The organism is Microbacterium sp. W4I20 (assembly GCF_030816505.1).
GTDB lineage: Bacteria > Actinomycetota > Actinomycetes > Actinomycetales > Microbacteriaceae > Microbacterium.
In genome coordinates, this window is sequence record NZ_JAUSYB010000001.1 from 3,106,136 (window position 1) to 3,163,127 (window position 56,992).

Sequence of the window (56,992 nt, forward strand, 5' to 3'; positions counted from 1 at the left end):
CTCGACGTGAACGCCGGCACGAGCGGGTCGGATGCGGAGTAGTGGAGGGCTCAGGCCGTGAGGTCGGAGCTGATCGCCTCGGCCGCCCGGCGGAGCAGCGGCACGGCGCGGCCGCCGAAGGCCTCGTCGACCCGCGAGACCGGACCCGACACCGAGACGGCCGTCGGGGTGGGCGCGTCGGGCACGGCCATCGAGAAGCAGCGGACGCCGATCTCCTGCTCCTGGTCATCGATCGAGTAGCCGCGTTCGCGGATGCGGTCGAGTTCGGCCAGCAGGTCGTCGACCGTGCCGAGGCTGAATTCGGTGGGGGTCGGCATGCCGGCGCGCGCGACGATGCCGCGCACGGTCTCGTCGGGGAGCTGGGCGAGGATCGCCTTGCCGACGCCGGTGTCGTGCAGGTGCGCACGGCGGCCGACCTCGGTGAACATGCGCATCGAGTGCAGCGACGGCACCTGCGCGACGTAGACGACCATGTCGCCGTCGAGCACTGCCATGTTGGCGCTCTCGCCGAGCTCGTCGACGAGGCGCTTGAGCTGCGGACGCGCCAGCGCCCCGAACTGCCGGGAGGCTCCCTCGCCGATGCGGATCAGCTTCGGGCCGAGCGCGTAGCGGCGGTTGGGCAGCTGCCGCGCGTAGCCGAGCGAGACCAGCGTGCGCAGCAGGCGGTGGATCGTGGGCAGGGGGAGGTCGGTGGATGCCGCCAGCTCGCTCAGCGTCACGTCGCCGCCGGCGTCGGTCACCAGTTCGATGAGCTCGAAGACTCGCTCGACCGACTGCACACCGGAACCGGCGCTCTTCGGGGTCTTGATCTCACTCATCGGATCCTCCATCGTCTTGCGATCATTCCATCATGCGAGAGAGCTTCGTCGAAACCCACGCGCTCGAACTTTCGCCGCTTGCCCCGAACTTCCATAAAGTAGATAATAGAGTCCACGATACGAAAACATCTAGGAGGAATCATGGCGAGTCCGGGACCCGGGAACTCCATCACGCTGCGGATCGATGCGCCGTCGAACTTCAGCGTCACCAGTGAGCTCGCCGCAGCGGCGGCCGAGGCGGGAGCGGCGGTCACCGCCCTCGACGTCGTCGAGTCGCACCCCGCGACGATCGTCGTCGACCTGACCTGCAACACCGAGGGCGAGGAGCACGCCGAGCGCGTGCGCGCCTCGATCGACGCACTCGACGGCGTCACAGTGCGCCTCGTCAGCGACCGCACGTTCCTGATGCACCTCGGTGGAAAACTCGAGGTCGTTCCCCGCGTGCCGCTCCGCAACCGCGACGACCTGTCCCGCGCCTACACGCCTGGAGTCGCCCGCGTCTGCATGGCGATCGCCGAGGACAAGAGCAAGGCCCGCCAGCTCACCGTCAAGCGCAACACGATCGCGGTCGTCACCGACGGCACCGCCGTGCTCGGCCTCGGCGACATCGGCCCCGAGGCCGCGCTCCCGGTCATGGAGGGCAAAGCCGCGCTGTTCAAGCAGTTCGCGAACGTCGACGCCTGGCCGGTCTGCCTCGACACCAAGGACACCGAAGAGATCATCATGATCGTCAAGGCGATCGCCCCGGTCTACGGCGGTGTGAACCTCGAGGACATCGCGGCACCGCGCTGCTTCGAGATCGAGGCGCGTCTGCGTGAGGAACTCGACATCCCGGTCTTCCACGACGACCAGCACGGCACCGCGATCGTGACCCTTGCCGCCCTCGGCAATGCGCTCAAGGTGGTGGGCAAGACCATCGGAGACGTCCGCATCGTCGTCTCCGGCGTCGGCGCCGCCGGCAACGCCATCGTGCAGCTGCTGCTCGCCGAGGGTGCGCACGACATCGTCGCCTGCGGGCGCGACGGCGCGATCCACTCCGGAGCGGAGTACACCGACGCGCACCGCACCGAGATCGCCGCGACCACCAACCCCCGCGGATTCCAGGGCACGCTGAAGGAGGCCCTGGTCGATGCCGACGTGTTCATCGGCGTGAGCGCCCCGAACATCCTCGGCGAAGAGGACATCGCCGCGATGGCCGACGACGCGATCGTGTTCGCGATGGCGAACCCGACCCCCGAGATCGACCCGATCGTCGCGGCGAAGCACGCCGCCGTGGTGGCCACCGGCCGCAGCGACTTCCCGAATCAGATCAACAACGTGCTCGCGTTCCCCGGCGTCTTCCGCGGTCTGCTCGACGCGGGCGTGTCCGACATCACCGCGCCTATGCTGGTCGCAGCCGCCGAGGCGATCGCTTCGCGCGTGGGAGACGACGAGCTCAACGCGAGCTTCATCATCCCCAGCGTGTTCGACCCGCTGGTGGCTGGCGCGGTGGCCGAGGCGATCGTCCGCGTCGCTTCATCCGCTTCGTCCGCCTCGAGCAAGGAGTGAGCAGCGTGGCCGCCAGCGTCGACCGGAGCAGCACGAGCCTGCGCGACGACGACTTCGCCGACATCGACGCGCGGCTCGCGGATGCCGATGCGCTGCTCGCCTCGTCGTATCCCGGCGACGACGGCAGTCGGCAGCCGGTGCACACCCTCTACGTACCGGCCGACCGCTTCACCCCCGACCTGCCGGCACGATTCGGCGCGGATGCGGCTGCGGCCGTCGACGCGTTCGGCGGCATGGCGGCGCTGGCGGATGCCGTGGGGCTCGGCGACCTCGCCGCGGAGCTCGCGCCGCTCGTCGAGGCCAAGCTGCAGCGCGAGCCGATCGAGGACCTCCGGCTGGACTTCGAGGACGGCTACGGCGCACGGCCCGACGACGAGGAGGACGCGGATGCGATCCTCGCCGCCGAGCGCGTGGCCGAGGCGGTTGCCGCGGGCGCTGCTCCGCCGTTCATCGGCATCCGCTTCAAGTGCTTCGAGGCGCCGACTCGGCGCCGCGGCATCCGTACGCTCGATCGATTCCTGACCACGCTCGCCGCCGCGGGTCCGCTGCCGGACGGGCTGGTCCTGACCCTTCCGAAGGTGACGGATGTCGCCCAGGTCGAGGCGATGGTCGCGCTGTGCGAGCGCTTCGAGGAGCGACTGGGTCTCGCGCCCGGCCGCCTGCGCTTCGAGGTGCAGATGGAGACGCCGCAGCTGATCATCGCCGCGGACGGATCCGTCCCGGTCGCGACGCTGCTGCACCGGGCGAAGGGGCGCGTGTCGGCGCTGCACTACGGCACCTACGACTACAGCGCCTCGCTGCAGATCGCCGCGGCGCACCAGTCGATGGAGCATCCGGCCGCCGACTACGCCAAGCAGGTGATGCAGGTCGCCGTCGCCGAGACCGGCGTGCGGCTCTCCGACGGATCGACGAACGTCATCCCGGTCGGCGAGCCCGACCACGTCCGACACGCGTGGCAGCTGCACGCGCGGCTGGTGCAGCGCTCGCTCGAGCGCGGCTACTACCAGGGCTGGGATCTGCATGCGGCCCAGCTGCCGACCCGGTACCTCGCCACCTACGCGTTCTACCGCGAGGGGTTCGCCGCCGCCGCGCGCCGCCTCGACAACTATCTGCACGGCAGTGACGCGACCATCATGGATGAGCCGGCCACCGCGCGGGCCCTCGCGCGCTTCTTCGTGCGCGGCCTGGAGTGCGGCGCGATCACCGAGGCGGAGGTGCGAGATGCCGCATCGGCCGCACCCGCCGAGCTGATCCGGCTCGCGCATCCGAAGCTCGTCGTATCCGAGGAGGAGACCTCATGAGCACCCCCGCACGCACCTATTACACGCCGGCCGGCGGGCTTCCCGGACAGTCCGCCCTGCTCACCGATCGGGCCGTGGTGAAGCTCGCCTACACCGTGATCCCGAAGGGCGTGCTGCGCGACATCGTCACCAGCAGCCTGCCCGGCTTCACGAACACCCGCGCGTGGATCATCGCCCGGCCGACGCCGAGCTCGGCGACGACCTTCTCGCAGCTGATCGTCGAGATCGCACCCGGTGGAGGGGCCGCGAAGCCCGAGGTCGAGGCCGGGGTCGAGGGCGTCGTGTTCGTCACGACCGGTTCTCTCACGCTGACCCTCGACGGGCAGCGGCATGTGCTCGAGGAGGGCGGCTACGCCTTCCTCGCCCCGGGCGCTGACTGGTCGCTCGCCAACGAGGGCGACGCGCTCACCAGCTTCCACTGGATCCGCAAGGCGTACGAGTGGATCGACGGCGTCGACGCACCGGCATCCTTCATCACCAGCGACAAGGATGTCGAACCGGTCTCCATGCCCGACACCGACGACGTATGGGCGACCACCCGCTTCTCGGACGGGAGCGATCTGGCGCACGACATGCAGGTGAACATCGTCACCTTCAAGCCCGGCGGCACGATCCCGTTCGCCGAGACGCATGTCATGGAACACGGCCTCTTCGTGCTGCAGGGCAAGGCCGTCTACCGCCTCAACGACGACTGGGTCGAGGTCGAGGCCGGCGACTACATGCTGCTGCGCGCCTTCTGCCCGCAGGCCTGCTACGCGGGCGGTCCCGAGGACTTCCGCTACCTGCTCTACAAGGACATGAACCGGCAGATCCGGCTCACCTGAGGTCCTCCGCGCGCGATCGTGGATCAGAAACGCACCTTCCCGAGCCCGGGGAGGTGCGTTTCTGATCCATCACCTCCTCGTGTTGAGTGGGCCGGCGCCGAGAGCCGTTGACAGACAGCTGGAGCTTCCGTATTCTTTCACTAGTAGAAACTTTTCTTCCACAATCCGAAATCAAGGATGAACAATGAGCTACACCGTGAACGCCTCGATCCTGCTGACCGACCTGCCGACGCTCGAGCGTCCAGCCGCGGTCAAGGCAGCCGGCTTCGACGCCGTCGAGTTCTGGTGGCCGTTCGCCTCCGCCGTCCCGGCGCAGCAGGAGGTCGACGCGTTCGTCTCCGCGATCCAGGACGCCGGCGTTCAGCTCACCGGCCTCAACTTCTTCGCCGGCGACATGCCTGCGGGCGACCGGGGCCTCGTCTCCTGGATCGGCCGTGAGGACGAGTTCCGCGCGAACGTCGACGTGGTCGTCGGCATCGGCGAGCGTCTCGGCACCAAGGCCTTCAATGCCCTCTACGGCAACCGCATCGAGGGGGCGGATGCTCAGGCGCAGGACGACTTGGCCGTGCAGAACCTCGCGATCGCCGGAGCGGCCGTGGCGAAGATCGGCGGCATCGTGCTGCTCGAGCCGGTCTCGGGCATGGAGGCCTACCCGCTGAAGACCGCCGCCGACGCGCTGGCCATCATCGGCCGGGTCCGTGACGAGCACGGCGTCGACAACATCCGTCTGCTCGCCGACTTCTACCACCTGGCCGTGAACGGCGACGACGTCGCGGCGGTCATCGCCGACCACGCCGGCGAGTTCGGGCACATCCAGATCGCCGACGCCCCCGGCCGCGGCGAGCCCGGCACCGGCGACCTGCCGCTGACCGAGTGGCTCGATGCCGCCCGTGCCGGCGGATACACCGGAGTCATCGGCCTCGAGTACAAGGCCACCCAGCCAGACGCGTTCGCCTGGCTCAACCACTCGGCGCCCGCAACGACTGAAGGAGCGAACTCATGACCAGCATCGCCATCATCGGCCTCGGCATCATGGGCCTGCCCATGGCCAAGAACCTCGTCAAGGCCGGCTACGAGGTGACCGGATTCAACCGCAGCCAGGAACCGATCGACGCCCTCGTCGAGGCCGGCGGCACGGGAGCGACCAGCATCGCGGATGCCGTGAAGGATGCCGACGTCATCCTCACCATGGTCCCTGACTCGCCTGACGTCGAGGGTGTCGTCCGCGGCGAGGAGGGCGTCTTCGCCCACGCCAAGGCGGGCGCCCTGTGGATCGACAACTCCTCGATCCGCCCCGACGTCGCCAAGACTCTCGCCGAAGAGGCGGTCGCCGCCGGCTTCGGCGCGGTCGACGCCCCGGTCTCCGGTGGCGAGCAGGGGGCGATCGACGGCGCGCTGTCGATCATGGTCGGCGGATCACCCGAGCACTTCGCCGCCGCGGAACCGGTCCTGAACGCGATCGGCAAGACCATCGTGCACGTCGGTCCCGCCGGCGCCGGCCAGACCGTCAAGGCCGCCAACCAGCTCATCGTCGCCGTGAACATCCAGGCGCTCAGCGAGGCCGTGGTCTTCCTCGAGGCCTTCGGCGTCGACACCGAGGCCGCACTCAAGGTGCTCGGCGGCGGACTCGCCGGCTCCAAGGTCCTCGACCAGAAGGGGCAGAAGATGCTCGACCGCGACTTCACCCCCGGATTCCGTCTCGCCCTCCACAACAAGGATCTGGGCATCGTCACCGCCGCAGCGCGCTCGGTCGGGGTCACCGTCCCCCTCGGCGCCGCCGTCGCACAGCTCGTGAACGCCCTCGTCGCCCGCGGCGACGGCGGACTCGACCACTCCGGGCTCTTCACGCTCACCAACGAACTCTCCGGCCGCGCCTGACCCGCGACCGCGACCCCACTCAAAGGACATCTCATGACCCGAATGCGTGCAGTAGACGCGATCTGCCAGATCCTCGTGAAGGAGGGCGCCACCGAGGCGTTCGGCCTTCCCGGTGCGGCCATCAACCCCTTCTACGCCGCGATGCGCGCCAACGGCGGCATCCGGCACACCCTCGCCCGTCACGTCGAGGGCGCCTCGCACATGGCCGACGGCTACAGCCGCACCGGCGACGGCCGCATCGGCATCTGCGTCGGCACGTCCGGCCCCGCCGGCACCGACATGATCACGGGGCTCTACGCCGCGATCGCCGACTCCATCCCGATGCTGTGCATCACCGGTCAGGCGCCCGTCGCGAAGCTCGACAAGGAGGACTTCCAGGCCATCGACATCGCGTCCATCGCGAAGCCGGTCACGAAGTTCACCAAGACCGTGCTCGAGGCGGCGCAGGTGCCCGGCACCTTCCAGATCGCGTTCCAGATCATGCGCTCCGGTCGTCCCGGACCCGTGCTCATCGACCTGCCGTTCGACGTGCAGATGGGCGAGATCGAGTTCGACATCGACACCTACGAGCCGCTGCCCGTGGCGAAGCCCGCGGCGACCCGCGCGCAGGCCGAGAAGGTGCTCGACCTGCTGACGGCATCCGCTCACCCGCTGATCGTCGCCGGTGGCGGCATCATGAACTCGGGCGCCTCGAACAAGCTCGTCGAACTGGCCGAGACCCTGGGCGTGCCCGTGGTGCCGACGCTGATGGGCTGGGGTGCGATCCCCGACGACCACCCGCTGGCGGCCGGCCTGGTCGGCATCCAGACCTCGCAGCGCTACGGCAACGCGAGCTTCCTCGAGTCGGACTTCGTGCTCGGCATCGGCAACCGCTGGGCGAACCGCCACACGGGCGGCCTCGACACGTACCGCAAGGGGCGCACGTTCGTGCACGTCGACATCGAGCCCACGCAGATCGGCCGCGTGTTCGCGCCCGACTACGGCGTGGTCTCCGACGCCGGTGCCTTCATCGACGCGCTGCTCGAGGTGGCGCGCGAGCGCGTCACGTCGCTGCCGGACTATCTCGGCTGGGCCGAGGAATGCCGCGGCCGCAAGGCGAAGCTGCAGCGCAAGACCAACTTCGACAACGTGCCGATGAAGCCGCACCGCGTGTACCAGGAGATGCTCTCCGCCTTCGGGCACGACACCACCTACGTCACGACGATCGGCCTGTCGCAGATCGCCGGCGCGCAGCTGCTGCACGTGTACGGTCCGCGCCAGTGGATCAACGCGGGCCAGGCCGGTCCCCTCGGCTGGACCCTGCCCGCTGCCCTCGGCGTCGTGCGCGGCAAGCCGGGCCAGCCGGTCGTCGCGTTGAGCGGCGACTACGACTTCCAGTTCATGATCGAGGAGCTCGCGGTCGGCGCGCAGCACAAGCTGCCGTACATCCACGTCGTGGTGAACAACAGCTACCTCGGCCTGATCCGCCAGTCGCAGCGTCCGTTCGAGATGGACTACGAGGTCTCGCTCGCGTTCGACAACATCAACACCCCGCAGGACTCGTCGAGCGTGGCGGTCGGCTACGGCGTCGATCACGTCAAGGTGGCCGAGGGGCTGGGCTGCAAGGCGATCCGCGTCGAGCGTCCCGAAGACCTCGCGGCCGGATTCGCCGAGGCCGAGCGTCTCAAGGCGGAGTACCAGGTGCCGGTGGTCGTCGAGGTCATCCTCGAGCGCGTCACGAACATCGCAATGGGTGCCGACCTCGACACCATGAACGAGTTCGAAGACCTCGCGACGTCGCCCGCCGACGCCCCCGAGGCCGTCTACGCGCTGCTCGACTGACTCCGTCGCATGCGCATCGTCATCGCGTCGGACAAGTTCAAGGGCTCGGCGACGGGCGCGGAGGTGGCGGATGCTCTCGCCCTCGGCATCCGGGAGGTCATCCCGGATGCCGAGATCGAGGCGGTGCCCGTGGCCGACGGCGGGGAGGGCACGGTCGATGCCGCGCTCGCGAGCGGGTTCGAGGCGGTCAGCGCGCGGGTGACCGGGCCGACCGGTGAACCCGTCACGGCCCGGTTCGCGGTGCGCGGCGCGGAGGCTGTCATCGAGATGGCTGCCGCGAGCGGACTCGACGTGCTGCCGGGTGGAGAGAAGGCGGCGCTGACGGCCACCACGCGCGGGACGGGCGAGCTCATCGTGGCCGCGCTGGCCCGCGGCTGCACGACGATCGTGATCGGGGTCGGCGGCAGTGCCACCACCGACGGCGGCGCCGGGATGCTGCAGGCACTCGGTGTCTCACTCCGCCGGGCGGACAGGGAGGTCTCGCCCGGCGGAGCGGCGCTCGCCGACCTGACCGCGGTCGATGTGTCCGGGCTCGACCCGCGCATCGCCCAAGCGACCGTCGTTCTCGCCAGCGACGTCGACAATCCTCTTCTGGGAGACCGGGGGGCCGCTGTGGTGTTCGCGCCGCAGAAGGGGGCGAGCGCCGACGATGTCGCCGCCCTCGAGGCGGGCCTCTCCCGTTTCGCTGAACTCCTCGAAGCGCAGCCCGGGGTGCGTCCGTCGGCTGAGCTGCCGGGTGCGGGCGCCGCCGGGGGAGTGGGCTTCGCGGCCCTCGCCGCGCTCGGGGCGCGCAGGTCGCCGGGCATCGACGTCGTGCAGCGGCTCACGGGCCTCGCGGATCGCATCGCCGGCGCCGATCTCGTCATCACCGGCGAGGGCAGCCTCGACGATCAAAGTCTCGGCGGCAAGACGCCGCTCGGCGTCGCTGCGGCGGCGCATCACGCGGGAGTGCCGGTGATCGCCGTGTGCGGTCGTTCGACCCTCGATGACCGGGAGATCGCCGCGGCGGGATTCCAAGAGGTCTACGCGCTGAGCGCGATCGAACCCGATCCTGTGGTGAGCATGGCCCAGGCGCGCACGCTGCTCGAGTCGGTGGGCCGGAATATCGCGGCTCAACTCGCCGCTCATCCATTGACAACTCCCTCCTGACTGTGGTGAGATCTCCACATACGGAAGTAAATTTCCACTCAGCGGAATTACCTACCAACGGACAAAGCAGTCCAGGAAAGGCACCGATGGCCACCGAAGAGTATGTCCACGTCCCGAGCCGCGCATCCGAGGGGCTGGACGAAGCACCGTCGGCCGTCTTCGCGGTTCAGGCCGGCATCAGCCCGCGCCTGTACAACAGCGACCTCGCTCCCACGACCCGCGAGGGCCGGAAGTGGAGCTCGTACAGCATCTTCGCGCTCTGGGCGAACGACGTGCACAGCCTCGGCAACTACGTCTGGGCGATCGGCCTGTTCTCGCTCGGCATGAGCGGCGGGGCGATCCTCGGCTCCCTCGCCTTCGGCGCCCTCTTCCTGTTCCTCCTGCTCACCCTCTCCGGGTTCATGGGCGAGAAGACCGGCGTGCCCTTCCCGGTGATGAGCCGCATCAGCTTCGGCATCCACGGTGCCCAGATCCCCGCTCTCCTCCGTGGTGGCGTCGCGATCGCCTGGTTCGGCATCCAGACCTACCTCGCCTCGCAGGTGCTGCAGGTCGTCGTGATCGCCCTCATCCCGGGTGCCACTGCTCTGCAGGACGGCGCCTTCCTCGGGCTGTCGGCGCTCGGCTGGATCACCTTCCTCATCCTGTGGGTCGTGCAGTCGATCATCGTCAGCTACGGCATGGAGATGATCCGCAAGTACGAGGCCTTCGCCGGTCCCGTCATCCTCGCCACCTTCGTCGGCCTCGCCGTGTGGGTGCTGGTGCAGGCCGACTTCCAGATCTCCTGGTCGAACGACGAGCCGCTCAGCGGCGGTGCGCTCTGGCTCCAGATGCTCGGCGGGGCCTCCGCGTGGGTCGCGATCTACGGCACGTTCGTCCTGAACTTCTGCGACTTCACCCGCGGAGCCCAGTCGAAGAAGGCGATCGTCAAGGGCAACTTCTGGGGTATCCCGATCAACATGCTGTTCTTCGGCTGCATCGTGGTGGTGCTCGCCGGCGGCTCCTTCACGATCAACGGCGCGGCCATCACCTCCGCCCGCCGACGTCGTCGCCGCCATCCCGAACACCCTGCTCCTGGTGCTGGCATCCCTCGCCCTGATCATCCTCACGATCGCGGTCAACCTGATGGCGAACTTCGTGGCGCCGACCTACGCGCTGACGAACCTCTTCCCGAAGCGGCTGAACTTCCGGAGGGCCGCGCTGCTCTCGGCAGTGATCGGACTCGTCATCCTGCCGTGGAACCTCTACAACTCCCCGGTCGTCATCGGCATCTTCCTGAACGGCCTCGGCGCACTGCTCGGCCCGCTGTTCGGCATCATCATGGTCGACTACTGGCTGCTCCGGAAGCAGCGGATCAACATCCCCGACCTCTACTCCGAGCATGTCACGGGCGAGTACTACTACCGCAGCGGATTCAACCCCCGGGCGATCATCTCGCTCATCATCTCGGGCGCGATCGCGCTGCTGCTCACCTTCGTGCCGCTGTTCCAGGTCGTGAGCCAGTTCTCCTGGTTCCTCGCCGCGGGACTCGGCGCGCTCGTCTACGCCGCGCTCGCCGACCGTCGCCGCGCGTTCCACGACGTCCCGGCCGGCGACATCGCCGTCGTCCCGACCCACTGAGCGGAGGATCGATCATGCGCATCCTCGTCGCGAACGTGAACACCACGCAGACGATGACCGACGGCATCGCCGAGGCGGCCCGTGCGGTGGCCTCCGACGGCACCGAGATCATCGGTCTCACGCCCGACTTCGGCGCCGACTCTTGCGAGGGCAACTTCGAGAGCTATCTCGCCGCGATCGCCGTCATGGACAAGGTGATGCGGTACGAGGGCGAATACGACGCCGTCATCCAGGCCGGATACGGCGAGCACGGCCGGGAGGGTCTGCAGGAGCTGCTCACGGTGCCGATCGTCGACATCACCGAGGCCGCGGCATCCACGGCGATGTATCTCGGACGCTCGTACTCGGTGGTCACGACGCTCGACCGCACGGTGCCGCTCATCGAGGACCGGCTGATCCTGGCCGGTCTCCATGACCGCTGCGCCTCGGTGCGGTCGTCGGGACTCGGGGTGCTCGAGCTGGAATCCGACCCCGAGCGGGCCATCGAGGCCATCGCCGCCGAGGCGAAGCGCGCCGTGGAGCACGACAGGGCCGAGGTCATCGTGCTCGGTTGCGGGGGCATGGCCGAGTTGAAGGACCGCGTGGTCGAGCTGTGCGGCGTGCCCGTGGTCGACGGCGTGCAGGCGGCGGTCGCCGTCGCCGAGGGCCTGGTGCGCCTCGGACTCCAGACCTCGAAGGTGCGCACCTACGCCCCGCCGCGCCCGAAGCGGATCACGGGGTTCCCGTTCGCCGCACGCTGAGTGCGCGCGAGCGGATCAGGGCAGAGAATCGAAGACAGCAGTGAACGTCGGCGCGACGCCGGCAGATGGGTGAGGCGACATGTCGCAGGAGCAGGACAAGCAGGATGCCGGATCGTCGCTGGACCCGACCGGCGAGCACTACGACCTCGTGATCCGAGGGCAGCGTGTGCTGACGTCGGCGGGCATCAGCGCCCGTGAGGTCGGCGTGCGGGGCGGTGTCATCGTCGCGATGCAGCCGCTGGGCAACAACCTCGACGGCGACGAGATCATCGAGCTCGCCGACGACGAGACGCTCATCCCCGGGCTCGTCGACACCCACGTGCACGTCAACGAGCCGGGCCGCACCGAGTGGGAGGGCTTCGCGTCGGCGACCAAGGCCGCAGCCGCCGGTGGCGTGACGACGATCGTCGACATGCCGCTGAACAGCATCCCGCCGACCATCGACGTCGAGGCGCTGAACATCAAGCGCGACGTCGCCCGCGACCAGGTGCACATCGACGTCGGCTTCTGGGGCGGGGCGGTGCCGGGAAACACCGGTGAGCTGCGCGCGCTGCACGACGCCGGCGTCTTCGGTTTCAAGTGCTTCCTGCTGCACTCCGGCGTCGACGAGTTCCCTCCGCTCGACGCCGACGAGATGGAGAAGGACATGCGCGAGCTCGCATCGTTCGACTCCGTGATGATCGTGCACGCCGAGGATTCCCGTGCCATCGACCGTGCGCCCTCACCCGAGGGCGACGACTACGGCAAGTTCCTGGCCTCGCGCCCCCGCGGTGCCGAGAACCTCGCCATCGCCGAGGTGATCGAGCGCACGCGCTGGACCGGCGGGCGCGCGCACATCCTGCACCTGTCGTCGTCGGACGCCCTCGCGATGATCCGCAGCGCCAAGCAGGACGGGCTCAAGCTGACGGTCGAGACGTGCCCGCACTACCTCACCCTCACCGCCGAGGAGATCCCGCTCGGGGCCACCCAGTTCAAGTGCTGCCCGCCGATCCGCGAGGCCGGCAACCGCGAGCTGCTGTGGGAGGGGCTGGAGGACGGCACGATCGACTTCATCGTGTCGGACCACTCGCCCTCGACGCTCGACCTGAAGGATCTCGACAACGGCGACTTCGCGGTCGCCTGGGGCGGCGTCGCCTCGCTGCAGCTCGGGCTGTCGCTGATCTGGACCGAGGCGCGACAGCGTGGACTCTCGCTCGAGACCGTGGTGTCGTGGATGAGCGAGCGGCCCGCGAACTTCGCTGGGCTCACCGGCAAGGGGCGCATCGCACCCGGCTACGACGCGGACTTCTCGGTGTTCGCCGCCGACGACGCGTACGTGGTCGACGTCACGAAGCTGCACCACAAGAACCAGCTCACCCCGTACCACGGCAAGCCGTTGGCCGGTGTGGTGCGCAAGACCTGGCTGCACGGCGAGGTCATCGACTTCGAGACCCCGCGCGGACGCCTGCTGCGCCGCGGCATGACCGACTGATCGGCAGCATCCTTCCTGCACAGCGTCGCTCTACAGGGCGGGTTCGAGCATCATGCTCGGGCCCGCCCTCGCCTTTGTCGGCGGTGTTTGCTAAAGTTGAGTCAAGCCCACTCAACTTTAAGGAGTCTCCCCAGGAGGGACACATGAGCAACCCGCAGACCGGCTCTCAGAACCAAGATCAGCAGTCCGCCCTCGAGCAGTTCGGCATCAACCTGACCGACCGCGCTCGACAGGGAAAGCTCGACCCGGTGATCGGACGCGACAGCGAGATCCGCCGTGTCAGCCAGGTGCTCACCCGTCGCACCAAGAACAACCCGGTGCTGATCGGCGAGCCCGGCGTCGGCAAGACCGCCGTCGTCGAGGGTCTGGCCCAGCGCATCGTCGCGGGCGACGTCGCGGAGTCGCTGAAGGACAAGGAGCTGATCACGCTCGACATCTCGGCGCTGGTCGCCGGAGCCATGTACCGCGGGCAGTTCGAAGAGCGTCTGAAGCAGGTGCTCAAGGAGATCACCGAGTCCGACGGCCAGGTCATCACGTTCATCGACGAGTTGCATGTGCTGATGGGCGCGGGCGGGGGCGAGGGTTCCGTGGCGGCCTCCAACATGCTCAAGCCGATGCTGGCCCGGGGCGAGCTGCGTCTGATCGGCGCCACCACACTCAACGAGTACCGGGAGTTCATCGAGAAGGATGCCGCGCTGGAGCGGCGCTTCCAGCAGGTGTACGTCGGCGAGCCCACGGTCGAAGACACCATCGCGATCCTCCGCGGCCTCAAGGGCCGGTACGAGGCCCACCACGGGGTCACGATCGCCGACAGCGCCCTCGTCGCGGCGGCTGCGCTCTCGAACCGCTACCTCCCCTCCCGCCAGCTGCCCGACAAGGCGATCGACCTCATCGACGAGGCGATGTCACGGCTCAAGATGGAGATCGACTCCTCGCCCGTCGAGATCGACCAGCTCAAGCGCCAGGTCGACCGGATGAAGCTCGAAGAGCTGGCGCTGAAGAAGGAGAAGGATGCCGCGTCGAAGGAGCGCCTCGGTACGCTCCGCGAACAGCTCGGCGGGCTCGAGAAGGAGCTCGCCGAACTGGAGGAGCGCTGGGCGCGCGAGCGACAGGGCCTCAACCGCGTCGGCGACCTGAAGAAGCAGCTCGACGACGCCATCACCCAGCGCGACCTCGCGATGCGCGAAGCCGACTACACCCGTGCCTCCAAGCTCGAGTACGAGACCATCAAGCGCCTCGAGCGCGACATCGCCGAAGCCGAGCAGGCCGAGGCCGCCGTCTCGTCCGAGGGACGGATGGTCAATGAGCAGGTCACCGACGAAGACATCGCCGGCGTGATCGCCGCCTGGACCGGCATCCCCGTCGGCCGACTGCTGCAGGGCGAGAGCGAGAAGCTGCTGCACCTCGAGAACGAACTCGGCAAGCGCCTGATCGGGCAGAAGGATGCCGTGAAGGCGGTGTCGGATGCCGTGCGCCGCTCGCGCGCGGGTATCAGCGACCCCGGTCGTCCGACCGGCTCGTTCCTGTTCCTCGGCCCGACCGGTGTCGGCAAGACCGAGCTGGCGAAGGCTCTCGCGGAGTTCCTCTTCGACGACGAGCACGCGATGGTGCGCATCGACATGTCGGAGTACGGCGAGAAGCACTCCGTCTCGCGGCTCGTCGGCGCCCCTCCCGGATACATCGGCTACGAGCAGGGCGGTCAGCTCACCGAGGCCGTGCGCCGACGCCCGTACAGCGTGATCCTGCTCGACGAGGTCGAGAAGGCACACCCCGAGGTGTTCGACGTGCTGCTGCAGGTGCTCGACGACGGGCGGCTCACCGACGGCCAGGGCCGCACGGTCGACTTCACGAACGTGATCCTGATCCTCACCTCGAACCTCGGCTCGCCGGTGCTGATCGACCCGATCCTCTCGCCCGACGAGAAGCGCGAGCAGGTCATGGCGCTGGTACGACAGGCGTTCCGGCCCGAGTTCCTGAACCGCCTCGACGACATCGTGATGTTCCAGTCGCTCACCGAAGACGACCTTGCGCAGATCGTCGAGCTCTCGGTCGATCAGCTGCAGAAGCGGCTGCACGATCGCCGGCTCACGCTCGCCGTCACGCCCGACGCGCGATCCTGGCTGGCCGAGCGCGGCTACGACCCGATGTTCGGTGCGCGACCGCTGCGCCGGCTCATCCAGTCGGAGGTGCAGAACAAGCTGGCGACGGCGCTGCTGTCAGGCAACGTGCACGACGGTGACACCGTGCGGGTCGATGTCGCGGCCGATGGGACGGGACTCGCGCTCACCGTATAACTTCCACACTACGGAATTCCACCTCCGAGATTCGGAAAAATCCTTGACCGGGCTCTCGCGCCCGTGATACATCTGGAGAGTTCCGACGGAGGAGCACCTGGATCAGCAGACAGGGAAAAACTGAGCTGACCCCCTGTGGGGTCGGCCGCTCGACTCCACTCATACGGATGGAGTCTCCTCATGTCTCAGCAGACCGGCAGCGTGTGGATCAAGAACCCGCTCGGCATCTTCACCGGCACGGATGCCGACGACTCGGGCGGGATCGTCGTCGAAGGCTCCCGCGTCCGCGAGGTCATCCCCGCGGGCGGGACGCCCTCGGCTCCCGTCGACGAGGTGCTCGACGCCTCGCGTCACGTCGTGATCCCGGGTCTCATCAACACGCACCACCACTTCTACCAGACGCTCACCCGTGCCTGGCGGCCCGTCGTCAGCGCCGAGCTGTTCCCGTGGCTCAAGGGACTGTACGGGGTATGGGCCGGGCTCACGCCGCGCGATCTCGAGCTGGCGACGACCGCGGCGCTCGCCGAGCTGCTGCTCTCGGGCTGCACCACCGCGGCCGACCACCACTACCTCTTCCCGAACGGGCTCGAAGACGGCATCGACGTGCAGGTCGACGTCGTGAAGAAGCTCGGGATGCGGGCGACGCTGACCCGCGGCTCGATGTCGCTCGGCGAGGAGGACGGCGGTCTTCCCCCTCAGTCGACGGTGCAGGATGCCGACACGATCCTCGCCGACAGCGAGCGGCTCATCGGGGCGTATCACGAGCGCGGCGACGGCGCCTTCGTGCAGATCGGGCTCGCGCCGTGCTCGCCGTTCTCGGTCACGACCGGCGTCATGCGCGACACCGCCGCCCTCGCCGAGCGCCTCGACGTGAGACTGCACACCCATCTCGCCGAGACCCTCGACGAGGAGGACTTCTGCCGCGAGATGTTCGGCCTGCGCACGGTCGACTACCTCGAGAGCGTCGGCTGGCTGTCGGACCGCACCTGGCTCGCGCACGGCATCCACTTCGACGACGCCGAGATCACCCGGCTGGGAGCCGCCGGCACCGCCGTCTCGCACTGCGCGACCTCGAACATGCGCCTCGCCTCCGGCATCGCCCGCGCCATCGAACTCGAGGATGCCGGCGCCCCCGTCGGGCTCGGCGTCGACGGCTCGGCATCCAATGATGGCTCGAACATGATCCAGGAGGTCCGCCAGGCGCTCTACCTGCAGCGCCTGCGCTACGGCGCCGCAGCCGTCACCCCGGAGCGCGCCCTGGGCTGGGCGACGGCCGGATCAGCGAGAGCACTCGGCCGTGCCGACGTCGGCACCCTCGCCCCGGGAAAGCAGGCGGACCTGGCCATGTTCACCCTCGACGAGCTGCGCTTCTCCGGAAGCCACGACCCGGTCGCGGCGCTGCTGCTCTGCGGCGCCGAGCGCGCCGACCGCGTCATGGTCGGCGGACGTTGGCGCGTACTCGACGGACAGATCGTGGGACTCGACGTCCCCCAGCTCATCGCCCACCACAGCGAGGCGGCCCGAAGCCTCCTCGCCCGACACTCCTGAGACACCACAGCCCCGAACCGCAGCATCCCCGAATCCCCGTATAACCGACGAAGAGGTCGACATGAACAAGACGAAGACGGTCGCGACGCGACCCGAAGACGAGCGGATGCCGCTCGGCAGCACGATCGCGTACGGCATCCAGCATGTGCTCACGATGTACGGCGGCATCATCGCCCCTCCGCTCATCATCGGCTCGATGGCCGGGCTGAGCGGCGCCGAGGTCGGGGTGCTGATCACCGCCTGCCTGTTCATGGGCGGCCTCGCCACCATCCTGCAGACGGTCGGCATCCCGTTCTTCGGGTCTCAGCTGCCGCTCGTGCAGGGCGTCTCGTTCGCCGGTGTCGCGACGATGGGCGCGATCGTGACGAGCGGCGGCGGTCTGCCTGCGGTGTTCGGCGCGGTCATCGTCGCCTCGATCATCGGTCTGCTGATAGCCCCGGTGTTCGCCACGATCATCCGGTTCTTCCCGCCGGTCGTGACCGGAGTGGTCATCACGATCATCGGCCTCACCCTGCTGCCGGTGGCCGCGGGCTGGGCGATGGGCGGCAACAGTCAGGCCGACGACTTCGGAGACCCGCAGAACCTGCTGCTCGCGGCGATCACCTTCGTCATCGTGCTGGTGCTCAGCAAGGTGCGGATCGGCGCGATCTCCCGCCTCGCCATCCTGCTCGCCATCGTGCTCGGCACGATCCTCGCGGCCATCCTCGGCCGCGTCGACTTCGCCGCCGTCGGCGACGGGCCCATCTTCGCCCTCCCGAGCGTGTTCGGCTTCGGGATGCCCACGTTCGAGATCGCCGGCATCATCTCGATGTTCATCGTGATCCTGGTGACTCTCACCGAGACCACGGCAGACATCCTGGCCGTCGGTGAGATCGTCGGCACCAAGGTCGACTCGAAGCGGATCGCCGCGGGACTCCGTGCCGACATGCTGTCGAGCGCGGTCTCGCCCGTCTTCGGCTCGTTCACGCAGTCGGCCTTCGCGCAGAACGTCGGCCTCGTCGCGATCACCGGCGTCAAGAGCCGATTCGTGGTGACCGCGGGCGGTGCCGTGCTCGTCATTCTCGGACTGCTGCCCGTGCTCGGACGGGTCGTCGCCGCGGTGCCGACGCCGGTGCTGGGCGGCGCGGGCATCGTGCTGTTCGGCAGCGTCGCGGCCAGTGGCATCCGCACCCTCGCGAAGGTCGACTACCGCGGCAACATGAACCTCGTCATCGTGGCGTCGTCGATCGGCATCGGCATGCTGCCGATCGCGGCGCCCACGATCTACGACCAGATGCCCGCCTGGTTCATCACGATCTTCCACTCCGGCATCAGCTCGGCGGCGGTCGCGGCCATCCTGCTCAACCTGCTGTTCAACCACCTGGGCAAGCCCTCCGGCAAGGATGCTTCGGTGCTCGCCGCCGCTCCGACCCGCAGCATCCCGATCGCCTACCTCGACGCCTTCGAAGACGGCGACTCGATCATCGACGGCAAGATCGTCGATCGTGACGGCAAAGAGGTCGAGGTCGAGCGCCCCGACCACTGAGCCGCTAACTCGGGCGGGTGCCGCGACCGACGATCGTGTCGGCCGCGAGCTCCTGCCCGATGATCGAGTGCCGCCGTGAATAGGCGAAGTAGATCACCAGGCCGAGCGCCAGCCAGACCGCGAACCGGACCCACGTCTCGGAGCTGAGGTTCAGCATCAGCCAGAAGCAGGCGATCGCCGAGATCCACGGCAGCCACGGCGAGAACGGCACCGTGAAGGGACGCTCGAGGTCGGGCCGGCTCTTGCGCAGGATCGGCACCCCGGTGCTGACGAGCACGAACGCCGAGAGCGTGCCGATGTTGATCATGTCGCCCAGCACCTGCACGTCGGTGAACCCGGCGATGATCGCGATGACGACACCGACGATGAGCTGGATGCGGATCGGGGTGCCGCGCTTGGCATCCGTCACGCTCAGGGCACGGGGGAGCAGGCCGTCACGACTCATCGCGAAGACGACGCGGGCGAGGCCCATCAGCAGCACCATCACGACCGTGGTGAGTCCGACGAGGCTGCCGATCGCGATGACCTGGGCGGCCCAGGTCGCCCCGACGAGTTCGAAGGCGCTCGCGAGCGACGGTTCCTCGAGCTTCGCGAGCTCGGTGTACGACACCATCCCGGTGATGACGACGGCGACCAGCACGTAGAGCACGGTCACGATGATGAGTCCGAGGATGATGCCGCGGGGCACCGTGCGCTTCGGGTCCTTCGTCTCCTCGGCGCTCGTGGCGACGACGTCGAAGCCGATGAACGCGAAGAACACGAGCGCCGCACCGCTGAGGATGCCGAAGACGCCGTACACCGTCGGGTCGGCTCCGGTCATCAGCGAGAACAGGGACTGGGTCCAGGCGCTCTCGGACGCCGCCCCGGCCTCCTCCGGCGGAACGAACGGGGTGTAGTTGGCGCCGTTGATGAAGAAGAGCCCGACGACGATGACGAACAGCACGATGGCGACCTTGATCACGGTGAAGACGCTGTTCACCCGGCTCGACAGCTGGGTGCCGAGCGCGAGCAGCGTGGTGAAGATCGCCACGATGACGACCGGACCCCAGTCGAACGACAGCGGACCGATCGCGATCGTCATGGGGATGTCGAGGTCGAACAGGGATACGGCGTCGCCGAGGTAGACACCCCAGTACTTCGCGATCACGGCCGACGCCATCAGCATCTCGAGGATCAGGTCCCAGCCGATGATCCAGGCGAGGAATTCGCCGAGCGTCGAGTACGTGAACGTGTAGGCGGAGCCGGCGACCGGGATCGACGAGGCGAACTCGGCGTAGCAGAGGATGGCGAGACCGCAGACGGCGGCAGCGATGATGAACGAGATGATCACCGCGGGGCCGGCGTGGCGCGCGGACGCCTCGGCTCCGACCGAGAAGATGCCGGCGCCGACGGCGACGGCGACTCCCATCACGGCCAGATCCCAGACGCCGAGCGATCGCTTCAGCGAGCGTTTCTCGTCGTGCGTCTCGGCCATCGACTGCTCGACGGACTTGATCCTTCGCTGAATCGCCATGCGGACGATTCTAGAAGGACGGCTGTCTCGCTACAGCACCGACTTCGGCAGGCGGTGCAGGGTCACCGCCCCGACGGCGGCGAACGGATGCAGGGGGTCGGGCTCGCCCGATCCGGTCGGTCCGCCGAGCTTGGAGTCGACGAGCGCGCTCATCACGGCGAACGCGTCCATCGAGCTCCAGCCCCGGTCGGTCACGAGGAAGTCGTAGGCGTCCTCGTAGCCGCGGGTGATGCTTTCCTGCACCGGATCGCCGAGCCCGACGAACACCCACTCATCCGGTGTCTCGATGCGGGGCGCGCGCAGGGCCAGACCCGGGACGATGTCGATGCTGACCACCGCGATGCCCTCCGCCTCGATCGCGACGAACGACGATTCGCCCTCGCTCATGATGGCGTGGATGTCGCCGATCGACAGCAGCGCTCCCTCGACCTCGACCGGAAGGTAGACGATCGAGCCGGGCGCGGCCTCGGTGACGTCCATGTTGCCGCCGAGCGCCGTCGTCGGCATCACGGTCGAGTGCACGCCCGCGGCCGGCGCCGTCCCGATGCATCCGATCATCGGCCGGGGAGCGACCACGTGCCGGTCGGTGAGGTGCACGCCGGCCTCGTCGATCGGGATGCGTCTCGAGACGACCGCGTCGCCCATCCGGTGGCGCAGCGCGCCGATGCCGGGCAGGCTCTGCGACCAGCCGCAGTCCTTCAGGCGGATCTCATGGATCGTCACCGCGATCGTGTCGCCGGGCTTCGCGCCCTCGACCCACACCGGACCGGTGACGGGGTTGATCGGTGCGGAGAGCGCGGCCATGTCGCCGTGCTCGTGCAGCTCGCGGTAGACCGCGTCATCGGTCTCGAAGCCGATGCGCTCGCCGGTACCGGGCCGGATCCGCAGCACCGGCTCGACATCGGCGCGGAACCCGGGGCGACCGAGGTCCTTGCCGAGGAAGTGATCGATCCCGGTCATTCCGGCTTCCTCTCGCCCGTCGCCGCGTGCTCCGACAGCAGCTCGGGGTTCGCGCCGTTGCGGATGCGGAAGATGACGAACACGATGACCCCGAGTGCGAGCCAGATGACGCCGCCGATCTTCGCCTCGGCCGAGGCGTTGAACAGGACGTAGCCGATGATGAGGAAACCGCACAGCGGCACGACCAGGTGCAGCAGCCAGTTCGTCGAGCGCTTGCGGACGATGTAGTGCCAGAAGACGGCGATGTGCAGCAGCAGGAAGCCGAACAGTGCGCCGAAGTTCACCAGCGAGGAGATGACTCCGATCTGCCCCACGAAGAACAGCACGAGCACGACGCTCAGCGCGCTGACGACGAGGATCGCGTACACGGGCACCTGGCGAGAATTGATCTTCGAGAAGAACGCCGGCAGCTGTCGGTCGCGGCTCATCGAGTACAGCAGGCGGGAGGTGGCTGCCTGCGCGGCGATCGCGTTCGCGATGCCGACGGCGACGACGTTGACGGCCAGGAACGCGGTGGCCCATCCGCTGCCGGCCGCCTGCGCGACGATCGAGAAGAACGCGTTGTTGACCTCGTCGTCGTCGAAGGAGATCGTTCCGGCGGCGAGCGCGCTGGCGAGCCAGGTCTGCAGGATGAACAGCGTCGCGACGATGAACAGCGCGATGATCATGGCGCGGCCGGCCGGGTTCTTCTTGCCGGTGGTCTCCTCCGACAGGGTGGAGATGCCGTCGAAGCCGAGGAAGCTCAGCACCGCGATCGACAGGGCGGCGGCGATCAGCGGCGGGTCGACCTTCGCGGGATCCCAGAGCTGCGCCAGCGAGAACGACGACCCCTCGATGGTCTGACCCGTGAGTGCGGAGATCGCGATGATCACGAAGATCGCGACGAAGACGAGCTCGATGGCGAGGAAGATGCGGTTCGCGACCGTGATCGAGCCGATGCCGAGCACGTTGATGACGGTGTTGATCGCGACGCACAGGATGGCCCAGAGCCATTCCGGCGAGTCGGGGAAGATGCCCCGCATCGAGGATGCCGCGAACACGTAGAGCAGCGTCGGCACCAGCAGGTAGTCCAGCAGGATCGCCCAGCCCGCGAAGAACCCGGCGATCGGGTGGGTCCCGCGCCCCACGTAGGAGAAGACGGAACCGGCGAGGGGGAACGACTTCGCCATCTGGGCGTACCCGAGCGCGGTGAAGATCATCGCGACGAGTCCGACCAGGTAGACGAGCGGAACCATGCCCTTCGACTCGTTGAACACGACGCCGAAGATCGCCCACGGTGCGATCGGCACCATGAACACCAGGCCGTACACGACGAGGTCGAAGGTCGAGACGGAGCGCTTGAGCTCCTGCTTGTAGCCGAAGGACTCCAGGCGGGGCTGGCCCTCGGAGGCAGTGGTGGTCATGGTTCTCCTGGTTTCGGGTTCAGGGATGCGGAGGTTCGGGAATGCGGATGCTCAGGGATGCTGCGGTTCAGGGATGCTGCGCGAGGAAGTCGGCGATGACGCTCCGGAACTCCTCCGGCTGTTCCAGGTGCACGCAGTGGCTGGCGCCCGGGAAGACGTGTGCGGTCGCGCCGGGGATGAGGTCCACGAACGGGCGCCAGGTCGCCGGCGTGGCCTCGTCGTACTCGCCGGCGACGACCAGCGTGGGGACTCTCGTCGCGGGCAGGCGGTCGATGACCGACCAGTCGCGGAGAGTACCGATCACGTGGAACTCGTTCGGCCCGTTCATCGTGTGATAGACCGTCGGGTCGGCGAGCATCTGCGCCTCGCTGTCGACGAAGTCCTGTGGCGTCGGCACGGTGCGGCAGACGTGCCGCTCGTAGAAGAGCCGGGTGGCGTCCAGGTAGTCGGGGTGGTCGAGGGTTCCGGCGGCCTCGTGTTCCGCGAGGTCGTCGCGCGCGGCATCCGGCAGCGCATCGCGCAGTTTCGCGGCCTCGCCCACCCAGAGCGGCATCGACGCGGGGGAGTTGCAGATCATCAGGCCGCGCAGGCCCTCGGGCTGCCGGACCGCGATCTCGGCGCCGAGCATGCCGCCCCAGGACTGCCCGAGCACGTGGTACTCGTCGATGCCCAGGTGCGTGCGCAGGGAGTGGAACTCCTCGACGAAGTACGCGGGGGTCCAGCGCTCGACGGGCGCATCGGGGTGGTGCGAGCTGCGGCCGCAGCCGATCTGGTCGTAGTGGATGATCGTGCGGCCGGTCAGGTCGGCGAGCGCGGCGAGATTCTGCACGTAGTCGTGCGCCATGCCGGGGCCGCCGTGCAGCACGAAGAGCGGCGCGAGGTCGCGCGGGCGATCGGGCTCGGATCGCCGGTACCAGGTGAAGCCGTCATCGAACGGTGCGGTGGACTCATGGACGTGCATGAGGACATGGTGACGGGTAAATGGTCCGGTGTAAACCATTTTCTCGTTACGTTACGCGAGGTGGAAGACTGAGAGGCGATGGCCGAGACCGACGACACCCTCATCGACCGCACGACGGACCGGCTGGTCACCGCCGTGGCGATCGGCGAATTCCTGCCCGGCACGCGCCTGCCGGCCGAGCGGGATCTCGCCCGTTCCCTCGGGGTCGGCCGCACCACCGCGCGCGCCGCGCTCGAACGTCTGGTGAGTCGCGGCATCCTCGAGAAGCAGCGCGGTCGCGCCGGCGGATCGTTCGTGAAGGAGGAGTGGCCGACGTCCGAGGTGGCCGCCGTCGCCCGCTGGCTCGAGGAGCAGTGGCCGCAGCTGGTCGATGCGGCGATCGCGGGCACGCAGCTGCACGGCGCGGTCGCCCGACTCGCGGCTGTCAATCGCACCGACGACGACGTCGAGCGCCTCGAGACCTGCCTCGACGACTTCCGTCAGGCGGAGAGCGGTGCCCGCCCGCCAGCATGCCGACAGCATCCTGCACCTGGCGATCATCGAAGCCGCGCACAACGACACCCTGTCGGCGATCGTGCTGGAGCACGAGCGCCGGTTCACGATCATCGCCCCCGCCCACCCCTGGGGCGACGCGGCGAGCCGCCCGGCGATGGAGGAGCGCGCCGCCCGTGAGCACGCCGAACTCGTCGCCGCGATCTCCGAGGGGCGCGTCGACGACGCCGGCCGCATCGCGCAGCACCACGTCGAGATCGACCTGGAACTGCTCGAGGCCGTGCGGCGGCGGGCGCTCAGGCGCTGAGGATGTCGCGAGCCGATCTCCTCCGCTGTGCCGTCGCGGCGGCGGCGCCGCTCAGGCGCTGAGGATGACCGTCTCGTCGATCGGACGGCGAACCCGCGGGGCGACCTCGCGCTGCTGCAGGACCTCGGGCAGGCTCTCGATGTCGCCGAACTCGCCGACGGCGATGACGGTCATCGGAGCGAAGCGAGGCTCGAGGTCGGCGAACTCGCGCACGACCTCGGCGTCGAAACCGCTCATCTGGTGCACGAGGAGACCGTCGTGGTGGGCCTGCACCGAGAAGTGGGCGACGGCCTGACCGAGGTCGTAGGCCGCGTGGGTGATCGGCGTGCCGTCGGCCGTCGCCGTCTCGGCGACCGCGACGACGAGCACGGCGGCGTTCCCCGCCCACGCCTGGTTGAAGCCCATCAGCGCGTTTACGACCTGCGCGTGCAGTGCGGTGCCGCGGCGGGCGACGATGAAGCGCCACGGCTGCGAGTTGTTCGCGGACGGGCTCCAGCGTGCGGCCTCGAGGGCGGTGGCGAGCTTCGCCTCGTCGATCGCGTGCTGCGCGTCGTAGGCGCGGGGGCTCCAGCGGCCGGCGAGGATGTCGAGGACGGGGTGCTCGGTCGGTGCGGTGCGATCGATGACGGGAGTGCTCACGGGAGTGCCTTTCGGAGGGAGTGGATCGGACTCCTTCGTCCGGCGTACAGGGATCAGAACAGATGCATGCGCATGAATATTCCGCGCCGCGCGATCACTCCGCCAGATTGACGGATGCCGCATCGGCGAGCGCTCGTCGGACGGCCTTGATCGATGGGGCATCCGCCGACACTCGGCGCGCCGAGGAGAAGATCTCCCGCCGCGGCGCCAGGGGGAGCGGCGTCAGATCGACCGTCGGGGTGTCGCCCGCCCAGACGAGCTCCGGCAGCAGCCCGACGGCGAGCCCCGCGTGGATGAGCCGCACGTGCGCGGTGAGGTCGGCGATCTCGAAGCGCACGTCGGGTTCGAAGCCCGCGGTGCGGCAGAGCTGCTCGGCCCAGGCCCGGGACGCCGTGCCCGCCGGCTCGAGCACCCAGGGCTCGTCGCGGGTGGACCACAGGGCGGCGACGGCATCCGCTGCTCCCGGCGTCCCCGGCCGCCGCGCCAGGGCGATCGCGTCGTGCGCGAGCACCACCCTGTCGAGGTCGGCGTGGATCGGCCGCGTGCGTCCGGGATACTGCTCGGCGAGGATCAGGTCGAAGTCGCGGCTCGAGACGCCGACGAGTCCGGTCTCCGGATCGGACTCGGTCACCTGCACGCGAAGGGCCGGATGCCGTCGCGCCAGGGCGTCGAGGGCGCCGGGCAGCAGCGAGTGGGCGGTGGACTGGAAGACCGCGATGTGCACCGTGCCGGTGACCTCGGTGAGCGATTCCGCGACCGCGACCTCGGCATGCTCCAGCTGGTCGAGGATGCCGATGGCCTGCGCGACCAGCACGTTCCCCTGCGGCGTGAACTGCACGCCGCGGCCCACGCGGCGCAGTAGTGGCACACCGACATCGCGCTCCAGCGCGCTCAACTGCTGCGACACGGAGGCCTTGCTGTACGACAGGGCATCGGCGACCGCGGAGAGGGTTCCGCGGCGCGACAGCTCCACCAGCATCCGCAGGCGATTGACGTCGAGCACGACGCGTCCGTTCGTTCAGTGCGAGTGAACAGAACTCACTCGAATCGGTTGATAGACGGAGCCTACCGAGCGGACGGACAATGAACCAGCCGCACGCGAACCCCGGTGTGCGATCTCTCCGGAAGGCACCGCCCATGTCTGTCGACGTCGACACCACCCCGCGCACCGACACCCCCCGCACCGAGGAGGTCGCCGCCCTCGTGCAGCGCTGGCTCGCCGAGAGCGAGTCGTACCCCGTCGAGCCCGCTGCGCAGCGGCTCTCCGAGGTGCTCAAGGACCCGAACGGTCTCGCGTTCACGGTCGGGTTCGTCGACGGCGTCATGCGCCCCGAAGACCTGCGGGTCGCCGGTCGCAAGCTGGCCGAGATCTCCGAGATCACCCCGAGCCTCCTTCCCGGCTACCTGCGCGCCGCCATCAAGACCGGCGGCTTCTGGGCGCCGAAGCTCCCGGGCATCGTCGTGCCGATCTCGCGCCGCGTGCTGCGCGCCATGGTCGGGCACCTCGTTCTCGACGCCACCCCGTCGAAGCTCGGTCCCGCGATCGCCAAGCTCCGCAAGACCGGCAACCGCCTCAACCTCAACCTGCTCGGCGAGGCCGTGCTCGGCGAGCGCGAGGCCGGCCGCCGCCTTCAGGGCACCAGCGACTTCCTCGCCCGCAACGACGTCGACTACGTGTCGATCAAGGTCTCCAGCGTCGTCAGCCAGCTGTCGATGTGGTCGTTCGACGAGGCCGTGGCCGACGTCGTCACCAAGCTCACCCCGCTGTACGAGCTCGCGGCGCGCGCGGAAGCCACGGGCAAGGCGAAGTTCATCAACCTCGACATGGAGGAGTACCGCGACCTCGACCTGACGATCGCGGCGTTCACCAGCATCCTCGATCAGCCCGGACTCGAGAACCTCGAGGCCGGCATCGTCCTGCAGGCCTACCTCCCCGACGCGCTCGGTGCGATGCAGCACCTGCAGGAGTGGGCCGCCGCCCGTCGGGCGAAGGGCGGTGCACCCATCAAGGTGCGCGTCGTGAAGGGCGCCAACCTCGCGATGGAAGAGGTCGATGCCGCGATCCACGACTGGCCGCTCGCGACCTACGGCACCAAGCAGGACTCCGACACCAACTACAAGCGCGTGCTCGACTGGGCGATGACCCCTGAGCGCCTGGATGCCGTGCGCATCGGCGTCGCAGGACACAACCTCTTCGACATCGCGTACACCTGGCTGCTGGCGAAGTCGCGCGGCGTCACCGACGGCGCCGACCACCTCGTCGAATACGAGATGCTCCTCGGCATGGCGACCGGTCAGGCCGCCGCCGTCCGCAAGGACGTCGGGCAGCTCCTGCTGTACACACCGGTCGTGAACCCGGCCGAGTTCGACGTCGCGATCGCCTACCTCGTGCGTCGCCTCGAGGAGAACGCCAGCCCGGAGAACTTCATGTCCGCGGTGTTCGAGCTCGCCTCGAACCCGACCCTCCTGACGCGCGAGCGCGAGCGTTTCGAGCGCTCGCTCGCCGGCCTCGAGGCCGATCGCTCGGTTCCGGCATCCCACCGCGTGCAGAACCGCGCGGACGAGACGGTCCACGAGACCACCGGGTTCGAGAACCAGCCCGACACCGATCCCGCGCTCGCCGCGAACCGAACCTGGGGGCGCGAGATCCTCGCACGCTCCGTCGGCACCGACCTCGGTCAAGATGCGATCGCCGCCGCCCGCATCGAGACGGATGCCGAACTCGACGCGGTCTTCGCCGCAGCCACCGCCGCCGCCGAGACGTGGGCCGCGCTGCCCGCCGCCGAGCGGGCCGCCGTGCTGCACCGCGCCGGCGACGAGCTCGCCCGTCGGCGTGGCGAGCTGATCGAGATCATGGCCCACGAAGCCGGCAAGACCATCGCCGAGGCCGACCCGGAGATCAGCGAGGCCATCGACTTCGCGCACTACTACGCCGAGCGGGCGAAGGACCTGGAGACGATCCCCGGCGCCGAGTTCGTGCCGTCGAAGGTGACCGTGGTCACCCCGCCGTGGAACTTCCCCGTCGCGATCCCTGCCGGCGGAGTGCTGGCCGGCCTCGCCTCCGGCTCCGGCGTGATCATCAAGCCCGCCAAGCTGACCCAGCGCTGCGGCGCGGTCATGGTCGAAGCTCTCTGGGCCGCCGGGGTTCCGCGCGACCTGCTGGCGCTCGTCGACCTCGCCTCGCGCGACCTCGGCACGCGCCTGGTGGCGAACCCCGCGGTCGACCGCCTGATCCTCACGGGCGCGTACGAGACGGCGCAGCTGTTCCGATCGTTCCGCCCCGACCTGCCGCTGCTCGCCGAGACCAGCGGCAAGAACGCGATCATCGTCACGCCGTCGGCCGACCTCGACCTCGCCGCAGCCGACGTCGCCAAGAGCGCGTTCGGGCACGCCGGGCAGAAGTGCTCCGCCGCATCCCTCGTGATCCTGGTGGGCTCGGTCGCCACCTCGAAGCGGTTCGAGCGTCAACTCGTCGACGCCGTGCGGTCGATGCGCGTCGGTCTGCCCGAGGACCCGGCCACGCAGATGGGCCCGATCATCGAGCCCGCGTCCGGCAAGCTGCTGAAGGCGCTCACCACGCTGGATCGGGGTGAGCGCTGGCTGGTCGAGCCGAAGAAGCTCGATGCCGAGGGCAAGCAGTGGACCCCGGGCGTGAAGACCGGTGTCGTCGAGGGATCCACGACGCACCTGACCGAGTTCTTCGGGCCGGTGCTCGGCATCATGCGCGCCAAGGACCTCGACGAGGCGATCCGCCTGCAGAACGCGGTGGACTACGGCCTCACGGCAGGCCTGCACTCGCTGGACTCGACCGAGGTCGCCACCTGGATCGACCGGGTCGAGGCCGGCAACCTGTACGTCAACCGCGGCATCACCGGGGCGATCGTGCAGCGGCAGCCGTTCGGCGGGTGGAAGCGCTCCGCCGTCGGCGCCGGCGCCAAGGCCGGTGGCCCGAACTACCTCTTCGGCCTCGGTGAGTGGGTGCCGGCAGAGCTGCCCGCCGCTGCCGTCGACGCGGCCGTGCTGCCGGCAGTCGACGCCCTGATCGGCGCCGCCGCATCCGAGCTGGACCCGGTCGAGTCGGCGTGGCTGCAGCGCGCCGCCGCATCCGATGAGCGGGCCTGGGTCGACGAGTTCGGCGCCGTGACCGACAAGTCGGGACTCGGGGTCGAGCGCAACCTGTTCCGCTACCGCCCGGTCGCGGTCGACGTGCGCATTGCGGAGCACGCACCGCTCGTCGACGGCATCCGCGTACTGGCAGCCGCACTCCGCAGCGGCAGCCCGTTCACGGTTTCGGCACCCGCGCTGCCGTCGCGCGTCGAGAAGGCCCTGCGCGCGCAGGGCGTGTCGGTGAAACACGAGTCGGATGCTGCGTGGACCAAGCGCTACGCCAAGGCGCAGCGCTCCTGGCAGCGTGTGCGTCTGGTCGGCGGCGACGCCTCGGCGCTGTTCGAGGCTCTCGACGGATCGCCGGACGTCGCGGTGTGGTCGCACGCCGTCACGGGCGCGGGCCGCGTCGAGATGCTGCCGTTCCTGCACGAGCAGGCCGTGTCGATCACGAACCACCGTTTCGGCAACCCGACGACGCTCACCGACGGCGTGATCTGAGGGCTGATCTGAGGGGCTGTTCGGCAGCCCTGTGAGGCGCTTCTCCGGTATACCGATATGCCTGTCGGACCACGGTACGACAGGCATATCGCGGAGTTCCGTCCGCGGGACGATGTGCGGGAAGAATGCCCCGCCGACAATGGATGACGCTGCCCTCCGCGCCGTATGCCGGTGCCGGGGGCACGCCCATGTCTGTCCGCCGTCTTGGCGCATTTCTCAGGAGTCCCATGTCACCGCGCGTCACCCCCCGATTGTGGATGGCCATCCCGGCCGTCGTCGTCACCCTCGCCCTCAGCATCGTGATCGGACCGATGATTGCCTCGGCGATCGCCCCGAAGGGCGATTTCGTGGCCTTCGGATTGATCATCATCGGCTTCGTGCTCGCCGTGACCCTGCCGGTCCTCGCCCTGCTCGGCTGGCTGCGGCCGGTGTTCTTCGAGCAGAGGCGCGTGCGCGGCATCCTTCCGACGGTCCTCGCCTTCGGCCCGGTGCTGTACATCGTCTACTGCATCGTGAGCTCGAAGTGGGACAACATTCCGATTGAGGGCGCACTCGTCGCGATCATGTTCGCGGCGATCGCGGGCATCGGCGAAGAGCTGGCCTTCCGTGGCGTCGCCGTCATCACGCTCCGCGCGAGGCTCTCCGAGGTCTGGGTCGCCGTCATCCCCTCCGTGATCTTCGGGCTCACGCACCTCACCAACCTCGGCAGGAGCGGATTGGCGACGTCCGAGGTGCTGTACCAGGTGTTCTACGCCGTCCTGTTCGGCTTCTCCGCCTACGCCCTCCGCCGTGTCACCGGCGGCCTCTTCATCCCGATCCTGATCCACACGCTCAACAACGGGTTCGAGAACATCGTGGACAGCTCCGGCGGTGGTCCCATCGCGATCCTCGTCGATGGCGCGGCTCTCCCGGACATCATCTTCATCGGCGGCCTGCTGCTCGGCACGGTCGCGATGATCCTCATCGTCCGCGACAAGACCAACGACCCCGGCCCGCTGCTGGCCGCCCCGCGCATCCGCTGAACAGCGCTCGGGCAGCACGTGCACGAAGAAGCCCCCGTCACCCTGCTCGGATCGAGCGGGTGGCGGGGGCTTCTCCGTACGCCGGATGCTCAGGCGCGCAGCGCCTCGCCGAGCTTGACCCGCGAGCCCATGCGCAGCAGCGAGTTCTCGTAGATCTTCGCGCCGATCGCGATCGCGGCCACGCAGCTCGCGGCCAGGATCACGAGGCTCACCAGCGGCTCCCACCACTGCGCCTCGCCCACGAAGAGTCGCATCGGCATGCCGACAGGAGCCGAGAACGGCACATACGACATGATCGTCAGCACCACCGGGTTGTCGTTGAAGAAGATGACCAGGAAGTACGGGGCCATCACCAGCATCGTGATCGGCGTCGTGGTCGAGCCGATGTCCTCCTGACGGGAGACCATGGATGCCGCGGCGGCGAACAGCGCACGCCAGCAGGACGAAGCCGAACAGGAAGAACACCGCGAACCAGATGATCGGCGCGCCGAGCATCGAGAGCACATCCCGTTGACCCGTGACGATGAGCCCGATCGTGGCGATCGCCGCCAGTGCGAGGATCTGACCCATCGCCAGGACGGTGTTGCCGATGACCTTTCCGGCGAGCAGCGTGCGGGCCGGCATGGCCGACAGCAGCACTTCGACGACGCGGGTCTGCTTCTCCTCCACCACGCTCTGTGCGATCGTGCCGCCGAAGGTCGCGGCGGCCATCATGAAGACCAGGCCGAAGCCGATCGCGATGAAGTAGCGCAGGATCCAGGTCGTCGTGGCGGGCTCGAGGATGGTGACCTCGGGTGGTGACGAGAGCGCCGACACCAGGGAACTCGGGGCATCCTTGAGCGCGATGATCGTGATGCCGGAAGGGCCACCGCCGGGGACGATCGCCGCATCGACCTTCTCGTCCCGGACCAGCGCCTCGGCCTCGGCCTTGTCGGCGACCTCGGTCACGGTGAAGTTCGGCAGGGCGGACACCACGGAGGCGGTCTCCGAGGTCGCGGCCACCGGCGTCTTCTCGGTGGCGGCGCTCTTGCTGGCGAAGCCGCCGATCACGATGCCGGCCAGAGCGAGCAGCAGCAGGATGCCGGTGGAGATCAGGAAGGCCTTGCTGCGTAGCTTGGATCCGATCTCGCGCTCGGCGACGAGCCAGACCTGCGAAGCCTGGCCTGCGGAGCCCGTCGAAGGGCGGACGGGGGCAGGAGCCGACTGGGTTCCTGAGCTTGTCGAAGGGCTCACTGGATGACCTCCTTGAAGATCTGCGCGAGGGACGGATGCTTGGGGGCGAAGCTCGCGACGTCGCCGCGGTCGACGGCGGCGCGCAGCACGCGCTGGGCGGTCTCGGGGTCGTCGGCGTCGAAGAGGGCGTACCCGCCCTCGAAGTCGACGACCGTGACTCCCGGCTCGGTGCGGAGCCAGCCGGCATCACCGGCGGAGACCAGCTCGTAGCGGCTGCCGGCGTGTTCGGCGCGCAGCGCGTCACGGGAACCGGATGCGCGGATCGTGCCGCCCGCGAGGATGACGAGGTCGTCGCAGAGACGCTCGACCACATCGAGCTGGTGGGACGAGAAGAGGATCGACGCGCCCTTCGCGGCACTGGCCTGCAGCACACCCGCGACCACGTCGACCGCGAGCGGATCGAGACCGGAGAACGGCTCGTCGAGGATCAGGACCTCGGGGTCATGGACCAGGGCGGCCGCGATCTGCGCGCGCTGCTGGTTGCCCAGCGACAGCGACTCGATGGTGTCGCCGAGACGCTCGCCCAGACCGAGCTCGGTGAGGAGGGCGGTGGCGCGCTCGGCGGCATCCGTCTTGCTGAAGCCGTGCAGACGGGCGAGGTACACGATCTGCTCGAGCACCTTCATCTTCGGGTAGAGGCCGCGCTCCTCCGGCATGTAGCCGAAGCGCCGGCGATCCGCCGTCGTGAGCGGCGTGCCGTCGAGGTCGACCCGGCCGCCGTCCGACGAGAGCAGGCCGAGCACGATCCGCATCGTGGTGGTCTTGCCGGCGCCGTTGCCGCCGACGAAACCCGTCAGCCGTCCCGGCTCGACCGTGAAGGACACATCGTCGAGCACCAGCCGCGAGCCGTAGCTCTTGGTGATGCCCGCGAGTTCGAGCTTTCCTGTGGTCACGTCGTCTCACTCCGATCCTCTGAGCGGCGCGGGGTTCGCGCCGTGCATCGCATGCCTTCACGTTACGGAGCGCCGGATGCCGCGGCATCCCCCGTACGGCGGACTCCGAGGGTCGGATGCCGGAAGCCGGATGCCGCGAGCCGGATTCTGAGGTCGTCGGCCTTTCAGCGTCGACCGGCGTGCAGCACGGTGCGTACCAGCAGTCCCGCGACCAGCGCCCAGAACGCGGCGCTGACGCCGAGCACCGAGATGCCGGATGCCGCCACGAGGAAGGTGACCACGGCGGGAATCCGCTCGCCCGGGTCGTCGATCGCCTGCTGCACCGAGGAACCGAACGCCGCGAACAGCGCGAGGCCGGCGACCGCGGGGATCACGGCTTCGGGGGCCAGGGCGACCAGCGCGGCGAAAGCGGCCGAGAACGCGCCGAGCACCAGATACGACCCGCCCGTCGAGACGCCGGCGACCCAGCGGCGCTGCGGGTCAGGGTCGGCATCCGGCGAGGCGGCGAGGGCCGCGCTGATCGCCGCGAGGTTGATCGCATGCCCGCCGGCGGGCGCACCGAGTGCCGTGCCGAGTCCGGTCACGAGCATCGCCGGCCGCCACGGCACCTCGTAGCCGAGGCTGCGCATGATCGCGATCCCTGGCACGTTCTGCGACGCCATGGTCACGATGAACAGCGGCAGGGCGAGCCCGACCAGCGCGCCGACCGTGAACGTCGGCGCGGTGAGCTCCATCCGCGGCACGAGCAGCGCCGGGTCGACGGGCGCTCCGGCGCGGATGAGCGATACGGTCACGACCACGGCCGCGGCGACGAACGCGAGCGGCACCGCCCACCGGGGTGCGAGGCGGGCGAAGAGCAGCCAGGTGAGCACGACCGGGATGACGCCCCAGGGGTTGGCGACGATGCCGGTGATCGGGGCCAGGCAGAGCGGGAGGAGCACGCCGGCCAGCATCGCCTGTGCGATCGACGGCGGGATGCGGGCGATCAGAGCGCCGAGCGCCGGCCACAGCGCGGTGAGCAGGATCAGCGCCGCGGTCACGAGGAAGGCGCCGACGGCCGCCGGCCATCCGCCGTCGACGGTGCCGGTCGCGACGAGCAGAGCCGCTCCCGGCGTCGACCACGCGACGGTGATCGGCATCCGATAGCGCCAGGCGAGCACGACGCACGCGAGACCCATGGTGAGGCTGACGGCGAGCAGCCCGCTGGCCGCCTGTGCGGGAGTCGCCCCGACCGCGTCGAGCCCGGTCAGCACCACCGCGAACGAGCTGGTGAAGCCGACGAGGGCCGTCACCACCCCGGCCAGGATGCGGACGGGAGAGGGGAGCGGCGCCGGGCATCCTCAGAGGCTATCGCGGGGCGGGGTCAGGCGAGACCCATCCGGTGGGCCAGCACGACCGCCTGCACGCGGTCGCGGGCGCCGAGCTTCTGCAGGATGCGGGACACGTGCGTCTTCACGGTCGCCTCACCGATGAACAGCGCGCCGGCGATCTCGGCGTTGCTGCGGGCATCGGCCAGCAGCGCCAGCACCTCGGCCTCGCGATCGGTGAGCGGCTCGATCAGGGCGCGGGGTTCCGGAGCGAGACGCCCACCCGGTTCCTGAGCGAGCGGAGCGAGACGAAGGGTGCCTGGGTCCGGCGCTGCCACGGCCGGACGGGCCGCTGCCGCGAACCGCGCCAGCACGCGGCGGGTGACCTCCGGCGCCAGCATCCCGTCGCCGACGGCCAGCGCACGGACGGCGGCGATCAGGTCTTCCGCCCCGGCGTTCTTCAGCAGGAAGCCGCTCGCCCCGGCATCCAGCGCCTGATACAGGTAGTCGTCCCGGTCGAACGTCGTCACGATCGCGATGGCCGCGTCGATGCCGGGATCGGCGACGATACGCCTGGTCGCCTCGATGCCGTCCATATCGGGCATCTGCACGTCCATGGTGATCACGTCCGGACGGAGAGCGGATGCCTGCGCCACGGCATCCGCTCCGGTGGCGGCCTCACCGACGACGGTGATGTCGGGTTGGGTGTCGAGGATCGTGCGGAAGCCCGCGCGCAGCAGCGAGTGGTCGTCGACGAGGAGCACGCGGATCGGCTGGTCGGTCATCGGGGGCTCCTGGGCTCTGCGGGCGGGCGCCGGGAACCGGCGGGGAGGGGAACGCGGGCTCGCACCCGGAGTCCGCCGGGCGCCCGCGGCGTGACCTCGAGCGTTCCTCCGGAGGCCGCGGCGCGCTCGCGCATGCCGAGCTGGCCGAGTCCCGGCCGCAGCTGCGCGACCGAGCGACCGGTGTTCACGATCTCGACCTCGACGCCGTCGTCGTCGTAGCGCACGCGCACGTCGGCGGTCGCGCCGACACCGGCATGACGCCGGGCGTTGGTGAGCGACTCCTGGGCGATGCGGTACAGGTTCACGGCGACGAGCGAGGGCACCGGGACCGGATCGCCGATCACGGCGTAATCCGTGGGAAGGCCGGCCTCGGTCGAGGACTGGGCGAGCTCCTCGATGTCGTCGAGGGCCAGCGTCGATGCGGCATCCGTCGTTTCTCCGCCCGGCGTGCGCAGGGTCTCGAGCAGCTGCCGCAGTTCGTGGATCGCGTCGCGCGCCGAGCCTTCGATGCCGGCGAGGATGCGGCGGGACTCTGCGGGATCCTGATCGATCACCAGGCGCGCAGCGCCGGCCTGCACCCCCATCACCGAGACGTGATGGGCGACCACGTCGTGGAGTTCGCGGGCGATGCGCACCCGGTCGAGGGCGACGGCCTGCGCCGCGGTGACCTCGCGTTCGCGCTCCAGGTCGGCGGTGCGCTGTTCGAGCACCGCCCGCCTGGGACGCCTCGATCCAGGAGCGCTCGCCGAAGTAGTACGCCCCGCCGAAGTAGAGCAGGTTCAGCAGGATCTGGATGAGCATGAACGCCACGTACGGCGACATGGCTCCCGCGACGACGTCGGCTTTGTCGGCCTCGCTGATCGCGTCGCGGTACATGGTGATGAGGAGCCAGGCGAACATGCCGACGATGATCCCGACGCGCACGAGCATGGCGCGGCGGCGCTCGGCCATCCACGCGCCGACCGTGTACAGGCCGATGAACATCGCGATGTTGCCGACGTAGATCTCCGGCACGCGGATGGTGACGGCGGCGAAGTACGCGAGCGCGATGACGACAGCCACGGTGCCGGGCCAGCGACGGCGGAAAGCCAGGGGAGCGGTGACGACGAACGCGTAGACGAGGGCCGTCCAGAGCTCGGCCTGCTCGTCGCCGTAGATCTCCGAGATCGACGACAGCGCGGCACTGAGGATGGCGCCGACGAACATGACGACCGCGAGGATCACGTCACCGCGGCGCTCCCGGGCGGTCGGCGTGCGGCGGAACTCTACGGCGGGCATCCTCCCACCGTACGGGGGAGCGGATGCGAGCTGCATCCCCCTGGCGGCGGACTCCACTTGCTATTGACAAGTTCGCTTGTTTAAAGCAAGCTTGCTCACATCACCGACAAAGGAGTCATCATGACCAAGGTCTTCGTCAACCTGCCCACCACCGACCTCGAGCGTGCCAAGGCGTTCTACACCGCGCTCGGCTGCGCCATCAACCCGGCCTTCACCGATGAGAACGCCGCCTGCGTGGTCTGGTCGGACGACATCTACTTCATGGTCCTGAAGCGCGAGTTCTTCGCCACCTTCACCGACAAGCCGATCGCCGAACCGAACGATGTCGTCCAGGTCTCGGTCACCTTCAGCCGCGACTCGCGCGAGGACGTCGACGCGATCATCGAGAAGGGCCTCGCCGCCGGCGGCGCGGAGCCGAAGCCGGCGCAGGACTACGGCTTCATGTACTCGCGCGACCTCGACGACCCCGACGGCAACTCGCTCGGCTTCCTGTACATGACCCCGGAGGCCGCCGAGAACGGACCCGACCACGTGGCGGACCACGCCGCGTCGGCCTGACATGGCGGCGCGCAGCTACGGCCAGTACTGCGGTGTCACGACGGCCGTCGAGTTGATCGGAGAGCGGTGGGCGATGCTCATCGTGCGCGATCTGCTCGTCGGACCCCGCCGGTACACCGACCTCAAGCAGGGCCTGCCGCGCATTCCGACCAACATCCTGTCCACGCGTCTGAAGGAGCTGCAGGAGGGCGGGGTCATCCGACGAGTCCCGCTGCTCCGCGGTCTCGCCTACGAGCTCACGCCCTACGGCCAGGCGCTCGAGCCGATCATGCTCGAGCTCGGCCGCTGGGGCTTCCAGACGATGGGCGACCCCGAGGAGGGCGACGTCGTCACCCCCGACTCGCTCACCATGGCGCTGCGCACGGCCTTCCGAGCGGATGCCGCGACCGACGCCGAGTACGAACTGCACGTCGGCGAGATCGCCCTGCGCGCTTCGGTGCGCGACGGCGTCCTCCGGGTGGCACAGCTCGCGCCACCGGCCCCGCCGGTCGGAGGTCGTCTCCCCGACGGAGAAGCGGATGCCGTGATCGTCGCCGGCCCCGGCATCCGTCGCCTGATCGGCGGTGAGATCACGCCCGCCGAGGCGATCGCCCAGGACGTGCTCGCCGTCGTCCGCGGCGAGGAGCGCTGGCTGGACTCCTTCGCGGAGACCTTCCACATCGCACCACTGAACGCATCGACTGACCAGAACGAACTGACTGTAGGGAGCACGACATGAGCAATGCAGCATCCGGTCGCATCCTGATCGACCTCTTCATGACGCTCGACGGCGTCGCACAGGGACCGGGCGGCACCGACGAGGATCCGTCGGGCGGTTTCCGCTTCAGTGGCTGGCAGGCCGGGCATCCCTCGTCCGGCGTCGGGCCGGAGGTCGAGAAGGGCATGCAAGGTCTCGATGCGCTGCTGCTCGGCCGCCGCACCTACGACATCTTCGCGTCGTACTGGCCGCATCACACTGAGGGCGAGTCCGGCGACATCGGCAAGCTCTTCAACCGCGTGCCGAAGTACGTGGCGACGAAGGATGCCGACCTGGCGCTCGACTGGGAGGCCTCTTCCCGCATCGGCGAGGACCTCGCCGCCGAGATCGCCACGCTGCGTGCGAACCATCGCGAGGTGCACGTGATCGGCAGCGTCGACTTCGTGCACACGCTGCTCGCCGAGGGGCTGTTCGACGAGCTGAACCTCTGGGTCTACCCGATCCTGCTCGGCGTCGGCAAGAAGGTCTTCGACGACGGCGCACTGCCGTCGGTGCTGACGCTGCTCGAGCCCCCGATCGCCGACGACGGCGGGGTCACGCTGCTCCGGTACGGGCGCACGGACAAGACGCCGGAGGTCGGAACGTACGAGTGAGGAAGAGGATCCTGCGCACGGCGCCGCCGCGTCGAGAGCTGACTCAGCCCAGCATCCGCTCGATCACGCGTGCCACGCCGTGATCGTCGTTCGAGGTGGTCGTCTCATCGGCGGCATCCTGCACGACGGTCGCGGCGTCGGCCATCGCGACCCCGTGCCCTGCCCAGCGCAGCATCTCGACGTCGTTGAGCGCGTCGCCGAACGCGACCACATCGGCTCGGTCGATGTCGAGGTGCGCGCACAGCCGCGCGAGACCCGTGGCCTTCGTGACCCCCTCGGCCATCACCTCGACGAACGGCGCCCCGGACAGCGTCGCCTCGAACCCGGTGAGGCCGAGCGAACGGAGCGTGTCGAAGAGGGCGGCGGGGGCGAGCTCCGCGTGCCGGACGATGAACTTCAGGCTCGGAGCCGAGACCACGTCGTCGAAGTCGACGCCGCCCATCAGTGCGGGGTCGCGACTGTGATCCGACGGCCGAGCGAAGGCGGAGTACCCCTCCTGCGCCACGAACGTCTCACCGCCGTCGCGCACGCTGGCGAACAGCAGTCCTGGGATGCTGGCGCGCAGCGCCTCTGCCAGCGTGCGGATCGTCTCCGCCGGCAGTTCCTCGGCGAACAGCATCCGCTTATCCGTCAGATGCACGGCGTACGCGCCGTTGCTGCACAGCGCCCAACCGTCGAAGGCGGCGTCGGCGGCGATCACCCGCAGCCCGATCGGCTGCCGTGCGGTGACCGGGACGACGTGGATGCCGCGTTCCCGAGCCGCATCCAGCGCGCGCCGCGTACGAGGCGAGACGTGGGAGGAGGAGTCGAGCAGCGTCCCGTCGAGATCGGTCGCGATCAGCCGCATCGGATGGGTCCCTGAGCCTGTCGAAGGGTCAGGAGAAGATCATCGGAAGGTCGTCGTCTTCTTCCACGCCGCCCGCTCCGAGACGCTGGTCGTCGAGCTCGACAACCACGGGCACGTGGTCGCTGGGCTGCTCGCCCTTTCGCTCGTTGCGGTGGATCGACGCGCCGGTCACGGCGTCGGCGAACGTGCGCGAGCCGAGCACGAAGTCGATGCGGATGCCCTCGTTGCGCGGGAACTTCAGCCGCTGGTAGTCCCAGTAGGTGAATCCCTCGGGCAGCAGGGGTCGCACCACATCCGTCACGCCGGCATCGGCGAAGGCGAAGAACGCGTCGCGCTCGGCTGGGGACACGTGGGTCGAGCGGCCGACCACGATGTCGGGGTCGCCGTTGTCGTGATCGAACGGGATGATGTTGAAGTCGCCGACCAGGGCGAGCGGCAGTTCGGGGTTCGCCGACAGCTCGGCCGCCGTCGATCGCCGCAGCTCCTCCAGCCAGTGCAGCTTGTAGACGAGGTGCGGGTCGTCGAGCGAGCGGCCGTTCGGCACGTACAGGCTCCACACCCGTACCCCACCGACCATCAGGCCGAGCGCGCGCGCCTCGAGCGGAGCATCCGGACCCTCATGGCCCTTCGCGAAGCCCGGCATCCCGTCGAACGCCGTGCGCACGTCGGTGACCGGCAGCCGGCTCGCGATGGCGACGCCGTTCCACTGATTCAGCCCGTGCACCTCGACGTGGTACCCGGCCTCTTCGAACGGGCCGTACGGGAACTGCTCGGGCTTGCACTTGATCTCCTGCATCGCCAGCACGTCGATGTCTTCGCGCACGGCGAACTCGACGGTGCGGGCGACGCGGGTGCGGATGGAGTTGACGTTCCAGGTGGCCAAGCGCATGCGTCCAGCCTAGTTGCGGGCTCAGACAGCGGCCGCCTGCTCCGCCTTCTTCTCGCGGCGCAACCCGTGCAGCAGTGGTTCGGTGTACCCGCTCGGCTGCGCGGCGCCCTCGACGATCAGGCGGCGAGCGGCCGTATACGCGATGCCGGGTTGAGCGCCCTCGGGGAACGCCAGTGGCTCGTACGCCGCGTCGCCGGCGTTCTGCGCGTCGACGACCGGCGCCAGACGTCGCAGGCTGTCGTCGATCTGCTCCTCGGTGATGACCCCGTGCTGCAGCCAGTTGGCGAGCAGCTGACTGGAGATGCGCAGCGTCGCGCGGTCCTCCATGAGGCCGACGCCGCGGATGTCCGGCACCTTCGAGACGCCGATGCCCTGATCGATCCAGCGCACCACGTAGCCGAGGATCGACTGCACGTTGTTGTCGATCTCGTCGGCCACGATCTCGGCGGTGAGGTCCTCCGCCGCGGCGAGCGGCGGGACCAGGAGCAGATCCAGCGAGCGCTCGTCGACCGGGGGAAGCGTCTCCCGCACGGCGAAGGCGTCGACCTGGTGGTAGTGCAGGGCGTGCAGCGTGGCGGCCGTCGGGGAGGGGACCCAGGCGGTCGACGCCCCCGACCGCACGTGCGCGATCTTCTTCTCGAGCATGTCGTGCATCAGGTCGGGCTCGGCCCACATGCCCTTGCCGATCTGCGCGCGACCGTCGAGCCCCGCGGCGAGGCCGATCGCCACGTTGCGGTCTTCGTACGCCGCCATGAACGGCTGCGCCTTGATCCCGGCCTTCGGCAGGAACGGCCCCGCGTGCAGCGACGTGTGGATCTCGTCCCCGGTGCGGTCCAGGAATCCCGTGTTGATGAACACCACCCGATCGGATGCCGCGGCGATGGCGGCCGCGAGGTTCGCCGAGGTGCGGCGCTCCTCATCCATGATCCCGACCTTCATCGTGCGCGCGGGCAACCCGAGCAGCTGCTCCACGCGCCCGAACAGCTCGGCCGCGAACGCGACCTCTTCCGGGCCGTGCATCTTCGGCTTCACGATGTACATCGAACCGGTGCGCGAGTTGCGGCCGCGGTTGGGGCCCTTCAGCTCGGGGATGCTGCCGAGCGCGGTCATGATCGCGTCGAGGATGCCCTCGTAGGTCGGCTCGCCGTCGCGGTCGAGCACGGCGTCGGTGCGCATCAGGTGGCCGACGTTGCGCACGAACAGCACGGCCCGACCGGGCAGGGTCAGCTCTCCGCCTTCGGCCGTGCGGTACGTGCGGTCGGCGGCGAGTTCGCGAGTGAAGGTGCGGCCGGCCTTGGTCACGGTCTCGGTGAGGGTGCCGTCCATGAAGCCGCGCCAGTTGCGGTAGCCGAGGGCCTTGTCATCGGCGTCGACGGCGGCGACGGAATCCTCCAGGTCGAGGATCGCGGTGAGCGCCGACTCGAGCAGGATGTCCTGGACGCCGGCCTCTTCGGTGCGGCCGATGGCGCCTTCGCGGTCGATCACGATCTCGGCGTGCAGGCCGTGGTGGCGCAGCAGTACGGCGGTGGGGGAGTCGGCCTCTCCGGTGAAGCCGACGAAGCCCTCCAGCGCGGCGAGGCGACGCGTGCCAGCGGGGGTCTGGATCGCCAGTCCGTCGGCATCGACGACGTAGCGGGTCACGTCGCGGTGCGAACCCTCGGTGAGCGGGGCGATGTCGTCGAGGAAGTCGCGACCGCGGGCGACGACGGCGGCGGCGCGGGCGGAGTTGAACTCTCGGCCGGGTGCGAGATCACCGGTCTGATCGATCGCATCGGTGCCGTACAGCGCGTCGTAGAGCGAACCCCAACGGGCGTTCGCGGCGTTGAGGGCGAAGCGGGCGTTCAGCAGCGGGACGACCAGCTGAGGGCCGGCCATCGTGGCGATCTCGGGATCGACGTTCTCCGTGGTCACGGTCACGTTCTCCGGGACGGGCACGAGGTAGCCGATCTCGGTGAGCAGTGCGCGGTAGGCGGCAGGATCGGGTGCGCCGGGGTTCGAGCGGTGGTACTCGTCGATGCGCTGCTGGAGCTCGTCGCGTCGCTGCAGCAGCTGGGCGTTGCGCGGTCCGAGCTCGTGGACGATCGCACTCACGCCGGCCCAGAACGCCTCGCGGTCGCGCCCGGCATCGGCGAGCGACGCTTCGGCGAACTCCACGATCGGGGCGGCCACCGAGAGGTCGGCACGGGTGAGATACGACGTCATGTTTGCATTCCTTCTATTCGGGCGCCGAGGCGCTTCAGGGTCTCCACTGCGATCTCAGCATCCTGGACGGGAGAGCCGCCGGCCACACCCAGTCCCGCCGACGTGCACGTCGTCGAAGAAGATCGGCACGCCTCCGTCGATCGTCGTGAGAGCGCCGCCGGTGCCGAGAGGCAGGGTGGTGCTGAGAGCTTCCGGGATCATCCCGGTGCGGCGACGGGTGGATGCCGACGTCGCGGCCTTGCGGCGGCTCGTCTCGGCGCTGTGCGGGGTGGCCCCGTCGGACATGCCGTAGGCGATGAGGGTCATCGAGGGATCTGCGACGGCGACGACCGTCTTCACTCCGTCGCGCTCACCCACCTCCATGGCGATGGCGACAGCCCGGAGGGCGGTCTCGTAGTTGATCGCGGCGATCTGGCGGTGGGTAGACATGATGTCTCCTTCTCGAGCTCGACTATTCACACAGCGAACGTCAACTTCCGTATGACGGAATCATATGTCACGCGAGGAAAGAGGTCCAACCGTGCCTCCTACACTGGATGCCGTGACCGCACTCGACGCAGACCGTCAGACCCTCCTCGACCTGATCAAGGACGAGGCGGTGTTCCACGGCGACTTCACTCTCTCCAGTGGCAAGAAGGCGACGTACTACGTCGACATGCGCAAGCTCACCCTCGATCACCGGGCGGCCCCGGCCATCGGGCGCATCATGCTCGACCTCATCGGCGACCTCGACATCGTCGCCGTCGGCGGCCTGACGCTCGGCGCCGACCCCATCGCGAACTCGGTGCTGCACGCGTCGGTCGCCGCCGATCGGCCGCTCGACGCGTTCGTCGTGCGCAAGGAGCCGAAGGACCACGGTCGCGGTCGCCAGATCGAGGGTGCCGACGTCAAGGGCAGGCGCGTCGTCGTGCTGGAGGACACCTCCACCACCGGTCAGTCCGCGCTCAAGGCCGTCGAGGCGCTGCGCCGAGAGGGGGCGGAGATCGTCGCCGTCGCCGTGATCGTCGACCGCAAGACCGGCGCCCAGGCTGCCATCGAAGCCGAGGGGCTCGAGTGGCGCGCGGCCTTCGACCTCGACGACCTCGGACTCGACCCGCAGTGACCCGCTACGCCCTGGCCGTCGACGTGGGCGGCACGAAGATGGAGGCCGCGCTGGTCGCGGAAGACGGCGCTGTCGTCGATGGCAGTCGCAGCAGGCAGGCGACGGGCCGCGAGGCGACGTTCGATTCGCTGACCGTCGCCGTGCAGGCGATCGTGGCGCATGCGCTCGCCGCGCTCCCGGAAGGATCCGAGATCGTCGGTGCCGGAGCGGGGAGCGCGGGGCCCATCGACCGCACGGCGGGCGCGATCATGCCCGTGAACATGCCTCTCGCTCGCGGCTTCGGTCTCGCAGAAGCCGTGCACGCTGCGGCATCCGCTGTTCTGGGTCGAGACGTGCCCACGGTGCTCGGGCACGACGGCGGTGCGCTCGCGCTCGCCGAATCGTGGCTCGGCGCCACGAAGGATGCTGGTGCCTCGCTCTCGATCGTCGTCTCCACCGGAATCGGTGGCGGCTTCGTCGTGAACGGCGCGTACATCCCGGGTGCGACCGGCAATGCCGGCCACCTGGGTCAGGTGCGTCGTGAGGGCGGCCTGACGCTCGAGGAGATCGCGTCCGGACCCGCGAGTGCCGCCTGGGCGCAGCAGCAGGGCTGGAGCGGCGCGACCGGGGAGGATCTTGCTCGGGACGCCGCGGCGGGCGTCGCGGTCGCACGCGCTGCGATCGAGCGTTCGGCGAAGGCCGTCGGCGAGGCGCTGGCGGATGCTGCGACGCTGGTCGACCTCGACACGGTCGCCATCGGTGGAGGATTCTCCCGAGTCTCGCCGGACTACATCGACCTGGTTCAGCAGGCCCTCACCGCGAGCGCCGCGCACGAGTATTCGCGTCGGGCCCGCGTGGTGCGCTCCGGACTGGGCGACGAAGGACCCCTGATCGGAGCCGCTGCGCTCGTGCTTCGGTAGCCCATCGCTCGAGCTCGCGACCTCAGTGGTGCGCCGGGACGAGGTGTCGCGGCGGACCCTCGAGCCGCGCGATTGCGATCTTCACGCCGGTGACCTCTCCCGTGAGAGTGTCGATGCGGGCGCCGAGCTTCTCTTCGACGGTGTCGATGCGGGCGCCGAGTTTCTCTTCGACGGTGTCGATGCGCGCCGTGAGCTTCACGTCGAGACCGTCGATGCGCTCGTCCATGCGGCGGAGTATCCAGGTGAACCCGGCGAACAAGGCTGCGCCGAGTGCCACCACCACACCGACGGCGCTGACGACGATCGCGATGATCTCTGCGGACACGTACACGCTCCCATTGTGCAGCTCGGGGACGGGATATGCCAGCAGACTACGGCCACCAACCGATATTCCCGCTGAGCTGGGGAATTCTGCGCCAGGCGCCGTGGATAACGCGGAGTCGGTCCGCCCTGTGGAGGAGTAGTGGGGCCGCCTCAGCGCTTCTTGTCGTCCTCGTCCCAGGGGCCTTCCCACCACCCGCCGCGGTCCTCACCGGACCCGCCACCACGACGGGAGCGCACGAGCTGCACGATGAAGATCGTCAGCGTGCTGAGCAGGATCAGGAAGACAACGAGGAACAGCACGTCGCTCTGGTTCATGGGCGCTTCCCTTCCGCGGCATCCGCCACGATCTTCGCGATGCGGGCCGATCGGGTCTCGGGGCGCTTCGCAATTGCTATGTGTGTGAGTCCGAGCTTTTTGACCGACTTCGGGAACAGGTCCCAGTTCGTCCGTGCGGCAGGAACAGCGTCGAGCGCGGCGGCGAACTCGTCGGGCTCGATCCCCGCCTCCGGTCCGTCGAGCACGGTCCACGATCCATTGGCCTTGGCGACCTCGATCACGCGGATGCCGGCCGGCGCGAGCTGTCCGTCGCGCTCGAGGTCGATGATCCGCGCCTTGTTCGTCGCTGCCCATCCGCTCGCCGGACGCCGAGGTGAGAACCACTGCCCCACTGTCTGGTCGTCGAAGGTGCGCACGGGGCCGTCGATCCAGCCGAAGCAGAGCGCCTGGCGCACGGCATCCTCGTAGCCGACGCCGTCGCGGGCGTTGCCGCGCACGCTCAGCAGCCAGACTCCGGCGGCACGCTCGTGGTTCGCATCGAGCCAGGAACGCCAGGCCGCGGCATCCGCCGCTCTGACCCGCTCACCGTCGTCAAGCGCACCCATGGGTCACTTCGTCTTCACCGTGTTGATCGTCTCGGTGATGCGCGGCAGCAGGTCAGCCACGGACTGCACGATCTCGTCGGGCCGGAACGGGTACTTCTCGATCTCGGCCTGGTCGCTGATGCCGGTGAGCACGAGGATCGTGTGGAGGCCCGCCTCGATGCCGGCGACGACGTCGGTGTCCATGCGATCGCCGATCATGCCGGTGCGCTTGGAGTGCGCGCCGATCTTGTTGAGGGCGGAGCGGAACATCATCGGGTTCGGCTTGCCGACGACGTACGGCTCCTTGCCGGTGGCCTTCGTGATCAGCGCGGCGATGGCGCCAGTCGCCGGCAGCGGTCCGTCGGCGCTCGGGCCCGTGGCATCCGGGTTCGTGACGATGAAGCGCGCGCCGCCGATGATCAGGCGGATCGCCTTCGTGATCGCCTCGAAGGAGTAGTTGCGGGTCTCGCCGACGACGACGAAGTCGGGGTTCGTCTCGGTCATGATGAAGCCGGCGTCGTGCAGGGCTGTGAGGATGCCGGCCTCGCCGATCACGAACGCCGAGCCGCCGGGAAGCTGCTGCTGCAGGAACGAGGCGGTCGCGAGCGCCGAGGTCCAGATGCGCTCCTCCGGCACGTGCAGACCGCTGGTGCGGAGGCGGGCCGAGAGGTCGCGCGCCGTGAAGATCGAGTTGTTCGTGAGCACCAGATACGGGATGCCGGCCTTCTCCCATCCGGCCAGCAGCTCGGATGCTCCGGGGATGGCGTCGTTCTCATGGACGAGCACGCCGTCCATGTCGGTGAGCCAGCATTCGATGTCGTCTCGTTGTGCCATGTGCACAGCCTAGGGGGACGGGGTTGCCGGTGTCTGGCCCTCTACGCGCTCAGCCAGACGACGTCGGTCGCACCGTCGGGAAGCGCGGTCTCGGTCCCGTCGAGCTCGACCCCGGCAGGGGTGAGCTGCAGCGTCGACTCGACGGTGAGGCCGACCGCGTCGAGCGCACGCAGCAGCTCCGGGTCGCGATCGTCGACGCGCAGCACGCGCCCGGTGTGCCCGGTCGGAGCATCCGCCAGCAGCACGAACGGTTCGCGCTCGACGTGACCGTCGGCGTCCGGGATCGCGTCGCCGTGCGGGTCGAAGCGCGGTCGTCCGAGGCGCTCGTCGATGCCCTCGAGCAGCCGGTCGCTGATGGTGTGCTCGAGCACCTCCGCCTCGTCGTGCACCTCGTCCCACGCGTACCCGAACTCCTGCACGAGCCAGGTCTCGATGAGCCGATGGCGGCGCACCATCGCCAGTGCGCGCTGCGTTCCGGCATCCGTCAACCGCACGGCGCCGTAAGGCACATGCGAGACGAGACCCGCCGCGGCGAGCTTCTTCACCATCTCGGTGACGGAGGACGGGGCGATGCCGAGCTTCGCGGCGAGCACCGAGGGGGTGATCGGCGCGTCCTGCCACTCGGTGTGCGCGTAGACGGTCTTGAGGTAGTCGTCTGCTGCGGGGGAAGCCACAGTGCCAGTCTAAATCAGCCGTTGGCGGCGGCCATCAGCATCACGAACACCACCTGGCCGGCGAAGAACACCACGAGGAAGCCGAGCAGCGCCGCGGCGAGCGAGAGCCGGCCGTCGAACTCGGGGATGTCTGCGATGCCGATCTTCCGCGCCCGGAACGCCAGCACGAGGGTCGCGATGCCCAGTGCGAGCTGCACCCACGGACCGCCGAACGGCAGCACGTTCGGGAAGGCGACCAGCAGTCCGCCGATCACGCCGGTCGCGATGCCGATCCACGTGAGGATGCGGACGGTGCGACGGGCGGGTTCGGCAGACATGCTCTCGAGCCTATCCGCGCCTCCGGTGCGCCTCGGCTCACGCTCCGGTGAGCACCAGCCAGAGCAGGGCCCCGTTGAGTGCGATCAGCAGGACGGATGCCACGATGCCGGCGGCGGTCGTCCAGACGCGGTTCGTCCAGGCCCCGAGCGTGCGGCGCTGCGCGGTGAGCGCGACCAAGGGGATCAGCGCGAACGGGATGCCGAACGACAGCACGACCTGGCTGAGCACGAGCGCGAGCGTGGGATCGACCCCGAGCCCGAGGATCACGAGAGCCGGGATGAGGGTCACCAGGCGCCGCGCGAGCAGCGGGATACGCACGTGCAGCAGTCCGTGCATGATCTCGGCGCCCGCATACGCGCCGACCGATGTCGACGCGAGGCCGGAGGCGAGCAGCCCGACGGCGAAGAAGGTCGCGACGACGGGGCCGAGCCCGGCGGCGAGTGCGGCGTGCGCGCCCTCCAGTGAATCGGTGCCCTCGACGCCGGCGAGGTTCGCGGCGGCGAGCAGCAGGATGCCGAGGTTCACGGATCCGGCGATCACCATCGCGATCGAGACGTCCCAGCGGGTGGCCGTGAGGAGCCGGCGGATGCGGGAGCTGTCGGTGCGCGCGGCCTCATCACCCGCGTGGGCGGTCGTCGCCCCGAAGCGGTCGCGGGTGAGCGAGGAGTGCGCGTAGATCGCGTGCGGCATGATCGTCGCGCCGAGGATGGATGCCGCCAGCAGCACGGATCCCGTCCCCTCGAACCGCGGCACGAGGCCCCCGACGACGCCGGCCGGGTCGGGCGGGGCCACGAATACCCCGGCCACGAAGCCCACCGTGATGATGATCATCAGGCCGATGATCACGAACTCGAACGGGCGGGCGCCGCGACGACTCTGCACGGCGAGCAGGACCATCGACACCGCGCCGGTGATGACCCCGCCGAGCAGCAGCGGGATGTCGAAGAGCAGGTACAGCGCGACCGCGCCGCCGATGACCTCGGCCAGATCGGTGGCCATCGCCACCAGTTCCGCCTGCAGCCAGTAGGCCCGGCGCGCCCAGGGGCGGCGGAGTCGGGTGCCCAGCACCTCGGGCAGGCTCTGCCCGGTGACGACGCCGAGCTTCGCGGAGAGGTACTGGATCAGCCACGCCATGATGTTGCCGGCGAGCACGACCCATACCAGGAGGTAGCCGTACTGCGCCCCCGCGGTCATGTTGCTCGCGACGTTGCCCGGATCGAGATACGCGACGCCGGCGACGAGGGCGGGACCGAGGAGCCAGATGCTGCGCGGGGCGGTCGCCCGCGGCGGCGACATCACAGCGACGGAAGTTTTAGGCACACCGAAACCGTAGCGGATATTTCGGTGGACCTAAAGATGATGTCTCTGCGACATCCGCGCGCCGGATAGCCTGGCGGGATGGATGGACAGACGCCTGACGCCGGCACCGGACAGCCGCACACCGGCTCGATCGCACAGCCCGGCTACGGCGTCGGCCCGTGGCCCGGTGGACAGGAGGCGTGGCCTGCGGACGACCACTATGACCAGGAACTGCTGGAGCTCGGCGACACCCGCAACGTCATCGATCGCTACCGCTACTGGCGGATGGAGGCGATCGTCGCGGATCTCGACACCCAGCGGCATCCGTTCCACGTGGCGATCGAGAACTGGCAGCACGACATGAACATCGGGTCGATCGTGCGGAGCGCCAACGCGTTCCTCGCCGACACCGTGCACATCATCGGCCGCCGGCGCTGGAACAAGCGCGGGGCCATGGTCACCGATCGCTACCAGCACGTGGTGCACCACGAAGATGTGGCGACGTTCGCCGAGTGGGCCGCGGGCGCGGGCATCCCGATCATCGCAGTCGACAACGTCGAGGGGGCCGTGCCCGTCGACCGCGCCGACCTTCCGCGCGCCTGTGTCCTGCTGTTCGGCCAAGAGGGGCCGGGATTGTCGGCGGAAGCGCTCGCCGCGGCATCCGCTCACATCGAGATCACCCAGTACGGCTCCACCCGCTCCATCAACGCGAGTGCCGCAGCAGCGGTGATCATGTACGAGTGGTGCCGCCGGTACGCTGGCTGATCACTCGCCGGAAACCTCTCGACAGGCGGCAGCCGCGGGCGTAGCGTGAATGCCGATCGAGGAGGATCTCATGGCAGGTGTGGCGACCATCCGTCCCTATCTCTGGTACCACGATTCGGCGCAGGAGGCGATGGAGTACTACGTCTCGGTCTTTCCGAACTCATCGATCGACCGGGTGACCCTGTATCCCGACGAGAACCTCAGCGAGCACTTCGAGGGGATGTCCGGGAAGGTCATCAACGGCGAGTTCACGCTGAACGGCACACCGTTCGGGTGCATCGACGGCGGTCCCACGTTCACCTTCAACGAGGCCGTCTCGTTCGTCATCGAGTGCGACGACCAGACGGAGATCGACCACTACTGGCAGGCGCTCTCCGCGGTGCCCGAGGCCGAAGCGTGCGGCTGGTGCAAGGACCGGTTCGGCGTCAGCTGGCAGGTCGTCCCGGCCGGACTCGACCTGCTGCAGCAACGACCGGAGCAGATCCAGGCGCTCATGCACATGAAGAAGATCGTGATCGCGGATCTCGAGGTCGCCTGACGCCTTCCCCGTCGCCGTTCGCTCAGCTGCGGTCGATGCCGAACAGGTGGCGATAGACCGCGTTGAGGTCTCGATCCAGGTGATCGATGCGACCGTTCACGGCCTGGATCTCGGTCCGTACGCTCGCGAGCTCGCTCCGGAACTCGGTCCGTACGCTCGCGAACTCGCTCTTGAACTCCGTCCGCACGCTGTCGAACCCGTTCTGCATCATGCGTACGAACATCGTCGACATCAGCGTGATCGTGCCGAACATCCCCGCGGCGAAGACGCCGATCAGCGTCCAGATCTGTGGCTCATTCATCCCCAGCATCCCCCCATTGTGACTCGCGTTCTTCGAGGATGCCAGGGCGAGACGACCCGGTATATCGCCCATCCCAGGGGGTGTGAAGAAGTCGCGTTTCGTCCAGGTCGGTGCAGGACTAGACGCTCGCCGCCAGCCAGCGCCCCGACCGCACCCGCCAGCCCAGGGTCGCCAGTCGCGACAGCATGTACACGCCGAAGAACGCGAGGCCCAGCCAGACGAGACCCGCGCTCCCATCGACGCCGACCGCGGCGACGATCCACAACGCGGGCAGGGATGGGACGAGGTTGAGCACGCCGGCCAGGGCGAGATAACGCACGTCGTTCGCGCCCATGAGCACCCCGTCGAGGACGAACACCACCCCGGCGATCGGCTGGGCGATCGCGGCGACGATCAGCGCGGGCTGCACGAGTGCCGCGATCTCGAGGTCGCCGGTGAAGACGATGCCGAGCACTCCGGACAGGGCCGCGATCACCACGCCGACGATCACGCCGAACCACGCACCCCAGGCCACGGTGCGGCCGAGCACCCGGTGCACCTGCTGCTCGTCTCCGGCGCCGAGCTCCTTGCCGATCAGCGCCTGCGCGGCGATCGCCAGGGCATCGAGGGCGAACGCCGCCGCGGAGAAGATCGTGAACACGATCTGCCACCCGGCGAGCTCCTCTGTGCCGAGACCGGTCGCGACGCCGACGGTCACCAGGAGCGCCGCCCGCAGGCTCACCGTGCGCAGGAACAACCAGCTGCCGGAGGTGGCGGTGCTGCGCATGCCGGCGCGCTGCGCCCACAAAGAGGCGCTGTGGCGGGTCGCCAGCCTCCGGATGACGAGCACGTACGCCGCCACCATGGCCCACTGCGCTGTCACCGTGCCGGCGGCCGAGCCGGCGATGCCCCATCCGAAGCCGTAGATGAACAGCCAGTTGAGCAGGGCGTTGGCGCCGAAGCCGAGCCCGGCGATCCACAGCGGGGTGACCGTGTCCTGCATGCCCCGCAGCAGGCCGGTCGCGGCGAACACGATCAGCATCGCCGGCAGGCCCCACATCGAGATGACCAGATACTCGTTGGCCTGCGACGCGACGGCATCGCCCGCGCCGAACAGCGACACCAGCCACGGCGACGACACGGTGCCGACGGCGGCGAGCACCGCGCCGAGGGCCAGCGCGAGCCACATGCCGTTCACCCCGACCGACACCGCCTCGCCGGGCTTGCCCGCCCCGAAGCGGCGCGCCACGGCGGGCGTGGTCGAGTAGGCGAGGAACACCATCAGCCCGACGATCGTCTGCAGCACGGCGCCCGCGATCCCGAGGCCGGCGAGCGGCGTCGTGCCGAGGTGGCCGACCAGGGCCGCGTCGACGATGAGGAACGCGGGTTCCGCGATCAGGGCTCCGAGGGCGGGCACGGCGAGGCGCAGGATCTCTCGATTGAGGGAGAGGCGCGCGGTCATCCTTCGAGCTTAGGGTGGAGGGAGAGCTCGGATGCTGCGGAGGTGCATCATGACGGATCCTCGAGAGGCTGCGGCGCGTTACCGCGCGAAACAGCAGCAGGACGCGCACGGCGACGACGACGAAGGCATCGCCCCGGGGGCCGGGGCCGGGGCCGCCGTCGATCGAGCGGCCTTCATCGAGACGGCCATCCAGGTGGCGATGCGGCGCGGAGAGTTCGACGACCTCCCCGGCGCGGGCAAGCCGCTGGAGGGCCTCGGCGATCACCACGATCCGGATTGGTGGATCCGTCGCAAGATCGAGTCGGAGAACCTCACCGGTCTCGGGCCGCCCGCCATCCTGCTGCGCAACGAGGATCGCGAGCTCGCCGACCAGCTCGATCTGCTCGGCCGCGAGTCCGACGTGCGCGAGGTCCTCCAGGACTTCAACCGCCGGGTGATCGAGGCGCGACGCCAGCTGCAGGGCGGCCCGCCGGTCGTCACGGCCCCGCGCGACATCGACGCGGAGGTCGCGGCGTGGGCCGCGCGCAGATTCGCCCGCACTGCGGCATCCGTCCCCGAGCCGGAGCGCCGGCGTCGTCGCTGGAGGATACGCAAGGCCGAATGACGGAGGCGGGTCATAGGCTGTTCGCATGACTGACGTTCTTCCCGTGGGCCTCGCCCTTGATGAGTTCAGCTCCGACATCCGCCCGCAGGACGACCTGTATCGCCACGTCAACGGCGCCTGGCTCGCCCGCACCGAGATCCCGGGCGACAAGGCCCGGTGGGGGTCCTTCCACCTGCTCGCCGAGCAGGCGGAGAAAGACGTGCGCGCGATCATCGAGGAGTCGCAGGATGCCGAGGACGGCACCCTCGCCCGCAAGATCGGCGACCTGTTCGCGAGCTTCATGGACACCGCGCGCATCGACGCCGCCGGTGTCACGCCGCTCGCCGACACCCTCGCCGAGATCGATGCGATCGACAGCATCCCGGCGTTCCTGCGCACCGTCGGCGCGTACGACCGCGACGGCCGCGCGCACCTGATCGGGTTCTACGTCGACGGCGATCCGGGCGACCCGGAGCGCTACGTGCCGGTTCTCGTGCAATCCGGACTCTCGCTGCCCGACGAGAGCTACTTCCGTCTCGACACCTTCACCGAGACGCGCGCCGCCTATCGCGCCCACCTCGAGCGCCTGCTGGGTCTGGCCGGCTTCGCCGACGCCGGCGCCCAGGCCGATCGCGCCATCGCCCTCGAGACCGAGCTGGCAGGCCACCACTGGGACAATGTGAAGAGCCGCGACGCGGTCGCCACCTACAACTTGAAGACGTGGGACGAGATCCAGCAGCTCGCCGGGGTCGACCTGGTGCCGTGGCGCGATGCGGTCGCCCCGTCCAACCCGGCGGCGTTCGCCGAGGTCGTCGTCTCGCAGCCCAGCTTCGTCGAGGGTCTCGGTTCGCTCCTCATCGCCGAGCGCCTCGACGACTGGAAGGCGTGGCTGCGGTCGCAGGTCGTGCACGCGGCCGCCCCGTACCTGACCGACGATTTCGTGCAGGAGAACTTCGCGTTCTACGGCACCGAGCTCACCGGCGTGCCCACCATACGCGAGCGCTGGAAGCGCGGCGTCTCGGTGACCGAGGGTGCGCTCAGCGAGGCGATCGGCAAGGTCTACGTCGAGCGCCATTACCCGCCGACGGCGAAGGCCGCGATGGACGAACTCGTGGCGAACCTCATCGAGGCCTACCGGCAGAGCATCACGAACCTCGAGTGGATGACCGCTGAGACGCGCGAGCGCGCCCTCGCGAAGCTCGACGCCTTCACGCCGAAGATCGGCCACCCGGCGGTCTGGCGCGACTACTCGAACCTCGAGATCGATCGCGGTGATCTGTTCGGCAACGTGCGTCGAGCGGCGATCTTCGAGCACGACCGGCACGTCGACAAGGTCGGCAAGCCGATCGACCGCGACGAGTGGCACATGCCGCCGCAGATGGTGAACGCATACTACAACCCGTCGATGAACGAGATCGTGTTCCCGGCGGCCATCCTGCAGTACCCGTTCTTCGACGCGTCCCGCGATGCGGCCGCGAACTACGGCGGCATCGGCGCGGTCATCGGTCACGAGGTCGGCCACGGCTTCGATGACCAGGGCAGCCGCTACGACGGCGACGGCCGGCTCCAGGACTGGTGGACGGATGCCGATCGCACGGCGTTCGAGGAGCGCACCAAGGCCCTGATCGCGCAGTACGACGAGCTCGTCCCAGAGGGCCTCGACGCCGAGCACCACGTGAACGGCGCGCTCACCATCGGCGAGAACATCGGCGACCTCGGCGGCCTGGGCATCGCGCTGAAGGCGTACGAGCTGTCTCTTGCCGGCGCCGAGGCGCCCGTGATCGACGGTCTCACCGGCGTGCAGCGCCTGCTGCTGTCGTGGGCGCAGGTGTGGCAGCAGAAGAGTCGCGACGCCGAGACGCTACGACTGCTGACGATCGACCCGCACTCGCCGAACGAGTTCCGCTGCAACCAGATCGTCCGCAACATCGACGCCTTCTACGAGGCGTTCGGGGTGAAGGACAGCGACGCGCTGTGGCTGCCGCAGGAGTCCCGGGTGACCATCTGGTGACCAATCACCGCAGTCTGTGAGCCTTCCCGGGCGGCGGGGTTACGATAGCCCTGCCGCTGGGGAGCGCCTCCTTCGGCATCCCGCAATCCCATCCCCCTAAGGATCACGCGTGGGCACTCCCGAGCCTTTCGAAGGGTTCCGCAACTCCCCGGCCTCGGCCCCCGCCGAGGGCCGCCGGTCGCAGCGTGCGAGTAGACGACTCCCTCGCCGAGCCGCCATCGGGCGCCGATCGTTCGTGTCGACGCTGCGTTCACTCGAGACGTTGGCGGATGCCGGAGCACAGGTCTCCGTGCACGTGGTCGACCTCGACAGCCATGTGCACGTACTCGCCGGCGACGACCACGTCACCATGCCGATCGCAGGGCTGGGGGTCGTTCCGCTCCTGATCGAGGTCGCTGCCGGATTCGAGAGCGGAGCCCTCGACCCCTTCGAGATCATCGATCGCTCGACCGTCGAGGCCGTGGAGAGCGCAGGGCTCTGGCGGCACCTGCACGCCCCGGCGCTGCCGCTGGAAGACCTGGCCGTGCTGGCCGCGACCGCGGGCGACCCGATCGCGGTCAACGTCCTGCTGCAGAAGGTCGGGCACGACCGGGTGCGCGAGCGGATCGAGTCGCTCGGCCTGCGACGCACGGCGCTGCTGGACCGCTTCCGCGATCAGCGCGGCCCCGACGACGCCCCGCAGGTCGCAGTGGGTTCTGCCCGCGAGCTCGCCGGCCTGTTCTCGGCGCTCGTGAACTCCCAGGTCGTCGACGCCGCCGTCAGCGCCCAGGTGTCGGAGTGGCTCAGCCTCAACCAGGACCTGAGCCTGGTCGCGGCATCCACGGGTCTCGATCCGTTCTCGCATGATCACGACGCGCACGGACTGCTGTTCATCAACAAGACCGGACGCGACCGCGGCGTGCGCGCAGAAGCCGGTGTGCTGGCCGGTCCCCGCGCCGGCGTCGCCTATTCGCTCATCGTCTGCTTCGACGACCTCTCCATCACCCACCGGCTGCGCGCGCACGACGCCTTCCGCGTTCTCGGCGTCGAGCTGATGGAGTACACGCACTGACCCTTCGTCGGGCTCAGGGACCCTCTAGCATCGAGGGATGCCACGACCCGACTGGACCCCGCACCGCCGCGACGACGGCGAGCTGCTCGGCTGGATCCACCCCGAGGGCGACGACTGGGTCGCCGTCGACGTGCTCGGGCGTCCGGCATCCGACGCCACGGAATGGCTCGATGCCGAGGCGGCGCTCGAGGAGCACGGCATCGCCTGGCTCGCCGATCCGTGGATGCTGGAGGGCGAGGGCGACCGCGCACTGCGCGTGCGTATCCTCGAGGTCACGCCCGACGAGGACGGCATCCCCGGGCGCATCGTGGTGAAGCTCGACGACTTCGGCGACATGACCCGACCGGCGACAGCGCAGTTCGTGCTGGGCTGGCCGATCCCCGAGCGCCTGCGTCCGCCGCGCGCCGAGGACCCGGACCCGCGGGAGATCTCGGTCTGAGCGGGTCAGTGGGGCAATGACGGATGCTGCTCGGCGCTGCGCTGCTTCGGGATGAAGAGCGAGAGCACGACGGCGAGGAGTCCGGCAGCGATCGCCAGCCAGAAGCAGACGTCGAACGCGGCCCGGGTGGGTACGGCGACGCCGTCGACGTTCACACTCATCGCTGCGAGGATGCCGCCCATCACGGCGGAGGCGCTGGACGTGCCGACCGAGCGGAACAGTGCGTTGAGTCCGTTGGACGCGCCGGTCTCGTTCGCGGGGACGGAGCGCATGATGATCATCGGCATCGCGGCGAAGGTGAATCCGATGCCCACGCCGATGAGGAGGTTGCCGACGAAGATGTGCCACACCTCGCTCGACCACAGCAGCACGAACAGGTAGGCGAGCACGATCGCGGTGGCGCCGACGGTGAACAGCGGGCGCGGCCCGACCGTGCGCTCCAGGCGACCGGAGAGCGGCGAGATGACCATCATCACCAATCCCGCAGGCATCACGATCAGGGCGGCTCCGACCATGTCGAGGCCGAATCCGCCGGCGGCGCCCGTCGGCAGCTCCAGCAGCTGGGGGAACGTCACGTTCGAGGCGAACAGTGCGAAGCCCATCCCGATCGCGGCGATGTTCGTGAAGAGAACGGCGGGTCGCGCGGCGACGCGCAGGTCGAGCAGCGGGTCCTTCGTGCGCAGCTGGTACCAGCCCCACACCAGCAGCACGACGACTCCGCCGATGATGCAGACGAGCGTGAGCGGCGCGGTCCAGCCCCATTCGGCCCCACGGGAGACGAAGAGCAGGATGCCGGTCAAGCCGATCGCGAGACCGATGGCGCCGATCACGTCGAGGCGTCCGGGGAAGCGCAGCACATCCTCCGGGACGATCGCGAGCACCAGGGCGAGTCCGATCACACCGAGAGCGGCGGCGAGCCAGAACAACATGTGCCAGTCGGCGTGCTCGGCCAGCAGTGCGGCCACGGGCAGGCCGATCGCACCGCCGACGCCCATGGTGGCGCTCATCAGCGCGACGGCGGTGCCCAGCCGTTCCGGCGGCAGCACGTCGCGCATGATCGCGATGCCGAGCGGCACGACACCGGTCACCGCTCCCTGCAGCGCACGGCCGATGATGACGCCGACGATCGAGCCGGACAGCGCGGCGATCAGCGAGCCGAGGATGAGGAGCGCGAGCAGCACGATCACGACGCGGCGTTTGCCATACATGTCGCCGAGGCGCCCCGAGATCGGCGTCGCGACCGCGGCGACGAGCAGGGTGATCGTGACGACCCAACTGGTGTCCTCGCGGGAGGCGTTCAGCAGCTGCGGCAGTTCGGCCTGCAGCGGCACGACGAGCGTGAACATGACCGACGAGCAGAGTCCGGCGAACGCGAGAACCGCGACGATCGCCCACTTCGGCGGGGTTCGGGAGAGGCGCTTCCTGGCTCTGTCGTTCTCGTTCGCACCCACCGACCCAGGCTATCGGCGCCCGCGACATCGAGGGCCGATGGCGGGGCGTGATCGCGTCCGGTTTCCTCGAACGGGCGCAAGAGGGGCAGACTGGGTTCGTGCGAACCATCCGTGATCTCGACACCGTTGAACTCATCATCGACGCGCAGGGTCTGCTCGACTCCATCAGGGGTCCGCAGCGCGTGATCGATGCCGGCACGCTGCGCGCCCTGCAGCAGTCGGGCAATTACGTCGTCGGGCTCTTCGACGGCGACGGCGACGACGAGCGCATGGTCGGCGCGTCCATCGCCTTCTTCGGCGAGCCCGGCCGTCGGGCGATGCACT

At 69.1% G+C, this 56,992-nt stretch carries 54 protein-coding genes and 3 pseudogenes (2 of these 57 cut by a window edge); 31 read left to right on the top strand and 26 right to left on the bottom strand.

Annotated elements, in window-relative coordinates; genetic code table 11:
* Positions 1-42: the 3' portion of a pyruvate dehydrogenase (acetyl-transferring), homodimeric type gene (gene aceE, locus QFZ21_RS15090; RefSeq protein WP_307379120.1), read on the top strand. Its footprint begins 2,706 nt before the window's first position; the window shows 42 of its 2,748 coding nt (coding positions 2,707-2,748); its start codon lies beyond the left edge, outside the window; it ends in the stop codon at positions 40-42.
* An 8-nt stretch (positions 43-50) separates the two neighbouring features.
* Here aceE and QFZ21_RS15095 read toward each other — a convergent pair whose 3' ends face one another.
* Entirely contained in the window at positions 51-818 is a 768-nt protein-coding gene (locus tag QFZ21_RS15095) for an IclR family transcriptional regulator (protein WP_307379121.1), read from the bottom strand.
* Positions 819-959: 141 nt separating this feature from the next.
* Between QFZ21_RS15095 and QFZ21_RS15100 the strand changes: the two genes are divergently transcribed.
* The 13 genes and pseudogenes from QFZ21_RS15100 (at position 960) to QFZ21_RS15160 (ending at position 18,534) form a co-directional block, all read left to right on the top strand.
* Positions 960-2,366: an NAD-dependent malic enzyme gene (locus QFZ21_RS15100; protein WP_307379124.1), complete on the top strand. Its 1,407-nt coding sequence runs from the start codon at positions 960-962 to the stop codon at positions 2,364-2,366.
* Positions 2,367-2,371: 5 nt separating this feature from the next.
* Positions 2,372-3,667, top strand: a complete 1,296-nt coding sequence (locus QFZ21_RS15105) for an aldolase (RefSeq protein ID WP_307379126.1) — start codon at positions 2,372-2,374, stop codon at positions 3,665-3,667.
* The gene (locus QFZ21_RS15110) at positions 3,664-4,491 is read left to right on the top strand and encodes a bifunctional allantoicase/(S)-ureidoglycine aminohydrolase (protein ID WP_307379129.1); all 828 of its coding nucleotides are present in this window, start codon (positions 3,664-3,666) and stop codon (positions 4,489-4,491) included. Before QFZ21_RS15105 ends, QFZ21_RS15110 begins: the two co-directional genes overlap by 4 nt.
* A gap of 184 nt (positions 4,492-4,675) precedes the next feature.
* Positions 4,676-5,494: a hydroxypyruvate isomerase family protein gene (locus tag QFZ21_RS15115; protein WP_307379131.1), complete on the top strand. Its 819-nt coding sequence runs from the start codon at positions 4,676-4,678 to the stop codon at positions 5,492-5,494.
* The gene (locus QFZ21_RS15120; RefSeq protein WP_307379133.1) at positions 5,491-6,369 is read left to right on the top strand and encodes a 2-hydroxy-3-oxopropionate reductase; all 879 of its coding nucleotides are present in this window, start codon (positions 5,491-5,493) and stop codon (positions 6,367-6,369) included. Before QFZ21_RS15115 ends, QFZ21_RS15120 begins: the two co-directional genes overlap by 4 nt.
* Positions 6,370-6,402: 33 nt before the next feature.
* The gene (gene gcl / locus QFZ21_RS15125; protein ID WP_307379136.1) at positions 6,403-8,190 is read left to right on the top strand and encodes a glyoxylate carboligase; all 1,788 of its coding nucleotides are present in this window, start codon (positions 6,403-6,405) and stop codon (positions 8,188-8,190) included.
* Between the two features lie 9 nt (positions 8,191-8,199).
* Positions 8,200-9,339, top strand: a complete 1,140-nt coding sequence (locus QFZ21_RS15130; protein ID WP_307379137.1) for a glycerate kinase — start codon at positions 8,200-8,202, stop codon at positions 9,337-9,339.
* An 86-nt stretch (positions 9,340-9,425) separates the two neighbouring features.
* A pseudogene (locus QFZ21_RS15135) lies at positions 9,426-10,956 on the top strand (NCS1 family nucleobase:cation symporter-1).
* Positions 10,957-10,970: 14 nt separating this feature from the next.
* Positions 10,971-11,696, top strand: coding sequence for an aspartate/glutamate racemase family protein (locus QFZ21_RS15140; RefSeq protein ID WP_307379140.1), 726 nt, complete (start codon positions 10,971-10,973; stop codon positions 11,694-11,696).
* A 79-nt stretch (positions 11,697-11,775) separates the two neighbouring features.
* A complete protein-coding gene (allB, locus tag QFZ21_RS15145) occupies positions 11,776-13,167 on the top strand; it encodes an allantoinase AllB (RefSeq protein WP_307379142.1) in 1,392 nt (463 codons plus the stop codon).
* 143 nt (positions 13,168-13,310) lie between these two features.
* Complete coding sequence (locus tag QFZ21_RS15150) at positions 13,311-15,461, top strand: ATP-dependent Clp protease ATP-binding subunit (RefSeq protein ID WP_307379143.1); 2,151 nt, start codon at positions 13,311-13,313, stop codon at positions 15,459-15,461.
* A 180-nt stretch (positions 15,462-15,641) separates the two neighbouring features.
* On the top strand, positions 15,642-17,009 hold the full coding sequence (locus tag QFZ21_RS15155) for an 8-oxoguanine deaminase (protein ID WP_307379146.1): 1,368 nt from the start codon (positions 15,642-15,644) through the stop codon (positions 17,007-17,009).
* 61 nt (positions 17,010-17,070) lie between these two features.
* Positions 17,071-18,534: a nucleobase:cation symporter-2 family protein gene (locus tag QFZ21_RS15160; RefSeq protein ID WP_307379148.1), complete on the top strand. Its 1,464-nt coding sequence runs from the start codon at positions 17,071-17,073 to the stop codon at positions 18,532-18,534.
* A 4-nt stretch (positions 18,535-18,538) separates the two neighbouring features.
* Here QFZ21_RS15160 and QFZ21_RS15165 read toward each other — a convergent pair whose 3' ends face one another.
* The 4 genes from QFZ21_RS15165 to QFZ21_RS15180 all read right to left on the bottom strand — a co-directional run bounded on the left by QFZ21_RS15165 (position 18,539) and on the right by QFZ21_RS15180 (position 23,371).
* Positions 18,539-20,047 (bottom strand): amino acid permease, encoded by a 1,509-nt coding sequence (locus QFZ21_RS15165; protein ID WP_307379151.1) that lies wholly within the window; start codon positions 20,045-20,047, stop codon positions 18,539-18,541.
* Positions 20,048-20,077: 30 nt separating this feature from the next.
* Complete coding sequence (locus QFZ21_RS15170) at positions 20,078-21,007, bottom strand: acetamidase/formamidase family protein (RefSeq protein ID WP_307379152.1); 930 nt, start codon at positions 21,005-21,007, stop codon at positions 20,078-20,080.
* Positions 21,004-22,410 carry an APC family permease gene (locus QFZ21_RS15175; protein ID WP_307379155.1) on the bottom strand — a complete coding sequence of 469 codons (1,407 nt, stop codon included), beginning with the start codon at positions 22,408-22,410 and terminating at the stop codon, positions 21,004-21,006. Before QFZ21_RS15175 ends, QFZ21_RS15170 begins: the two co-directional genes overlap by 4 nt.
* Before the next feature lie 67 nt (positions 22,411-22,477).
* Positions 22,478-23,371 carry a proline iminopeptidase-family hydrolase gene (locus QFZ21_RS15180; RefSeq protein WP_307379156.1) on the bottom strand — a complete coding sequence of 298 codons (894 nt, stop codon included), beginning with the start codon at positions 23,369-23,371 and terminating at the stop codon, positions 22,478-22,480.
* Positions 23,372-23,449: 78 nt separating this feature from the next.
* Between QFZ21_RS15180 and QFZ21_RS21120 the strand changes: the two are divergent.
* Positions 23,450-23,593: pseudogene (locus tag QFZ21_RS21120) on the top strand (GntR family transcriptional regulator); the annotation flags it as partial.
* Positions 23,594-23,864: 271 nt separating this feature from the next.
* Positions 23,865-24,170 (top strand): FCD domain-containing protein, encoded by a 306-nt coding sequence (locus tag QFZ21_RS15190; RefSeq protein WP_307379161.1) that lies wholly within the window; start codon positions 23,865-23,867, stop codon positions 24,168-24,170.
* A gap of 51 nt (positions 24,171-24,221) precedes the next feature.
* On the opposite strand, the gene QFZ21_RS15195 is transcribed toward QFZ21_RS15190, so the two are convergent.
* Positions 24,222-24,809, bottom strand: coding sequence for a nitroreductase family protein (locus QFZ21_RS15195; RefSeq protein ID WP_307379163.1), 588 nt, complete (start codon positions 24,807-24,809; stop codon positions 24,222-24,224).
* Positions 24,810-24,903: 94 nt separating this feature from the next.
* A complete protein-coding gene (locus QFZ21_RS15200) occupies positions 24,904-25,812 on the bottom strand; it encodes a LysR family transcriptional regulator (RefSeq protein WP_307379167.1) in 909 nt (302 codons plus the stop codon).
* A gap of 134 nt (positions 25,813-25,946) precedes the next feature.
* On the opposite strand from QFZ21_RS15200, the gene QFZ21_RS15205 reads away from it, so the two are divergent.
* Complete coding sequence (locus QFZ21_RS15205) at positions 25,947-29,414, top strand: bifunctional proline dehydrogenase/L-glutamate gamma-semialdehyde dehydrogenase (protein ID WP_307379168.1); 3,468 nt, start codon at positions 25,947-25,949, stop codon at positions 29,412-29,414.
* Positions 29,415-29,641: 227 nt separating this feature from the next.
* Entirely contained in the window at positions 29,642-30,436 is a 795-nt protein-coding gene (locus QFZ21_RS15210) for a CPBP family intramembrane glutamic endopeptidase (RefSeq protein ID WP_307379171.1), read from the top strand.
* An 89-nt stretch (positions 30,437-30,525) separates the two neighbouring features.
* Here QFZ21_RS15210 and QFZ21_RS15215 read toward each other — a convergent pair.
* The 5 genes and pseudogenes from QFZ21_RS15215 to QFZ21_RS15235 form a co-directional block, all read right to left on the bottom strand.
* Positions 30,526-31,669: pseudogene (locus QFZ21_RS15215) on the bottom strand (ABC transporter permease).
* Positions 31,666-32,562 (bottom strand): ABC transporter ATP-binding protein, encoded by an 897-nt coding sequence (locus QFZ21_RS15220; protein WP_307379173.1) that lies wholly within the window; start codon positions 32,560-32,562, stop codon positions 31,666-31,668. Before QFZ21_RS15220 ends, QFZ21_RS15215 begins: the two are co-directional and overlap by 4 nt.
* A gap of 164 nt (positions 32,563-32,726) precedes the next feature.
* On the bottom strand, positions 32,727-33,857 hold the full coding sequence (locus tag QFZ21_RS15225) for a benzoate/H(+) symporter BenE family transporter (RefSeq protein WP_307379174.1): 1,131 nt from the start codon (positions 33,855-33,857) through the stop codon (positions 32,727-32,729).
* Positions 33,858-33,925: 68 nt separating this feature from the next.
* On the bottom strand, positions 33,926-34,654 hold the full coding sequence (locus QFZ21_RS15230; protein WP_307379177.1) for a response regulator transcription factor: 729 nt from the start codon (positions 34,652-34,654) through the stop codon (positions 33,926-33,928).
* Entirely contained in the window at positions 34,651-35,364 is a 714-nt protein-coding gene (locus QFZ21_RS15235) for a sensor histidine kinase (protein WP_307379180.1), read from the bottom strand. The genes QFZ21_RS15230 and QFZ21_RS15235 overlap by 4 nt, the downstream gene beginning before the upstream one ends.
* 83 nt (positions 35,365-35,447) lie before the next feature.
* Between QFZ21_RS15235 and QFZ21_RS15240 the strand changes: the two genes are divergently transcribed.
* The 4 genes from QFZ21_RS15240 to QFZ21_RS15255 all read left to right on the top strand — a co-directional run bounded on the left by QFZ21_RS15240 (position 35,448) and on the right by QFZ21_RS15255 (position 37,840).
* On the top strand, positions 35,448-35,657 hold the full coding sequence (locus tag QFZ21_RS15240) for a hypothetical protein (RefSeq protein ID WP_307379183.1): 210 nt from the start codon (positions 35,448-35,450) through the stop codon (positions 35,655-35,657).
* Between the two features lie 395 nt (positions 35,658-36,052).
* The gene (locus tag QFZ21_RS15245) at positions 36,053-36,490 is read left to right on the top strand and encodes a VOC family protein (RefSeq protein WP_307379186.1); all 438 of its coding nucleotides are present in this window, start codon (positions 36,053-36,055) and stop codon (positions 36,488-36,490) included.
* Between the two features lies 1 nt (position 36,491).
* The gene (locus tag QFZ21_RS15250; protein WP_307379189.1) at positions 36,492-37,208 is read left to right on the top strand and encodes a helix-turn-helix domain-containing protein; all 717 of its coding nucleotides are present in this window, start codon (positions 36,492-36,494) and stop codon (positions 37,206-37,208) included.
* A complete protein-coding gene (locus QFZ21_RS15255; RefSeq protein WP_307379191.1) occupies positions 37,205-37,840 on the top strand; it encodes a dihydrofolate reductase family protein in 636 nt (211 codons plus the stop codon). Before QFZ21_RS15250 ends, QFZ21_RS15255 begins: the two co-directional genes overlap by 4 nt.
* A gap of 43 nt (positions 37,841-37,883) precedes the next feature.
* On the opposite strand, the gene QFZ21_RS15260 is transcribed toward QFZ21_RS15255, so the two are convergent.
* From QFZ21_RS15260 to QFZ21_RS15275, 4 genes are read right to left on the bottom strand one after another with little or no spacing between them, the layout of a single operon-like run.
* Positions 37,884-38,687, bottom strand: coding sequence for a Cof-type HAD-IIB family hydrolase (locus QFZ21_RS15260; protein ID WP_307379193.1), 804 nt, complete (start codon positions 38,685-38,687; stop codon positions 37,884-37,886).
* Positions 38,688-38,715: 28 nt separating this feature from the next.
* Entirely contained in the window at positions 38,716-39,576 is an 861-nt protein-coding gene (locus QFZ21_RS15265; protein WP_307379196.1) for an exodeoxyribonuclease III, read from the bottom strand.
* Positions 39,577-39,597: 21 nt separating this feature from the next.
* Complete coding sequence (locus QFZ21_RS15270) at positions 39,598-41,778, bottom strand: malate synthase G (RefSeq protein WP_307379198.1); 2,181 nt, start codon at positions 41,776-41,778, stop codon at positions 39,598-39,600.
* Positions 41,779-41,832: 54 nt separating this feature from the next.
* Positions 41,833-42,207: a heme-binding protein gene (locus QFZ21_RS15275; protein WP_307379201.1), complete on the bottom strand. Its 375-nt coding sequence runs from the start codon at positions 42,205-42,207 to the stop codon at positions 41,833-41,835.
* A 112-nt stretch (positions 42,208-42,319) separates the two neighbouring features.
* Here QFZ21_RS15275 and pyrE point away from each other — a divergent pair, with 112 nt between their 5' ends.
* The gene (pyrE, locus tag QFZ21_RS15280; RefSeq protein WP_373426023.1) at positions 42,320-42,880 is read left to right on the top strand and encodes an orotate phosphoribosyltransferase; all 561 of its coding nucleotides are present in this window, start codon (positions 42,320-42,322) and stop codon (positions 42,878-42,880) included.
* A complete protein-coding gene (locus QFZ21_RS15285) occupies positions 42,877-43,779 on the top strand; it encodes an ROK family protein (protein WP_307379207.1) in 903 nt (300 codons plus the stop codon). Before pyrE ends, QFZ21_RS15285 begins: the two co-directional genes overlap by 4 nt.
* A gap of 22 nt (positions 43,780-43,801) precedes the next feature.
* Here the strand turns inward: QFZ21_RS15285 and QFZ21_RS15290 are convergent, their stop codons facing one another.
* The 7 genes from QFZ21_RS15290 to QFZ21_RS15320 all read right to left on the bottom strand — a co-directional run bounded on the left by QFZ21_RS15290 (position 43,802) and on the right by QFZ21_RS15320 (position 48,085).
* Positions 43,802-44,110 (bottom strand): hypothetical protein, encoded by a 309-nt coding sequence (locus QFZ21_RS15290; RefSeq protein WP_307379210.1) that lies wholly within the window; start codon positions 44,108-44,110, stop codon positions 43,802-43,804.
* A 143-nt stretch (positions 44,111-44,253) separates the two neighbouring features.
* Positions 44,254-44,418: a hypothetical protein gene (locus tag QFZ21_RS15295; RefSeq protein WP_307379211.1), complete on the bottom strand. Its 165-nt coding sequence runs from the start codon at positions 44,416-44,418 to the stop codon at positions 44,254-44,256.
* The gene (locus QFZ21_RS15300) at positions 44,415-44,984 is read right to left on the bottom strand and encodes a YdeI family protein (protein WP_307379213.1); all 570 of its coding nucleotides are present in this window, start codon (positions 44,982-44,984) and stop codon (positions 44,415-44,417) included. The genes QFZ21_RS15295 and QFZ21_RS15300 overlap by 4 nt, the downstream gene beginning before the upstream one ends.
* Positions 44,985-44,987: 3 nt before the next feature.
* Positions 44,988-45,797, bottom strand: coding sequence for an HAD-IIA family hydrolase (locus QFZ21_RS15305; protein WP_307379218.1), 810 nt, complete (start codon positions 45,795-45,797; stop codon positions 44,988-44,990).
* A 41-nt stretch (positions 45,798-45,838) separates the two neighbouring features.
* Positions 45,839-46,471 (bottom strand): metal-dependent transcriptional regulator, encoded by a 633-nt coding sequence (locus QFZ21_RS15310; RefSeq protein WP_307379221.1) that lies wholly within the window; start codon positions 46,469-46,471, stop codon positions 45,839-45,841.
* 14 nt (positions 46,472-46,485) lie between these two features.
* Complete coding sequence (locus QFZ21_RS15315; protein WP_307379224.1) at positions 46,486-46,788, bottom strand: hypothetical protein; 303 nt, start codon at positions 46,786-46,788, stop codon at positions 46,486-46,488.
* Positions 46,789-46,825: 37 nt separating this feature from the next.
* A complete protein-coding gene (locus tag QFZ21_RS15320) occupies positions 46,826-48,085 on the bottom strand; it encodes an Nramp family divalent metal transporter (RefSeq protein ID WP_307381313.1) in 1,260 nt (419 codons plus the stop codon).
* A 102-nt stretch (positions 48,086-48,187) separates the two neighbouring features.
* Here QFZ21_RS15320 and QFZ21_RS15325 point away from each other — a divergent pair, with 102 nt between their 5' ends.
* Both QFZ21_RS15325 and QFZ21_RS15330 read left to right on the top strand, forming a co-directional pair.
* Entirely contained in the window at positions 48,188-48,853 is a 666-nt protein-coding gene (locus QFZ21_RS15325; RefSeq protein ID WP_307379227.1) for a TrmH family RNA methyltransferase, read from the top strand.
* 70 nt (positions 48,854-48,923) lie between these two features.
* A complete protein-coding gene (locus QFZ21_RS15330; RefSeq protein WP_307379230.1) occupies positions 48,924-49,391 on the top strand; it encodes a VOC family protein in 468 nt (155 codons plus the stop codon).
* 22 nt (positions 49,392-49,413) lie between these two features.
* Here the strand turns inward: QFZ21_RS15330 and QFZ21_RS15335 are convergent, their stop codons facing one another.
* Positions 49,414-49,692, bottom strand: coding sequence for a hypothetical protein (locus QFZ21_RS15335; protein WP_307379231.1), 279 nt, complete (start codon positions 49,690-49,692; stop codon positions 49,414-49,416).
* A 118-nt stretch (positions 49,693-49,810) separates the two neighbouring features.
* Entirely contained in the window at positions 49,811-51,133 is a 1,323-nt protein-coding gene (locus tag QFZ21_RS15340; protein WP_307379234.1) for an MATE family efflux transporter, read from the bottom strand.
* A gap of 49 nt (positions 51,134-51,182) precedes the next feature.
* On the opposite strand from QFZ21_RS15340, the gene QFZ21_RS15345 reads away from it, so the two are divergent.
* The 4 genes from QFZ21_RS15345 (at position 51,183) to QFZ21_RS15360 (ending at position 55,217) form a co-directional block, all read left to right on the top strand.
* The gene (locus tag QFZ21_RS15345) at positions 51,183-51,737 is read left to right on the top strand and encodes a DUF1992 domain-containing protein (protein WP_307379236.1); all 555 of its coding nucleotides are present in this window, start codon (positions 51,183-51,185) and stop codon (positions 51,735-51,737) included.
* A 25-nt stretch (positions 51,738-51,762) separates the two neighbouring features.
* Entirely contained in the window at positions 51,763-53,727 is a 1,965-nt protein-coding gene (locus QFZ21_RS15350) for a M13 family metallopeptidase (RefSeq protein ID WP_307379238.1), read from the top strand.
* Positions 53,728-53,836: 109 nt separating this feature from the next.
* Positions 53,837-54,778: a serine hydrolase gene (locus QFZ21_RS15355; RefSeq protein ID WP_307379241.1), complete on the top strand. Its 942-nt coding sequence runs from the start codon at positions 53,837-53,839 to the stop codon at positions 54,776-54,778.
* 37 nt (positions 54,779-54,815) lie between these two features.
* A complete protein-coding gene (locus QFZ21_RS15360) occupies positions 54,816-55,217 on the top strand; it encodes a hypothetical protein (protein ID WP_307379245.1) in 402 nt (133 codons plus the stop codon).
* A gap of 5 nt (positions 55,218-55,222) precedes the next feature.
* On the opposite strand, the gene QFZ21_RS15365 is transcribed toward QFZ21_RS15360, so the two are convergent.
* Positions 55,223-56,668 carry an MFS transporter gene (locus QFZ21_RS15365; protein WP_307379247.1) on the bottom strand — a complete coding sequence of 482 codons (1,446 nt, stop codon included), beginning with the start codon at positions 56,666-56,668 and terminating at the stop codon, positions 55,223-55,225.
* A gap of 98 nt (positions 56,669-56,766) precedes the next feature.
* On the opposite strand from QFZ21_RS15365, the gene QFZ21_RS15370 reads away from it, so the two are divergent.
* Positions 56,767-56,992: the 5' end (the start) of a GNAT family N-acetyltransferase gene (locus QFZ21_RS15370; protein ID WP_307379249.1), read on the top strand. Its footprint extends 464 nt past the window's final position; 226 of the gene's 690 nt are visible here — the first part of the coding sequence; the start codon lies at positions 56,767-56,769; its stop codon lies beyond the right edge, outside the window.

Bases quoted from the DNA above. Each gene is read 5' to 3' on its own strand.
- QFZ21_RS15095 (WP_307379121.1), bottom strand. From the start codon at position 818: ATGAGTGAGATCAAGACCCCGAAGAGCGCCGGTTCCGGTGTGCAGTCG.
- QFZ21_RS15100 (WP_307379124.1), top strand. From the start codon at position 960: ATGGCGAGTCCGGGACCCGGGAACTCCATCACGCTGCGGATCGATGCG.
- QFZ21_RS15110 (WP_307379129.1), top strand. From the start codon at position 3,664: ATGAGCACCCCCGCACGCACCTATTACACGCCGGCCGGCGGGCTTCCC.
- QFZ21_RS15115 (WP_307379131.1), top strand. From the start codon at position 4,676: ATGAGCTACACCGTGAACGCCTCGATCCTGCTGACCGACCTGCCGACG.
- QFZ21_RS15120 (WP_307379133.1), top strand. From the start codon at position 5,491: ATGACCAGCATCGCCATCATCGGCCTCGGCATCATGGGCCTGCCCATG.
- gcl (WP_307379136.1), top strand. From the start codon at position 6,403: ATGACCCGAATGCGTGCAGTAGACGCGATCTGCCAGATCCTCGTGAAG.
- QFZ21_RS15130 (WP_307379137.1), top strand. From the start codon at position 8,200: ATGCGCATCGTCATCGCGTCGGACAAGTTCAAGGGCTCGGCGACGGGC.
- QFZ21_RS15140 (WP_307379140.1), top strand. From the start codon at position 10,971: ATGCGCATCCTCGTCGCGAACGTGAACACCACGCAGACGATGACCGAC.
- allB (WP_307379142.1), top strand. From the start codon at position 11,776: ATGTCGCAGGAGCAGGACAAGCAGGATGCCGGATCGTCGCTGGACCCG.
- QFZ21_RS15150 (WP_307379143.1), top strand. From the start codon at position 13,311: ATGAGCAACCCGCAGACCGGCTCTCAGAACCAAGATCAGCAGTCCGCC.
- QFZ21_RS15155 (WP_307379146.1), top strand. From the start codon at position 15,642: ATGTCTCAGCAGACCGGCAGCGTGTGGATCAAGAACCCGCTCGGCATC.
- QFZ21_RS15160 (WP_307379148.1), top strand. From the start codon at position 17,071: ATGAACAAGACGAAGACGGTCGCGACGCGACCCGAAGACGAGCGGATG.
- QFZ21_RS15165 (WP_307379151.1), bottom strand. From the start codon at position 20,047: ATGGCGATTCAGCGAAGGATCAAGTCCGTCGAGCAGTCGATGGCCGAG.
- QFZ21_RS15170 (WP_307379152.1), bottom strand. From the start codon at position 21,007: ATGACCGGGATCGATCACTTCCTCGGCAAGGACCTCGGTCGCCCCGGG.
- QFZ21_RS15175 (WP_307379155.1), bottom strand. From the start codon at position 22,410: ATGACCACCACTGCCTCCGAGGGCCAGCCCCGCCTGGAGTCCTTCGGC.
- QFZ21_RS15180 (WP_307379156.1), bottom strand. From the start codon at position 23,371: ATGCACGTCCATGAGTCCACCGCACCGTTCGATGACGGCTTCACCTGG.
- QFZ21_RS15205 (WP_307379168.1), top strand. From the start codon at position 25,947: ATGTCTGTCGACGTCGACACCACCCCGCGCACCGACACCCCCCGCACC.
- QFZ21_RS15210 (WP_307379171.1), top strand. From the start codon at position 29,642: ATGTCACCGCGCGTCACCCCCCGATTGTGGATGGCCATCCCGGCCGTC.
- QFZ21_RS15230 (WP_307379177.1), bottom strand. From the start codon at position 34,654: ATGACCGACCAGCCGATCCGCGTGCTCCTCGTCGACGACCACTCGCTG.
- QFZ21_RS15240 (WP_307379183.1), top strand. From the start codon at position 35,448: ATGAGCATGAACGCCACGTACGGCGACATGGCTCCCGCGACGACGTCG.
- QFZ21_RS15245 (WP_307379186.1), top strand. From the start codon at position 36,053: ATGACCAAGGTCTTCGTCAACCTGCCCACCACCGACCTCGAGCGTGCC.
- QFZ21_RS15250 (WP_307379189.1), top strand. From the start codon at position 36,492: ATGGCGGCGCGCAGCTACGGCCAGTACTGCGGTGTCACGACGGCCGTC.
- QFZ21_RS15255 (WP_307379191.1), top strand. From the start codon at position 37,205: ATGAGCAATGCAGCATCCGGTCGCATCCTGATCGACCTCTTCATGACG.
- QFZ21_RS15260 (WP_307379193.1), bottom strand. From the start codon at position 38,687: ATGCGGCTGATCGCGACCGATCTCGACGGGACGCTGCTCGACTCCTCC.
- QFZ21_RS15265 (WP_307379196.1), bottom strand. From the start codon at position 39,576: ATGCGCTTGGCCACCTGGAACGTCAACTCCATCCGCACCCGCGTCGCC.
- QFZ21_RS15270 (WP_307379198.1), bottom strand. From the start codon at position 41,778: ATGACGTCGTATCTCACCCGTGCCGACCTCTCGGTGGCCGCCCCGATC.
- QFZ21_RS15275 (WP_307379201.1), bottom strand. From the start codon at position 42,207: ATGTCTACCCACCGCCAGATCGCCGCGATCAACTACGAGACCGCCCTC.
- QFZ21_RS15295 (WP_307379211.1), bottom strand. From the start codon at position 44,418: ATGAACCAGAGCGACGTGCTGTTCCTCGTTGTCTTCCTGATCCTGCTC.
- QFZ21_RS15300 (WP_307379213.1), bottom strand. From the start codon at position 44,984: ATGGGTGCGCTTGACGACGGTGAGCGGGTCAGAGCGGCGGATGCCGCG.
- QFZ21_RS15305 (WP_307379218.1), bottom strand. From the start codon at position 45,797: ATGGCACAACGAGACGACATCGAATGCTGGCTCACCGACATGGACGGC.
- QFZ21_RS15315 (WP_307379224.1), bottom strand. From the start codon at position 46,788: ATGTCTGCCGAACCCGCCCGTCGCACCGTCCGCATCCTCACGTGGATC.
- QFZ21_RS15320 (WP_307381313.1), bottom strand. From the start codon at position 48,085: ATGTCGCCGCCGCGGGCGACCGCCCCGCGCAGCATCTGGCTCCTCGGT.
- QFZ21_RS15325 (WP_307379227.1), top strand. From the start codon at position 48,188: ATGGATGGACAGACGCCTGACGCCGGCACCGGACAGCCGCACACCGGC.
- QFZ21_RS15330 (WP_307379230.1), top strand. From the start codon at position 48,924: ATGGCAGGTGTGGCGACCATCCGTCCCTATCTCTGGTACCACGATTCG.
- QFZ21_RS15335 (WP_307379231.1), bottom strand. From the start codon at position 49,692: ATGAATGAGCCACAGATCTGGACGCTGATCGGCGTCTTCGCCGCGGGG.
- QFZ21_RS15340 (WP_307379234.1), bottom strand. From the start codon at position 51,133: ATGACCGCGCGCCTCTCCCTCAATCGAGAGATCCTGCGCCTCGCCGTG.
- QFZ21_RS15345 (WP_307379236.1), top strand. From the start codon at position 51,183: ATGACGGATCCTCGAGAGGCTGCGGCGCGTTACCGCGCGAAACAGCAG.
- QFZ21_RS15350 (WP_307379238.1), top strand. From the start codon at position 51,763: ATGACTGACGTTCTTCCCGTGGGCCTCGCCCTTGATGAGTTCAGCTCC.
- QFZ21_RS15360 (WP_307379245.1), top strand. From the start codon at position 54,816: ATGCCACGACCCGACTGGACCCCGCACCGCCGCGACGACGGCGAGCTG.